The sequence below is a fragment of the Bifidobacterium callitrichidarum genome (genome assembly GCF_003129905.1).
Taxonomy (GTDB): Bacteria; Actinomycetota; Actinomycetes; order Actinomycetales; family Bifidobacteriaceae; genus Bifidobacterium; species Bifidobacterium callitrichidarum.
Genome location: NZ_QFFM01000017.1, coordinates 1 through 57,671, shown reverse-complemented (window position 1 = coordinate 57,671; position 57,671 = coordinate 1). Strand labels below are relative to the sequence as shown.

At 58.0% G+C, this 57,671-nt stretch carries 60 protein-coding genes and 2 tRNA genes; 53 read left to right on the top strand and 9 right to left on the bottom strand.

The window, feature by feature from the left end:
• Positions 1-415: 415 nt before the first annotated feature.
• A complete protein-coding gene (gene adhE, locus DF196_RS08945) occupies positions 416-3,148 on the top strand; it encodes a bifunctional acetaldehyde-CoA/alcohol dehydrogenase (protein ID WP_109057487.1) in 2,733 nt (910 codons plus the stop codon).
• Between the two features lie 219 nt (positions 3,149-3,367).
• Here adhE and DF196_RS08940 read toward each other — a convergent pair whose 3' ends face one another.
• A complete protein-coding gene (locus tag DF196_RS08940) occupies positions 3,368-4,216 on the bottom strand; it encodes a YwiC-like family protein (protein ID WP_109057486.1) in 849 nt (282 codons plus the stop codon).
• Between the two features lie 181 nt (positions 4,217-4,397).
• Positions 4,398-5,162 (bottom strand): acetolactate decarboxylase, encoded by a 765-nt coding sequence (gene budA / locus DF196_RS08935; RefSeq protein ID WP_109057485.1) that lies wholly within the window; start codon positions 5,160-5,162, stop codon positions 4,398-4,400.
• A 347-nt stretch (positions 5,163-5,509) separates the two neighbouring features.
• Between budA and rpsJ the strand changes: the two genes are divergently transcribed.
• The 29 genes from rpsJ (at position 5,510) to rplQ (ending at position 20,873) form a co-directional block, all read left to right on the top strand.
• Entirely contained in the window at positions 5,510-5,818 is a 309-nt protein-coding gene (rpsJ, locus tag DF196_RS08930) for a 30S ribosomal protein S10 (protein WP_003808013.1), read from the top strand.
• 16 nt (positions 5,819-5,834) lie between these two features.
• Positions 5,835-6,476, top strand: coding sequence for a 50S ribosomal protein L3 (rplC, locus tag DF196_RS08925; protein WP_109057484.1), 642 nt, complete (start codon positions 5,835-5,837; stop codon positions 6,474-6,476).
• Between the two features lie 6 nt (positions 6,477-6,482).
• The gene (gene rplD, locus DF196_RS08920) at positions 6,483-7,142 is read left to right on the top strand and encodes a 50S ribosomal protein L4 (protein WP_109057483.1); all 660 of its coding nucleotides are present in this window, start codon (positions 6,483-6,485) and stop codon (positions 7,140-7,142) included.
• 5 nt (positions 7,143-7,147) lie between these two features.
• Entirely contained in the window at positions 7,148-7,444 is a 297-nt protein-coding gene (rplW, locus tag DF196_RS08915; RefSeq protein WP_109057482.1) for a 50S ribosomal protein L23, read from the top strand.
• 36 nt (positions 7,445-7,480) lie between these two features.
• Positions 7,481-8,311 (top strand): 50S ribosomal protein L2, encoded by an 831-nt coding sequence (gene rplB, locus DF196_RS08910; protein WP_109057481.1) that lies wholly within the window; start codon positions 7,481-7,483, stop codon positions 8,309-8,311.
• Positions 8,312-8,326: 15 nt separating this feature from the next.
• On the top strand, positions 8,327-8,605 hold the full coding sequence (gene rpsS, locus DF196_RS08905) for a 30S ribosomal protein S19 (protein WP_003814508.1): 279 nt from the start codon (positions 8,327-8,329) through the stop codon (positions 8,603-8,605).
• 17 nt (positions 8,606-8,622) lie between these two features.
• The gene (rplV, locus tag DF196_RS08900; RefSeq protein ID WP_109057480.1) at positions 8,623-8,982 is read left to right on the top strand and encodes a 50S ribosomal protein L22; all 360 of its coding nucleotides are present in this window, start codon (positions 8,623-8,625) and stop codon (positions 8,980-8,982) included.
• A 2-nt stretch (positions 8,983-8,984) separates the two neighbouring features.
• Positions 8,985-9,782 (top strand): 30S ribosomal protein S3, encoded by a 798-nt coding sequence (gene rpsC / locus DF196_RS08895; RefSeq protein WP_109057479.1) that lies wholly within the window; start codon positions 8,985-8,987, stop codon positions 9,780-9,782.
• A 6-nt stretch (positions 9,783-9,788) separates the two neighbouring features.
• Positions 9,789-10,208: a 50S ribosomal protein L16 gene (rplP, locus tag DF196_RS08890; protein ID WP_109057478.1), complete on the top strand. Its 420-nt coding sequence runs from the start codon at positions 9,789-9,791 to the stop codon at positions 10,206-10,208.
• Positions 10,208-10,459 carry a 50S ribosomal protein L29 gene (gene rpmC, locus DF196_RS08885; RefSeq protein ID WP_109057477.1) on the top strand — a complete coding sequence of 84 codons (252 nt, stop codon included), beginning with the start codon at positions 10,208-10,210 and terminating at the stop codon, positions 10,457-10,459. The genes rplP and rpmC overlap by 1 nt, the downstream gene beginning before the upstream one ends.
• Positions 10,460-10,461: 2 nt before the next feature.
• A complete protein-coding gene (gene rpsQ, locus DF196_RS08880) occupies positions 10,462-10,722 on the top strand; it encodes a 30S ribosomal protein S17 (protein ID WP_094666732.1) in 261 nt (86 codons plus the stop codon).
• A 112-nt stretch (positions 10,723-10,834) separates the two neighbouring features.
• Positions 10,835-11,203, top strand: a complete 369-nt coding sequence (rplN, locus tag DF196_RS08875; protein WP_003829893.1) for a 50S ribosomal protein L14 — start codon at positions 10,835-10,837, stop codon at positions 11,201-11,203.
• A gap of 1 nt (position 11,204) precedes the next feature.
• Positions 11,205-11,540: a 50S ribosomal protein L24 gene (gene rplX, locus DF196_RS08870; protein ID WP_094666734.1), complete on the top strand. Its 336-nt coding sequence runs from the start codon at positions 11,205-11,207 to the stop codon at positions 11,538-11,540.
• Positions 11,537-12,112, top strand: a complete 576-nt coding sequence (gene rplE, locus DF196_RS08865) for a 50S ribosomal protein L5 (RefSeq protein ID WP_109057476.1) — start codon at positions 11,537-11,539, stop codon at positions 12,110-12,112. Before rplX ends, rplE begins: the two co-directional genes overlap by 4 nt.
• Before the next feature lies 1 nt (position 12,113).
• Complete coding sequence (locus DF196_RS08860; protein ID WP_003814530.1) at positions 12,114-12,299, top strand: type Z 30S ribosomal protein S14; 186 nt, start codon at positions 12,114-12,116, stop codon at positions 12,297-12,299.
• 91 nt (positions 12,300-12,390) lie between these two features.
• Entirely contained in the window at positions 12,391-12,789 is a 399-nt protein-coding gene (gene rpsH, locus DF196_RS08855; RefSeq protein ID WP_003829896.1) for a 30S ribosomal protein S8, read from the top strand.
• Between the two features lie 17 nt (positions 12,790-12,806).
• On the top strand, positions 12,807-13,346 hold the full coding sequence (gene rplF, locus DF196_RS08850; protein ID WP_109057475.1) for a 50S ribosomal protein L6: 540 nt from the start codon (positions 12,807-12,809) through the stop codon (positions 13,344-13,346).
• Between the two features lies 1 nt (position 13,347).
• The gene (gene rplR / locus DF196_RS08845; protein ID WP_109057474.1) at positions 13,348-13,719 is read left to right on the top strand and encodes a 50S ribosomal protein L18; all 372 of its coding nucleotides are present in this window, start codon (positions 13,348-13,350) and stop codon (positions 13,717-13,719) included.
• Positions 13,716-14,447, top strand: a complete 732-nt coding sequence (rpsE, locus tag DF196_RS08840; protein ID WP_109057473.1) for a 30S ribosomal protein S5 — start codon at positions 13,716-13,718, stop codon at positions 14,445-14,447. The genes rplR and rpsE overlap by 4 nt, the downstream gene beginning before the upstream one ends.
• 5 nt (positions 14,448-14,452) lie before the next feature.
• On the top strand, positions 14,453-14,638 hold the full coding sequence (gene rpmD, locus DF196_RS08835) for a 50S ribosomal protein L30 (protein WP_094666801.1): 186 nt from the start codon (positions 14,453-14,455) through the stop codon (positions 14,636-14,638).
• 2 nt (positions 14,639-14,640) lie between these two features.
• The gene (gene rplO / locus DF196_RS08830; RefSeq protein ID WP_109057472.1) at positions 14,641-15,093 is read left to right on the top strand and encodes a 50S ribosomal protein L15; all 453 of its coding nucleotides are present in this window, start codon (positions 14,641-14,643) and stop codon (positions 15,091-15,093) included.
• Positions 15,094-15,519: 426 nt separating this feature from the next.
• A complete protein-coding gene (gene secY, locus DF196_RS08825; RefSeq protein ID WP_109057471.1) occupies positions 15,520-16,857 on the top strand; it encodes a preprotein translocase subunit SecY in 1,338 nt (445 codons plus the stop codon).
• Between the two features lie 235 nt (positions 16,858-17,092).
• Entirely contained in the window at positions 17,093-17,653 is a 561-nt protein-coding gene (locus DF196_RS08820) for an adenylate kinase (RefSeq protein WP_109057470.1), read from the top strand.
• A gap of 187 nt (positions 17,654-17,840) precedes the next feature.
• The gene (gene infA / locus DF196_RS08815; RefSeq protein WP_003808114.1) at positions 17,841-18,059 is read left to right on the top strand and encodes a translation initiation factor IF-1; all 219 of its coding nucleotides are present in this window, start codon (positions 17,841-17,843) and stop codon (positions 18,057-18,059) included.
• Positions 18,060-18,081: 22 nt separating this feature from the next.
• Positions 18,082-18,195 (top strand): 50S ribosomal protein L36, encoded by a 114-nt coding sequence (gene rpmJ / locus DF196_RS08810; RefSeq protein WP_003814578.1) that lies wholly within the window; start codon positions 18,082-18,084, stop codon positions 18,193-18,195.
• A gap of 147 nt (positions 18,196-18,342) precedes the next feature.
• Positions 18,343-18,720, top strand: a complete 378-nt coding sequence (gene rpsM, locus DF196_RS08805; protein ID WP_014484255.1) for a 30S ribosomal protein S13 — start codon at positions 18,343-18,345, stop codon at positions 18,718-18,720.
• Positions 18,721-18,806: 86 nt separating this feature from the next.
• The gene (gene rpsK, locus DF196_RS08800; RefSeq protein WP_034527262.1) at positions 18,807-19,208 is read left to right on the top strand and encodes a 30S ribosomal protein S11; all 402 of its coding nucleotides are present in this window, start codon (positions 18,807-18,809) and stop codon (positions 19,206-19,208) included.
• Positions 19,209-19,286: 78 nt separating this feature from the next.
• On the top strand, positions 19,287-20,282 hold the full coding sequence (locus tag DF196_RS08795; RefSeq protein ID WP_109057469.1) for a DNA-directed RNA polymerase subunit alpha: 996 nt from the start codon (positions 19,287-19,289) through the stop codon (positions 20,280-20,282).
• 99 nt (positions 20,283-20,381) lie between these two features.
• Positions 20,382-20,873, top strand: coding sequence for a 50S ribosomal protein L17 (gene rplQ, locus DF196_RS08790; protein WP_109057468.1), 492 nt, complete (start codon positions 20,382-20,384; stop codon positions 20,871-20,873).
• A 284-nt stretch (positions 20,874-21,157) separates the two neighbouring features.
• On the opposite strand, the gene DF196_RS08785 is transcribed toward rplQ, so the two are convergent.
• Positions 21,158-22,072 carry a tRNA pseudouridine synthase A gene (locus DF196_RS08785; protein WP_109057499.1) on the bottom strand — a complete coding sequence of 305 codons (915 nt, stop codon included), beginning with the start codon at positions 22,070-22,072 and terminating at the stop codon, positions 21,158-21,160.
• 384 nt (positions 22,073-22,456) lie between these two features.
• Here DF196_RS08785 and DF196_RS08780 point away from each other — a divergent pair, with 384 nt between their 5' ends.
• The 3 genes from DF196_RS08780 to DF196_RS08770 all read left to right on the top strand — a co-directional run bounded on the left by DF196_RS08780 (position 22,457) and on the right by DF196_RS08770 (position 27,318).
• On the top strand, positions 22,457-24,637 hold the full coding sequence (locus DF196_RS08780) for a circularly permuted type 2 ATP-grasp protein (RefSeq protein WP_109057467.1): 2,181 nt from the start codon (positions 22,457-22,459) through the stop codon (positions 24,635-24,637).
• 110 nt (positions 24,638-24,747) lie between these two features.
• Entirely contained in the window at positions 24,748-25,548 is an 801-nt protein-coding gene (locus DF196_RS08775; protein WP_109057466.1) for a transglutaminase family protein, read from the top strand.
• Between the two features lie 498 nt (positions 25,549-26,046).
• Entirely contained in the window at positions 26,047-27,318 is a 1,272-nt protein-coding gene (locus DF196_RS08770; protein WP_241519665.1) for an Nramp family divalent metal transporter, read from the top strand.
• A 191-nt stretch (positions 27,319-27,509) separates the two neighbouring features.
• On the opposite strand, the gene DF196_RS08765 is transcribed toward DF196_RS08770, so the two are convergent.
• The gene (locus DF196_RS08765) at positions 27,510-29,180 is read right to left on the bottom strand and encodes an MDR family MFS transporter (RefSeq protein ID WP_109057465.1); all 1,671 of its coding nucleotides are present in this window, start codon (positions 29,178-29,180) and stop codon (positions 27,510-27,512) included.
• Between the two features lie 723 nt (positions 29,181-29,903).
• Here DF196_RS08765 and DF196_RS08760 point away from each other — a divergent pair.
• The 18 genes from DF196_RS08760 to DF196_RS08675 all read left to right on the top strand — a co-directional run bounded on the left by DF196_RS08760 (position 29,904) and on the right by DF196_RS08675 (position 49,800).
• The gene (locus DF196_RS08760; RefSeq protein ID WP_146194744.1) at positions 29,904-30,509 is read left to right on the top strand and encodes a hypothetical protein; all 606 of its coding nucleotides are present in this window, start codon (positions 29,904-29,906) and stop codon (positions 30,507-30,509) included.
• A 282-nt stretch (positions 30,510-30,791) separates the two neighbouring features.
• Positions 30,792-32,240, top strand: coding sequence for a sugar transferase (locus tag DF196_RS08755; protein WP_241519664.1), 1,449 nt, complete (start codon positions 30,792-30,794; stop codon positions 32,238-32,240).
• Positions 32,240-34,234 (top strand): DUF4012 domain-containing protein, encoded by a 1,995-nt coding sequence (locus DF196_RS08750; protein WP_241519663.1) that lies wholly within the window; start codon positions 32,240-32,242, stop codon positions 34,232-34,234. Before DF196_RS08755 ends, DF196_RS08750 begins: the two co-directional genes overlap by 1 nt.
• A 114-nt stretch (positions 34,235-34,348) precedes the next feature.
• Entirely contained in the window at positions 34,349-35,800 is a 1,452-nt protein-coding gene (locus DF196_RS08745; protein ID WP_109057461.1) for a tyrosine-protein kinase domain-containing protein, read from the top strand.
• Between the two features lie 122 nt (positions 35,801-35,922).
• Positions 35,923-37,161, top strand: a complete 1,239-nt coding sequence (locus DF196_RS08740; protein ID WP_109057497.1) for a nucleotide sugar dehydrogenase — start codon at positions 35,923-35,925, stop codon at positions 37,159-37,161.
• Positions 37,162-37,225: 64 nt separating this feature from the next.
• Positions 37,226-37,696 carry a PssD/Cps14F family polysaccharide biosynthesis glycosyltransferase gene (gene pssD, locus DF196_RS08735; RefSeq protein WP_109057460.1) on the top strand — a complete coding sequence of 157 codons (471 nt, stop codon included), beginning with the start codon at positions 37,226-37,228 and terminating at the stop codon, positions 37,694-37,696.
• A gap of 15 nt (positions 37,697-37,711) precedes the next feature.
• Positions 37,712-39,352 carry a PssE/Cps14G family polysaccharide biosynthesis glycosyltransferase gene (gene pssE / locus DF196_RS08730; RefSeq protein WP_109057459.1) on the top strand — a complete coding sequence of 547 codons (1,641 nt, stop codon included), beginning with the start codon at positions 37,712-37,714 and terminating at the stop codon, positions 39,350-39,352.
• On the top strand, positions 39,352-40,143 hold the full coding sequence (locus tag DF196_RS08725; RefSeq protein WP_109057458.1) for a hypothetical protein: 792 nt from the start codon (positions 39,352-39,354) through the stop codon (positions 40,141-40,143). The genes pssE and DF196_RS08725 overlap by 1 nt, the downstream gene beginning before the upstream one ends.
• 13 nt (positions 40,144-40,156) lie before the next feature.
• Entirely contained in the window at positions 40,157-40,687 is a 531-nt protein-coding gene (locus DF196_RS08720; RefSeq protein ID WP_206603793.1) for an acyltransferase, read from the top strand.
• An 8-nt stretch (positions 40,688-40,695) separates the two neighbouring features.
• Complete coding sequence (locus DF196_RS08715; protein WP_109057457.1) at positions 40,696-41,760, top strand: glycosyltransferase family 2 protein; 1,065 nt, start codon at positions 40,696-40,698, stop codon at positions 41,758-41,760.
• A gap of 32 nt (positions 41,761-41,792) precedes the next feature.
• Positions 41,793-42,383 carry an LbetaH domain-containing protein gene (locus tag DF196_RS08710; RefSeq protein WP_109057456.1) on the top strand — a complete coding sequence of 197 codons (591 nt, stop codon included), beginning with the start codon at positions 41,793-41,795 and terminating at the stop codon, positions 42,381-42,383.
• Between the two features lie 44 nt (positions 42,384-42,427).
• Complete coding sequence (locus DF196_RS08705) at positions 42,428-43,744, top strand: 3-phosphoshikimate 1-carboxyvinyltransferase (protein WP_146194743.1); 1,317 nt, start codon at positions 42,428-42,430, stop codon at positions 43,742-43,744.
• The gene (locus tag DF196_RS08700) at positions 43,741-44,463 is read left to right on the top strand and encodes a glycosyltransferase family 32 protein (RefSeq protein ID WP_109057454.1); all 723 of its coding nucleotides are present in this window, start codon (positions 43,741-43,743) and stop codon (positions 44,461-44,463) included. The genes DF196_RS08705 and DF196_RS08700 overlap by 4 nt, the downstream gene beginning before the upstream one ends.
• Positions 44,464-44,489: 26 nt before the next feature.
• On the top strand, positions 44,490-45,191 hold the full coding sequence (locus tag DF196_RS13930; RefSeq protein ID WP_241519662.1) for an acyltransferase: 702 nt from the start codon (positions 44,490-44,492) through the stop codon (positions 45,189-45,191).
• A 39-nt stretch (positions 45,192-45,230) separates the two neighbouring features.
• A complete protein-coding gene (locus tag DF196_RS08690) occupies positions 45,231-46,313 on the top strand; it encodes a glycosyltransferase family 4 protein (protein ID WP_158276305.1) in 1,083 nt (360 codons plus the stop codon).
• The gene (locus DF196_RS08685) at positions 46,300-47,325 is read left to right on the top strand and encodes a glycosyltransferase family 2 protein (protein WP_109057452.1); all 1,026 of its coding nucleotides are present in this window, start codon (positions 46,300-46,302) and stop codon (positions 47,323-47,325) included. The genes DF196_RS08690 and DF196_RS08685 overlap by 14 nt, the downstream gene beginning before the upstream one ends.
• A 110-nt stretch (positions 47,326-47,435) precedes the next feature.
• A complete protein-coding gene (locus DF196_RS08680) occupies positions 47,436-48,647 on the top strand; it encodes a glycosyltransferase family 4 protein (protein ID WP_109057451.1) in 1,212 nt (403 codons plus the stop codon).
• A 4-nt stretch (positions 48,648-48,651) separates the two neighbouring features.
• Positions 48,652-49,800, top strand: coding sequence for a polysaccharide pyruvyl transferase family protein (locus DF196_RS08675; protein WP_158276304.1), 1,149 nt, complete (start codon positions 48,652-48,654; stop codon positions 49,798-49,800).
• A gap of 79 nt (positions 49,801-49,879) precedes the next feature.
• Here the strand turns inward: DF196_RS08675 and DF196_RS08670 are convergent, their stop codons facing one another.
• From DF196_RS08670 to DF196_RS08655, 5 genes are all read right to left on the bottom strand, one after another.
• A complete protein-coding gene (locus tag DF196_RS08670) occupies positions 49,880-51,406 on the bottom strand; it encodes an oligosaccharide flippase family protein (protein WP_109057449.1) in 1,527 nt (508 codons plus the stop codon).
• Positions 51,407-51,725: 319 nt separating this feature from the next.
• Entirely contained in the window at positions 51,726-53,507 is a 1,782-nt protein-coding gene (locus DF196_RS13290; RefSeq protein ID WP_146194742.1) for a glycosyltransferase family protein, read from the bottom strand.
• A 65-nt stretch (positions 53,508-53,572) separates the two neighbouring features.
• Complete coding sequence (locus DF196_RS08665; protein WP_109057448.1) at positions 53,573-54,544, bottom strand: glycosyltransferase family 2 protein; 972 nt, start codon at positions 54,542-54,544, stop codon at positions 53,573-53,575.
• 421 nt (positions 54,545-54,965) lie between these two features.
• A complete protein-coding gene (locus DF196_RS08660; protein WP_109057447.1) occupies positions 54,966-56,465 on the bottom strand; it encodes a hypothetical protein in 1,500 nt (499 codons plus the stop codon).
• Positions 56,466-56,511: 46 nt separating this feature from the next.
• On the bottom strand, positions 56,512-57,231 hold the full coding sequence (locus DF196_RS08655; RefSeq protein WP_109057446.1) for a GIY-YIG nuclease family protein: 720 nt from the start codon (positions 57,229-57,231) through the stop codon (positions 56,512-56,514).
• Positions 57,232-57,482: 251 nt separating this feature from the next.
• On the opposite strand from DF196_RS08655, the gene DF196_RS08650 reads away from it, so the two are divergent.
• A tRNA-Asn gene (locus DF196_RS08650) sits at positions 57,483-57,555 on the top strand.
• Between the two features lie 43 nt (positions 57,556-57,598).
• Positions 57,599-57,671, top strand: a tRNA-Asn gene (locus DF196_RS08645).

The window sequence follows — 57,671 nt, the reverse complement described above, 5'->3', positions numbered from 1 at the left end:
GGTGATTGCTGGCACTTATCTAAACACGTTTTCTAGAAAAAGGCAAGATGAGGAAACTTTTAGAAAAACATTTATATAAAGTTATGGGTCGGGCAGTGAAATATTGCTGTGCGGAACGTAAAAAATCGCACAAAAGACATCAAAAACAGCGGAATTGGGCCGTATTTTGGGCTATTTCGCACAGAATCTTACAAAAAGAACTCATAAGCAAACATGAAACGCCGTCGTTTTTGTGCGCATGCAGTGCCATAAGGGCTTCTGTATATTGTGACTCAGGTCACACAGCGTTGTGACGGCAGCACGGTCGCGATCGCCCCGGGCCGGTACCCCATGCCGGGATCCGGGTGACGCATGGCAACCCGCTGCACAAGGGAACTTTGCCATATACCCCAAGAAAGATCGAGGAGGACCCCAAGTGGCAGAAGCAAAGAACAAGGTCGAAGACGTCAAGCCGACCCCCGAAGAGAAGCAGGCCGCAGCCCAGGCCGAGGTCGACACCCTGGTCGCCAAGGGTCTCAAGGCCCTGGATGAGTTCGAGAACCTCGACCAGAAGCAGGTTGACCGCATCGTCGCCAAGGCGTCCATCGCCGCGCTGAACAAGCACCTGGTCCTGGCCAAGATGGCCGTCGACGAGACCGGCCGTGGTCTCGTGGAGGATAAGGCCACCAAGAACATCTTCGCCTGCGAGCACGTGACCAACTACCTCGCCGGCCAGAAGACCGTCGGCATCATTCGTGAGGACGACGTCATGGGCATCGACGAAGTGGCCGAGCCGGTCGGCGTGGTCGCCGGCGTCACCCCGGTCACCAACCCGACCTCCACCGCCATCTTCAAGTCCCTCATCGCTCTGAAGACCCGCTGCCCGATTATCTTCGGCTTCCACCCGGGTGCCCAGAAGTGTTCCGTCGAAGCCGCCCGCATCGTGCGCGACGCGGCCATCGAGGCTGGTGCCCCGGCCAACTGCATCCAGTGGATCGAGCACCCGTCCATCGAGGCCACCGGCGCCCTGATGAAGCACCCGGGCATCGCCACCATCCTCGCCACCGGTGGTCCGGGCATGGTTAAGGCCGCCTACTCCTCCGGCAAGCCCGCCCTCGGCGTGGGCGCCGGCAACGCCCCGGCCTACATCGATTCCGATGTGGACATCGTGCGCGCCGCCAACGACCTGGTCCTCTCCAAGCACTTCGACTACGGCATGATCTGCGCCACCGAGCAGGCCATCATCGCCCACAAGGACGTCTACGCCCCGCTCATCAAGGAGCTCAAGCTGCGCAAGGCGTACTTCGTCAACGCCGAGGAGAAGGCCAAGCTGGAGCAGTACATGTTCGGCTGCACCGCCGGAAGCGGCCAGACGCCGAAGCTGAACTCCGTGGTGCCGGGCAAGTCCCCGCAGTTCATCGCCAAGGCCGCCGGCTTCGAGATCCCGGCCGATGCCACCATCATCGCCGCCGAATGCAAGGAAGTCTCCGACGACGAGCCGCTGACCCACGAGAAGCTCGCCCCGGTGCAGGCCGTGCTCAAGGCCGACTCCAAGGAGCAGGCCTTCGAGATGTGCGAGAAGATGCTCAAGCTGGGTGCCGGCCACACCGCCGCCATCCACACCAACAACCAGGAGCTCGTGCGCGAGTACGGCGTCCGCATGCACGCCTGCCGCATCATCTGGAACCAGCCTTCCTCCCTCGGCGGCATCGGCGACATCTACAACGCCATCGCCCCGTCCCTGACCCTGGGCTGCGGCTCCTACGGCGGCAACTCGGTGTCCGGCAACGTGCAGGCCGTGAACCTCGTCAACATCAAGCGCATCGCTCGGAGGAACAACAACATGCAGTGGTTCAAGATCCCGGCCAAGACCTACTTCGAGCCGAACGCCGTCAAGTACCTGCGCGACATGTACGGCATCGAGAAGGCCGTCATCGTGTGCGACAAGGTCATGGAGCAGCTCGGCATCGTCGACAAGATCATCGACCAGCTGCGCGCCCGCTCCAACCGCGTGACCTTCCGCATCATCGACTACGTGGAGCCGGAACCCTCCGTCGAGACCGTCGAAAAGGGCGCCGAGATGATGCGCGAGGAGTTCGAGCCGGACACCATCATCGCCGTCGGCGGCGGTTCCCCGATGGACGCCGCGAAGATCATGTGGCTGCTCTACGAGCACCCGGAAATCGCCTTCTCCGACGTCCGCGAGAAGTTCTTCGATATCCGCAAGCGCGCCTTCAAGATCCCGCCGCTGGGCAAGAAGGCCAAGCTCGTGTGCATCCCGACCTCCTCCGGCACCGGTTCCGAGGTCACGCCGTTCGCCGTGATCACCGACCACAAGACCGGCTACAAGTACCCGATCACCGACTACGCGCTGACCCCGTCCGTGGCCATCGTGGATCCGGTGCTGGCCCGCACCCAGCCGCGCAAGCTGGCCTCCGACGCCGGCTTCGACGCCCTGACCCACTCCTTCGAGGCCTACGTGTCCGTGTACGCCAACGACTTCACGGACGGCATGGCCCTGCACGCCGCCAAGCTCATCTGGGACAACCTGGCTGAGTCCGTCAACGGCGAGCCCGGCCTGGCCAAGACCGACGCCCAGGAGAAGATGCACAACGCCGCCACCATGGCCGGCATGGCCTTCGGCTCCGCGTTCCTCGGCATGTGCCACGGCATGGCCCACACCATCGGCGCCCTGTGCCACATCGCCCACGGCCGCACCAACTCCATCCTGCTGCCGTACGTGATCCGCTACAACGGCCAGATCCCGGAGGAGCCCACCTCCTGGCCGAAGTACAACAAGTACATCGCCCCGGAGCGCTACCAGGACATCGCCCGCAACCTCGGCATCGACACCGGCAAGACCCCGGCCGAGGCCGTCGAGAACCTGGCGAAGGCCGTGGAGGACTACCGCGACAACAAGCTCGGCATGAACAAGAGCTTCCAGGATTGCGGCGTGGACGAGGACTACTTCTGGAGCGTGCTCGACCAGATCGGCATGCGCGCCTACGAGGACCAGTGCACCCCGGCCAACCCGCGCATCCCGCTGATCAACGACATGAAGGACATCGCCGTGGCCGCCTACTACGGCGTCTCCCAGGCGGAAGGCCACAAGCTGCGCGTCGAGCGTGAAGGCGAGGCCGCCACCGAGGAAGCCTCCGAGCGCGTCTGATCGCCTGATTCCGGCCGCTAGCCGGATGCGTATATCGCATATATAAAGGAAGCCCGTCCACTCCCGGACGGGCTTCCTTTTAGCTCTGTTAAACCAAGATTGACATGTTCCCATTCTCGGCTCCCCTTGTCAGGGGAGCTGTCGACGAAGCTGACTGAGGGGTAGTCCGACGGAATTGTGCGAATCTTGGTTTAACAGAGCCTTCCTTTTTTGAGGGCTTCAGAATGTCATCAATACGGCCGCGAAAACGGCCAGGCTCGATGCCATCTCGACCAATCCCACCGCAATCGGTTTGATGTTGCGTTGCCGGGCAATCAGTGGCATGGCAATCGCCCTGGCCAGCAGCCACAGGCAGACAATCGCCGGCATCACGAACAATCGTCTGAATCCCAGCAGCCCCCACAGGCCGAATGCCGCGACCAGCAGCGTGCCATGCCAAATCCACGAGGCCCAGAGATATCCTCTATTGCCGCGTTCCCGAATCATCGTCTTCACGAACAGCACCGACCCGAACTGGGTGAGCAGAAAGACGATGGCGGCAGGCAGACCGCCGTTGGCGAGCGCCGGATACTTCGCGTCTGCCGCATGGGTGCCGAACGAGCCGACGGCCATCGCCATGGTGCAGGCGGCGAGGATCGCGACCGAATTGCCCCAGAGCGTCCGTTCTCGGCGCAGCCATGCGGCGACGAACGACAATGCGGCCAGCGTGGCGTATAACGGCGCCCACCACAGGACCGCCGGGTGGAAGATCACGAATGGAAGCCCGGCCGCGGCAAGCAATACCGTATATACGGCAACCGGCGGCGCGTAGCGGCGCGCGAATCGTGACTTGAGCCAACGCGCTACGGTGAATTGCGTGCAGTAACACAACACCCATGCGGCGAACAGCCAGACGGTGACCGCGTTCGTGCCACCTGCGATCATGCCGGCCAGCGCCGGCAGGAGCGCCATCGCCCATGCGCCGGGCTGATCGGGAATCCAGTCGCGAACGGCGGTTTTCCGGCGTGACGACGGGTGTGCTGCGGATGATGATGGCCGCCGCTGCAAGGTGGAGGGCTGTTCGCTCATGGTTCCCAAGGTATCAGGCCCGGGCCGTGTGCAACAGGGAGACTAGGCAAATCTGTGCGGCAGGGCGAAGCCATGACTTGTCACATGTGCAAGAGGGGAGGCGGAGGAGGCAGACCATGGCACTAGTAATGGATTGTGTTGCCTATACGTATATATACGTATAAGGCACGCGCATGCGTCTTCAATGAGCGGTGTCCCCCTCGGCGCTGGTGATGGCCTCGGCGATGTTGTCCCGGCTGAAATCGTGGTTTCGATATTCCGGGTCGTCCACCGGCAGATGCGTGACCAGCGTGTCGAACACCTGGCTATAGATTTTGCCGTGGCCGAGCACCGCGTCGAGCACATGGCCGCCGAAGGTGTGGTCGTCGGAAAGGAAATGCTCGTGGAACCCGGCCACGGCCGCACCGTGGAACATCACGGGGGAGAAGTAGCCCAGCATGGTGCCGGTCACGTCGTGGCGCAGGAAGATGGCCTGCCGGTCGGCAACCTCAAGCAACGTGGGGTAGGGCGCCTGCTGTTTGATGACGGCACGGGTCTTCATGAAGCTGAACGTGCCGTGCACGATCACGGAGAAGAAGCTGTTGGCGCGGCCGTTGGCCTCCACGATGCGCTTGTTGAGCTCCTCGAGGCCGATATCCGTGCGCTCGCATTGGTATTGGTAGGCTGCACGGTGCGAATTGGCGAACGGCATGGTGAAGTCGTCCGGTACCCGTTCGGCCACGCCGGACTGTCCGATCTTGTAGGCGATGCCGTCCAGGATGATGAGCTCGCCGTCCAGCCCCTCGCCGGTGCCGATGCCGGTGTCGCCGTGCCTGAGCAGCTCGCCGATGGTGGTGGTGCCCTCCAGCAGGCCCGGCACCAGCAGTGCCAACGTGCCGTGCTGGTACAACACGTTCGCGCCGTGCTCGGTGATGGGACGGATGTTCTTGGCCAACGATTGCGTCACGCCAGTCACGTTAATAGCCCCGCCCGGCCCGCACAATCCCCGTCCTCCCGCTCCGGACGTGACTTTCGCCACGAACCGATTGGCGGCGACACGCCCGAGTTCCTCAGGCCGCCGTTTAGTCCCGCCCGAATGCTTAGATAAACAAGTTGCCTGATTTGGGCTCGCAAATTGGAATTAAAAAAGCGAGCGCAGGCCGGAGTGCTTCGAAGGGAGCGGATGCCGGAGACTGCGCACTGATGTGGATGACCGCCAGAGGACTCATGTCCAATGGAGGGCATTACGCGCCGGTGCCCTAGAAGCAGGTTGGTAAACAGTACAACGAACATCGCTAGAAAGGGCGGACGGCAATGGCGGGACAGAAAATCCGCATCAGGCTTAAGTCCTATGACCACGAGGTCATCGACCAATCGGCGAAGAAGATCGTCGAAACGGTGACGAACGCGGGCGCAACTGTTGTTGGCCCCGTTCCGCTGCCGACCGAGAAGAACGTCTTTGTTGTTATTCGTTCTCCTCACAAGTACAAGGATTCTCGCGAGCACTTCGAGATGCGCACTCACAAGCGTCTCATCGACATCGTGGACCCGACCCCCAAGGCCGTGGACTCTCTGATGCACATCGATCTGCCTGCGGACGTCAACATCGAGATCAAGCTGTAAGGGAGGAGGAAGCATTATGTCTAATCGCAAGGCTCTGCTGGGCAAGAAGCTCGGCATGTCCCAGGTGTGGGATGAGAACGGCTTCTTCGTGCCCGTCACGCTCGTCGACGTGTCCACCAACGTGGTGACCGCCGTCAAGACCGAGGAGACCGACGGCTACAAGGCCGTGCAGCTCGGCTACGGCGCCATCGACCCGACCAAGGTGACCAAGCCGCTGGCTGGCCACTTCGCCAAGGCCGGTGTCACCCCGCGTCGCCACCTCGTCGAGGTGCGCACCGACAACGTCGAGGAGTTCGAGGCTGGCCAGGAACTGGCCGCCGACCTCTTCGAGGAAGGTGCCGAGGTCGATGTGACCGGCACCACCAAGGGTAAGGGCTTCGCCGGCACCATCAAGCGCTGGGGCTTCAAGTCCTACCGTCGTTCCCACGGCTCTCACAAGAACGAGCGCCGTCCTGGCTCCGTGGGCGCATGCGCCACTCCGAGCCGTATTCTCAAGGGCAAGCGCATGGCTGGCCGCATGGGTCATGTGACCTCCACCGTGCAGAACCTGACCGTCGTCTCCGCTGATGTCGAGAACGGCATCATCGCCATCAAGGGTGCCGTCCCCGGCCCCAAGGGCGGCATCGTTCTCGTCCGCTCGGCTGTGAAGGGAGCCTGATAAACCATGGCAAACGTTACTCTGAACGTCACCGACGCCAAGGGCCAGGCCACCGGTACCATCGAAGCCCCCGCTGAGCTCTTCGGTATCTCCAACGAGGATATCCAGGCTCACGTGCCGCTGGTCCACCAGGTCGTCATCGCCCAGCTCGCGGCTGCCCGCCAGGGCACCCACGCCGTCAAGAACCAGTCCAAGGTCTCCGGCGGCGGCAAGAAGCCGTGGAAGCAGAAGGGCACCGGTCGCGCTCGTCAGGGCTCGACCCGCGCTCCGCAGTGGGTCCACGGTGGCGTCATCCACGGCCCGGTGCCGCGTAGCTACGCCCAGCGCACCCCCAAGAAGATGAAGGCCGCGGCCCTGCGCTACGTCCTGTCCGATCGCGCCAACGCCGGTCGCATCGCCGTTGTGGACTTCGGCATCACCGATACCCCGTCCACCAAGGCCGCTCTCGCCGCGCTGAACCCGATCACCGCCGACAAGTTCGCCACGATTGTCTTCACTCGCGACAACATCAACGAGTGGCTCTCCGTGCGCAACCTGCCGAACGTTCACCCGATTTTCGTCGATCAGCTCAACACGTACGACGTGGTCACCGCGCAGTACGTGGTCTTCACCAAGGAAGCCTTCGAGGCTTTCGTGGCTGCCAAGACCGAGCCGAAGGAGGCCTGATTTAGATGGTCGCTATCCACAAGCCCGCTCACGACGTGATCCTGAAGCCCGTCGTCTCCGAGAAGAGCTACGCCGCTTCCGACCGTGGCCAGTACACCTTCGTGGTTGCTAAGGACGCCAACAAGGTCCAGATCAAGCAGGCAATCGAAGAGATCTTCAAGGTCAAGGTGACGAACGTCAACACCCTCAACCGCGCTGGCAAGAAGCAGCGCACCCGCACCGGTTTCGGCTACCGTGCTTCCCAGAAGCGCGCGATCGTGACCGTCGCCGAGGGCCAGACGATCGACATCTTCGGCAACTGAAGGCTAGCCGAGAAAAGTTAAAGGAAGAACTACATTATGGCTATCCGCGTTTACAAGCCGACGACCGCAGGCCGCCGCAACGCTTCTGTCTCGGATTTCTCCGAGCTGACGCGCTCCACGCCTGAGAAGTCGCTGGTTCGCAAGAACTCCAAGACCGGCGGTCGTAACTCCTACGGCCGTATCACCTCCCGTCACCGCGGTGGCGGCCACAAGCGCCAGTACCGTCTCATCGACTTCAAGCGTTGGGACAAGGACGGCGTGCCCGCCAAGGTTGCCGAGATCGAGTACGATCCGAACCGTTCCGCCCGCATCGCCCTCCTGCACTTCGCTGATGGCGAGAAGCGCTACATCATCGCGCCGAAGGGCATCAAGCAGGGTGACGTCATCGAGACCGGTGCCCAGGCCGATATCAAGCCGGGCAACAACCTGCCGCTGGCCAACATCCCGACCGGTACCGTGGTCCACGCGATCGAGCTCCGCCCGCTCGGCGGCGCCAAGATCGCCCGCTCCGCCGGTGCCGCCGTCCAGCTCGTCGCCAAGGATGGCGCCTACGCCCAGCTGCGTATGCCGTCCGGCGAAATCCGCAACGTCGATGCGCGCTGCCGCGCCACCATCGGCGAGGTCGGCAACGAGGACCACGCCAACATCCAGCTCGGCAAGGCTGGCCGCGCCCGCTGGATCGGCCACCGTCCGATCACCCGTGGTGAGTCCATGAACCCGGTCGACCACCCGCACGGCGGTCGTACCCGCGGTGGTAAGCCGCCGGTCTCTCCGTGGGGCAAGGGCGAGGTTCGTACTCGTCGTCCGAAGAAGGCTTCGAACAAGATGATTGTTCGTCGCCGTCCGTCCGGCAAGAACCGCAAGTAAGGGAGTATCGAGAAGATGACTCGTAGCATCAAGAAGGGCCCCTTCGTCGACGCCCACTTGCAGAAGAAAGTCGACGAGCAGAACGAGAAGGGCACCAAGAACGTCATCAAGACGTGGTCCCGTCGTTCGATGATCACCCCTGACTTCATCGGACACACCTTCGCCGTTCACGATGGTCGCAAGCATGTCCCGGTGTTCGTCACCGAGGCCATGGTTGGTCACAAGCTGGGTGAGTTCGCCCCCACGAAGACCTTCAAGGGTCACGTGAAGGACGACAAGAAGGCCCGCCGCTAAAGGATAAGGAAAAGAACATGGAAGCTAAAGCAATCGCTCGTCACGTCCGCGTGACGCCGCGCAAGGCTCGCCGCATGGTCGACCTCATCCGCGGCAAGAAGGCGACCGAAGCCGTCACCATTTTGAAGTTCGCCCCTCAGGCCGCGGCCCTGCCGGTCCGCAAGACCCTGGAGAGCGCCATCGCCAACGCCCGCGTGAAGGCCGACAAGGCCGGCGAGCCGTTCCGCGAGAACGACCTGTACATCAAGGAGACCTTCGTTGACGAAGGCGTGACCCTCAAGCGCTTCCGCGCTCGTGCCCAGGGCCGTGCCGCTCGCATCAACAAGCGCACCTCCCACATCACGGTCGTCGTGGCTAACAAGGAAGGAGCCCGCTAAAGATGGGTCAGAAGATCAATCCGTTTGGCTACCGTCTGGGCATCACCGAGAACCACCGCTCCAAGTGGTTCTCCGACTCCAACAAGGCCGGCGAACGCTACCGCGACTTCGTGCTTGAGGACGATCAGATCCGCAAGGAGATGAACAAGGACCTCGAGCGCGCCGGCGTGAGCAAGATCGTGATCGAGCGCACCCGTGACCGCGTCCGCGTCGACATTCACACCGCCCGTCCGGGCATCGTGATCGGTCGCCGTGGCGCCGAGGCCGAGAAGGTCCGCGCCAAGCTGGAGAAGATGACCGGCAAGCAGGTTCAGCTCAACATCTTCGAGGTCAAGAACGCCGCGCTGGACGCCCAGCTCGTCGCTCAGGGCATCGCCGAGCAGCTGACCAACCGCGTCACCTTCCGTCGTGCCATGCGCAAGGCCCAGCAGGACGCAATGCGCGCCGGTGCCAAGGGTATCCGCATCAAGCTCTCCGGCCGCCTCGGCGGTGCGGAAATGAGCCGTTCCGAGTTCTACCGTGAGGGCCGCGTTCCGCTGCAGACCCTCCGCGCCCTCATCGATTACGGTTTCTTTGAGGCCAAGACCACGTACGGCCGCATCGGCGTCAAGGTCTGGATCTACAAGGGCGACATGACCGAATCCGAGTTCGAAGAGCAGCAGGCTCAGCAGAACAACAACCGCCCGGGCCGTCGCGGCGATCGCCGTCCGCGCCGTGGCAACCGTTCTGCCGCCCCGCAGGCTGCCGAGGCCGCGAAGGCCGAGGCTCCCGCTGCCGAAGCTGCAGAGACGAAGGAGTGAGCAAGAATGCTTATCCCCAAGAGGACTAAGTACCGCAAGCAGCACCGCCCCGTGCGTTCTGGCATGTCCAAGGGCGGCAACGAGATCAACTTCGGTGATTTCGCCATCCAGTCCCTCGCCCCGGCCTACGTGACCAACCGTCAGATCGAAGCCGCCCGTATCGCCATGACCCGCTACATCAAGCGTGGTGGCCGCGTGTGGATCACGGTCTTCCCGGATCGTCCGCTGACCAAGCACGCCCTCGGCGCCCGAATGGGTTCCGGTAAGGGTGCCCCGGAGTTCTGGGTCGCCAACATCCGTCCCGGTCGTGTGATGTTCGAGATCGGTGGCGTGTCCGAGGATGTCGCTCGCGAGGCCCTGCGCCGCGCCATCGACAAGCTCCCGATGAAGTGCCGCATTATCGCACGTGAAGGTGGTGATATCTGATGGCAGTCGGTACCGCTGAGTACTCCATCAAGAATCTCAACGAGAAGACCAACGAGGAGATCGAGGGCTTCCTGAAGAAGTCCAAGGAAGAGCTGTTCAACCTGCGCTTCCAGTCCGCCACCGGTCAGCTCGATAACACTGCCCGTCTCAAGGCCGTCAAGCACGATATCGCCCGCATGTACACCGTGCTGCGCGAGCGCGAGCTTGGCATCAGCCAGGAGCCGGCCGCTACCGAATCCAAGGAGAAGTGATTATGGCTGAAGAGCGTAACTTCCGTAAGGTTCGCCGCGGCTACGTCGTGTCCGAAGCCATGGACAAGACGATCACCGTCGAGCTCGAGAAGCGCGCGACCCACCCGCTGTACGGCAAGGTTGTGCGTACCACCAAGAAGGTCAAGGCCCATGATGAACACAACGAAGCCCACGTTGGCGACCTCGTGAGTATCATGGAGACTCGTCCTCTGAGCAAGACCAAGCGCTGGCGTCTCGAGTCCATCATCGAGCGCGCCAAGTAAAAACAAGTTCGGCAAGGCTCGCCGTCCACCGGGCGCGGTTAGATAGATGTTCTGTGCGTTTATCCGACCGCGCCCGGTGTGCGGGGAGAACCAGCTCGGCTAAGGAGAATCAATGATTCAGCAGGAAACGCGGCTTCATGTCGCCGACAACACGGGTGCGAAGGAACTCCTCGCCATCCGCGTGCTCGGCGGATCGAAGCGACGCTATGCCGGCATCGGCGACGTGATCGTCGCCTCCGTCAAGGATGCGATCCCTGGCGGGTCGGTCAAGAAGGGCGATGTGGTCAAGGCCGTCGTCGTCCGTACTGTCAAGGAATCCCGTCGTGCGGACGGTTCCTACATCAAGTTCGACGAGAACGCCGCCGTCATTCTCGGCTCCGGCCGTGAACCGAAGGGCACTCGTATCTTCGGACCGGTTGGTCGTGAACTGCGTGAGCACAAGTTCATGAAGATCGTGTCCCTCGCCCCGGAGGTGATCTGACATGGTAGCCAAGATCAAGAGCGGCGACCTGGTGAAGGTCATCCGCGGCAAGGACCGCGGCAAGGAAGGCACCGTCAAGCAGGTGCTGCCGAACGACCGACTGATCGTCGAAGGCGTGCAGATCGTCAAGAAGCACGTGCGCGCCACGCAGCAGGGCCAGCAGGCTGGCATCGTCTCCGTCGAGGCTCCGATCCATCGCTCCAACGTGATGGTCATCGACCCGGAGACCAAGCAGCCGACCCGCGTGGGCGTCACCATCAAGGAAGAGGCGCGTGACGGCAAGGTGAAGACCGTGCGCGTGCGCGTCGCCAAGAAGTCCGGAAAGGAGCTGGCATGACCGATACTACCGTCGTCGAAGCGCCGGCCACCCCGCGCTTGAAGGTCAAGTACAACGAGCAGATCATCCCTGAGCTGGAGAAGGAGTTCAAGTACTCCAACCCGATGCAGGTCGCTCGTGTGCAGAAGGTCGTCGTCTCCATGGGTGTCGGTGCCGCCGCTCGCGACTCCAAGCTCATCGAAGGCGCCGTCAAGGACCTCACCGTGATCACCGGTCAGAAGCCGAAGATCACCAAGGCCAAGAAGTCCGTCGCTCAGTTCCACCTGCGTGAGGGCCAGGCCATCGGTGCGTACGTCACCCTGCGTGGCGACCGCATGTGGGAGTTCCTGGATCGTCTGCTGACCCTGGCGCTGCCCCGCATCCGCGACTTCCGCGGTATCAACGGCCACCAGTTCGATGGCCAGGGCAACTACAACTTTGGTCTCACCGAGCAGTCCATGTTCCACGAGATCGATCCCGATTCAATCGATCACGTGCGCGGTATGGACATCACTGTGGTGACCTCCACCAAGGACGACAAGGAAGCTTACGCGCTGCTCAAGCACCTCGGCTTCCCCTTCAAGGAGAACTGATATGGCAAAAACCGCTCTGAAGAACAAGGCGGCCGGCAAGCCGAAGTTCAAGGTTCGCGCCTACACGCGCTGCCAGGTTTGTGGTCGTCCCCACTCCGTCTACCGCAAGTTCGGCCTGTGCCGCATCTGCCTTCGTGAGAAGGCTCACCGCGGCGAGCTGCCCGGCGTTACGAAGTCCAGTTGGTAAACATCGACGCTGAAGGTCCGCGGCCCGATCGCTTCCTCAAGTGAAGCGTGAGGGCGGCGGAAACCATAGCGAGAAAGGGCAACAAGCCCAAATGACAATGACAGATCCGATCGCAGACATGCTGACTCGTCTGCGTAACGCGAGCGCGGCTAAGCACGAAACCGTGGATATGCCGTACTCCAAGTTCAAGGCGAACATCGCCGAGATCCTGAAGCGTGAAGGCTACATCAAGGACTTCACCGCCAAGGAAGCCAAGGTCGGCCAGACTCTTGAGGTCACCCTCAAGTACGGTCCGAACGGTGAGCGTTCCATTCAGGGCATCAAGCGCATCTCCAAGCCGGGCCTGCGTCGCTACGCCAAGTCCGACTCCCTGCCGATGCCGCTCGGTGGCCTGGGTATCGCCATCATCTCGACCTCCTCGGGACTGCTGACTCAGAAGGAATGCCTCGACCGAGGCATTGGCGGCGAGATTGTCGCCTTCGTGTGGTGAGAAAGGAGAGCTGAAACATGGCATCGCATATTGGTAAGCTCCCCATCGCCATCCCTGCTGGCGTGGAAGTCACGATTGACGGTCAGTCCTTCTCCGCCAAGGGCGCCAAGGGCTCTGACTCCTACACCCTGCCGGAAGGCATCACTGCCGCCGTCGAGGGCAACGAGATCATCGTTACCCCGGCTGACGACCTGCGTCCGACCCGTGCCAAGCACGGTCTGGCCCGCTCCATCATGGCCGGTATGGTCAAGGGCGTGCACGATGGCTACTCCAAGACCCTGCAGATCGTCGGCACCGGTTACCGTGCCGTCGCCAAGGGCCAGGGCATCGAGTTCTTCCTCGGCTACTCCCACACCATCACTGTCAACCCGCCTGCCGGCATCACCTTCGAGGTTCCGAACCCGAACACCGTGATCGTCAAGGGCATCGACAAGCAGACCGTGGGTCAGGTCGCCGCCAACATCCGCAAGCTGCGTGCTCCGGAACCCTACAAGGGCAAGGGCATCAAGTACGCTGACGAGCACATCCTGCGCAAGGCTGGAAAGGCTGGTAAGTGATATGAGCGTCAAGATTCTCGGAAAAGGCAAGAAGGTCGCCCTCAAGCGCCGTCACGCACGTATCCGCAAGCGTATCTCCGGTACCCCCGAGCGTCCGCGCCTGGTGGTCACCCGCTCCAACCGCCACATGGTTGCCCAGGTGGTCGACGACACCAAGGGCATGACCCTCGTGTCCGCCTCCACCCTGCAGGCCGACTTCGCCGGCTTTGAGGGCACCAAGGTCGAGGCCGCCAAGAAGGTCGGCGAGCTGATCGCCGAGAAGGCCAAGGCCGCCGGCATCACCGAGGTCGTCTTCGACCGCGGTGGCAACAAGTACACCGGTCGCGTCGCAGCCGTTGCTGAAGGCGCCCGCGAGGGAGGTCTTGCACTGTGAGCGACAACGAAACGAAGGAAACCCAAGTGGCTGAAGAGACTCAGAACACTGTGGCGACCGAATCCAACAACGAGGACCGCAAGGGTCGTCGTGGCCAGCGCGGCGAAGGCCGTCGCGGCGAGCGTCGCAACCGTCGTGAGGAGAACCACGGCGACGAGCTGCTCGATCGCGTGGTGACCATCAACCGCGTGTCCAAGACCCACAAGGGTGGCCGTACCTTCAGCTTCGCCGCCCTGGTTGTGGTCGGCGACGGCAACGGCACCGTGGGTGTCGGCTACGGCAAGTCCCGTGAGGTCCCGGCCGCCATCGCCAAGGGCCAGCTTGACGCCAAGAAGCACATGTTCACTGTGCCGCGCGTCAAGGGCACCATCACCCACCCGGTTCAGGGTCACGACGCCGCCGGCACCGTCCTGCTGCGTCCGGCCGCTCCCGGTACCGGTGTAATCGCCGGCGGTTCCGTGCGCGCCGTCATGGAGTGCGCGGGCATCACCGACGTCCTGTCCAAGTCGATGGGCTCCGCCACCGCCGTCAACGTGGTGCGCGCTACCGTCGACGCCCTCAAGCAGCTTGAGGAGCCGGAGGAGATCGCCGCTCGTCGTGGCCTGTCCCTCAACGAGGTCGCTCCCGACGCTCTGCTGCGTGCTCGCGCCGAAGGCATCGCCGAGGCCCGCAAGGCTCGTGAAGAGGCTGCCGCCAAGGCCGCTGCTGACGAGAAGGATGGTGAGTGATTCCCATGGCTAAGAACCTGAAGATTACCCTGCACCACGGCATCGTGAACCGTACCCCGGCTCAGCGCGCCACCGTCAAGACCCTCGGCCTGAACAAGATCGGCAAGACCGTCGTCCGTCCGGACACCCCGGCCAACCGTGGTCTGGTGAACGCCGTGCGTCACCTGGTCACCGTCGAGGAGGTTGACTGATTATGGCAGATAACGAGATCCTGCAGATGCATGACCTGAAGCCCGCCCCGGGCGCCAACCGCGATCGCATTCGCGTTGGCCGCGGTGAAGGCTCCAAGGGCAAGACCGCCGGCCGTGGCGCCAAGGGCCAGACGAAGCGTTACCACGTTCGTCCGGGCTTCGAAGGTGGCCAGCTGCCGCTGTACATGCGCCTGCCGAAGCTGCGTGGCTTCAAGAACCCGTTCAAGGTCGAATTCCAGGTGGTCAACATCGCCAAGCTCGCTGAGGTCTTCCCTCAGGGCGGCGAGATCACCGCGGCCGACCTGGTCGCCAAGGGTGTTGTGCGCAACAACGCCCCGGTGAAGGTCCTGGGCGAAGGCGAGACCACCGTTGCGTTCACGCTCAAGGGCGTGAAGGCTTCGGCTTCCGCCAAGGCCAAGATCGAAGCCGCTGGCGGCTCCGTCTCCGAGGACTGAGCGTCCTTAGGGGCACAATAGCCTGATAGTGGCCCCCGCCCGCCAATCGGTGGACGGGGGCCACTACGCATAAGAAGCCGATTTGGCCGACCATAATAGCCGCGGCTTCGATTCGTACGTCCGATTCCCGTTCGTACGGTCATTCTGAGCGCAGTGGAGCACCGGCGACCCGTCCGTGTGTGTTCCGTATCATCCTCTGCATCCAGCGTCGAAGACATTCCCATCACGTATTGAGAACACCGTTGTTTTCGACCCGAACGGCACCCTGCACACTCGCAGATGCCTCACCTCGTTCAGCATGACAGATACCATCCAGCAAACATCCACGAGACATCTGGTGGCCTAAGTAGGCCCGTTAGACTATGCTCGTTTGATAGTTTGTGTAATTTCGCACGCCCGAGGGGGCGTCATAGGGAGGAAACCCAGGTGAGGACACTAATCCAGGCCCTGAAGACCAAAGAGCTGAGGAAGAAGATTCTCTTCGTCCTGTTCATCATCATCGTCTACCGTATCGGCTCGTTCATCCCGACCCCGGGCGTCAAGTACTCGGTCGTCCAGGATTGCATGGGCAAGATGCAGACCGCGTCCGAGAACTTCATCGGACTGGTGAACCTCTTCTCCGGTGGCGCCATGCTCCAGCTGTCCATCTTCGCGCTGGGCGTCATGCCGTACATCACCGCCTCCATCGTGGTACAGCTGCTGCGCGTGGTCATCCCTCGCTTCGAGGCCCTGCACAAGGAAGGCCAGTCCGGCGAGGCCAAGCTCACCCAGTACACCCGTTACCTGACCATCGGCCTGGCCGTGCTCCAGTCCACCACCATCCTCGTCACCGCCCGCTCTGGCGCCCTGTTCAACTACCAGTGCGACCAGGTCATCCCGGACGGCTCCGTGTGGAACCTCGTGGTCATGGTCCTCATCATGACCGGCGGCACCGGCCTGATCATGTGGATGGCCGAGCTCATCACCGACAAGGGCATCGGCCAGGGCATGTCCATCCTGATCTTCATGTCCATCTGCTCCGGCTTCCTGCCGCAGCTGTGGGAGATCGGTTGGGGCACCAACGGCACCGATGGCGACTGGGCCAAGTTCGGCATCGTCGTCTCCGTGCTCGTGGTCATCCTCATCTTCGTCGACTTCGTCGAGCTGTGCCAGCGCCGCGTGCCGGTGCAGTACACCCGCCGCATGATCGGCCGCAAGATGTACGGCGGTTCCTCCACCTACCTGCCGCTCAAGATCAACATGTCCGGCGTGATTCCGCCGATTTTCGCCTCCTCGATCCTCGCCATCCCGACCCTGATCGCCCAGTTCGGCAAGTCCGACCAGTCCTGGGTCAAGTGGATCAACTCCAACCTGGCGAACACCACCTCCGTGTGGTACATCGCGCTCTACGCGCTGATGATCGTGTTCTTCTGCTTCTTCTACACCTCGATCACGTTCAACCCGGACGAGACGGCGGACAACATGAAGCAGTACGGCGGCTTCATCCCCGGCATCCGCGCCGGCAGCGCCACCTCCCGCTACCTGACCTACGTCATGAACCGACTCAACACCGTCGGTGCGGTCTACCTGCTGTTCGTGGCCCTGATCCCGACCGTGCTCATCATGGCCCTCGGCCTCAACGCCAAGCTGCCGTTCGGTGGCACCACCATCCTGATCATCGCCGGCGTGGGCCTCGACACCCTGCGCCAGGCCAAGGCCCAGACCGAGCAGTTCCAGTACACCGGCTTCCTGCTCGAGAACGTGGACCACAAGGAAGGCAAGTAAACCTTTCCGATGCGGTATCGGTCATCCGGCCGGTACCGCATCTGCGTATCACTGTGGCCTTCCCGCATGGAAGGCACGCACGATTCGGCTCCCCTCAGTCAGCTTTGCTGATAGCTCCCCTCAGAAAGGGGAGCCAATGCGTAAATAGTCTCCCTCGTTGAGGGGGAGCTGTCACGTAAGAGACTCAGGGGAGAACACACAACCCCTCACAAACAAAACCGTTAAGGAGTACAACATGCGTCTGCTGATCATGGGCCCCCAGGGCGTGGGCAAGGGCACCCAGGCCGCGCTGCTCGCCGAGCACTACGGCATCCCGACCATCTCCACCGGCGACATCTTCCGCTACAACATCAAGAACAAGACCGAGCTGGGTCTTGAAGCCATGAGCTACACGGACAAGGGCGAGCTGGTCCCGGACTCCCTGACCAACAAGATCGTCAAGGACCGTCTGGCCAAGGAGGACTGCGCCAACGGCTGGATCCTCGACGGTTACCCGCGCAACGCCTCCCAGGTCGAGGCCCTCGACGAGATGCTCGCCGAGCTGGACACCAAGCTTGACCATGTGGTGGCCCTCGAAGCCGGCCGCGACGTGCTGCTGGAGCGTATGAAGAAGCGCGCCGCCGAGCAGGGCCGCGCCGACGACACGCCGGAGGCCATCGCCAAGCGCCTGGAGACCTACGAGAAGGAAACCGCCCCGCTGCTGGACACCTACAAGTCCCGTGGCCTGCTGGTCGCCGTCAACGGCGTCGGCGAGATCGATGAGATCAGCAAGACGATCATCGCCGCCCTCGGCTGATTACCGATTATCAGGTGCCGATCGGCTGGCTGATCGACCGAACGGCTTAGCCGAATAGCATATTTTCCAACTGATGCCCCTTTGCGACACGCCGAGTGTCACAAAGGGGCATCTGCGTATATAGTTATAGGTTGGTGTGTCTTCGTACACGTCATAGTAATCATCCAAGGATAGGACACTGAGGCGCATGGCAAAAGACGGTGTGATTGAAGTCGAAGGTCAGGTAGTGGAAGCACTGCCGAACGCGATGTTTCGCGTAGAGCTCGAAAACAAGCACATCGTGCTCGCCACGATCTCCGGCAAGATGCGTAAGAACTACATTCGCATCCTTCCGCAGGATCGTGTCGTGCTCGAGATGAGCCCCTACGACCTGAACCGCGGACGTATTACGTACCGTTATAAGTAAAGGTACACAGAAAAGGATAACCATGAAGGTCAGCCCTAGCGTGAAGAGGATCTGCGAAAACTGCCGCGTGATCCGTCGTCACGGCCGCGTCATGGTGATCTGCACCAACCCCCGCCACAAGCAGCGTCAGGGCTGAGAGCAGATTCTCCAGCGGCATTAAGTAAACAGGCACTCCCTCACAGTGCTTCCCGTCAGGGAACGACACTGAACCACGGGTACGTAGGCCCGTGCCGGGAAACCGGGCGAGTGGGTGCAAGACCTACGGCAACAAGAAGGAATCGCAATGGCACGTCTTGCCGGAGTCGACATCCCCAATGAGAAGCGCATCGAGATCGCCCTCACCTACATTTTCGGTGTGGGTCGTACTCGTGCCAAGGAAACGCTTGCCGCGACCGGTATCAACCCGGACATCCGCGTCAAGGATCTCACCGACGAGCAGCTGATTACGCTGCGTGACTACCTCGAGGCCAACTACAAGATCGAGGGTGACCTGCGTCGTGAAATCGATGCGGACATTCGTCGCAAGATTCAGATCAACTGCTACCAAGGCCAGCGTCACCGTAAGGGACTTCCCGTGCGTGGTCAGCGCACCAAGACCAACGCCCGCACCCGCAAGGGCCCGAAGCGCACGGTCGCCGGAAAGAAGAAGGCCACCAAGTAATCGGTGGCATGATCCGGGCCACGGGATGACCCCATCCCATCGCCCGGGCACCAACAATAAAGTTCGTTACTAGGAAACGAGGGTCAATGGCAGCTCCTAAGCAAGCCGCTCGTAAGCCCGCCCGTCGCCGCGACCGTAAGTCGATCCCGGTGGGTCAGGCTCACATCAAGTCCACTTTCAACAACACGATCATTTCGATCACCGATCCGTCCGGCGCTGTGGTGTCCTGGGCCTCTGGTGGCGATGTCGGTTTCAAGGGCTCCCGTAAGTCCACGCCGTACGCTGCTGGTATGGCTGCCGAGTCCGCCGCCCGCAAGGCCATGGAGCACGGTGTCAAGAAGGTCGACGTGTTCGTCAAGGGCCCGGGTTCCGGTCGTGAGACCGCCATCCGCTCCCTGCAGTCCGCGGGCCTCGAGGTTGGTTCCATCACCGACGTCACCCCGCAAGCCCACAACGGCGTTCGTCCTCCGAAGCGTCGTCGCGTCTGAGCACTCAGCAATACCAATCCATCCAAAACCGCTTAACCGGTGAGTGCACCACCGAGTCAAGCTGAAAGGATAACCACAGTGCTTATTGCACAGCGTCCGACTCTGACCGAGGAATCTCTGAATCCGCAGCGCTCCCGCTTCACCATCGAGCCGCTTGAGCCTGGCTTCGGCTATACGCTCGGCAACTCGCTGCGTCGCACGCTGCTGAGTTCCATCCCGGGTGCTGCCGTGACCTCCGTGCGCATCTCCGGTGCCCTGCACGAGTTCACCACTCTGCCGGGCGTCCAGGAGGATGTCACCGAGATCCTGCTGAACACCAAGGGCATCGTGCTCACCAGCGAATATGACGAGCCTGTGGTCATGTACCTGCGCAAGAGCGGCAAGGGCGAGGCTACCGCCGGGGACATCACCCCGCCGGCCGGCGTCACCATCGCCAATCCTGAGCATCACATTGCGACCCTGGCCGAGGATGGTGAACTCGAGATCGAGTTCACCGTCGAGCGCGGCCGCGGTTATGTGCCTGCCCAGATGAACAAGCAGGATAACGGTGAGATTGGCCGCATTCCGGTCGATTCCATCTACTCCCCGGTGCTCAAGGTGAGCTATAAGGTCGAGGCCACCCGTGTGGAACAGCGCACGGACTTCGACAAGCTCATTCTGGACGTGGAGACCAAGCCCGCCATTTCCCCGCGCGATGCGGTGGCTTCCGCCGGTTCGACCCTGGTGGAGCTGTTCGGCCTGTGCCGTGAGCTCAACACCCAGGCCGAGGGCGTCGAGGTCGGTCCGGCCCCGGTGGCCGAGGAGACCAACCCCGAGATGGCGGTTCCGATTGAGGACCTCAACCTGACGCAGCGTTCCTACAACTGCCTCAAGCGTGAGGGCATCCACACGATCGGCGAGCTCGTCTCCCACACCGAGCAGGACCTGCTCGACATCCGCAATTTCGGTATGAAGTCGATCGATGAGGTCAAGGAGAAGCTGCAGACCCTGGGTCTGAGTCTCAAGTCCTCGCCGATGGCCTTCGACACCAACAATCTCGAAGGTGGCACCTTCTTCTCGCCGGAAGACGAGTGATCTGCCCCTTTCACTAAAACACGTCCGGTGAGTCCCCGAGCGGATGTTCGGGCATATGCCCACCTGCCCGGGACTCACGGACAATAAGGAGTTAATCCCATGCCTACACCTAAGAAGGGCCCGCGTCTGGCTTCCAGCCCCGCACACGAGCGCCTCATGCTGGCAAACATGGCGACCAGCCTGTTCCAGAACGGCCGCATCACCACCACGCTGCCGAAGGCCAAGCGCCTCCGTCCGCTGGCCGAGCGCCTGATCACCTTCGCCAAGCGCGGTGATCTGCACTCCCGCCGTCGCGTGATGCGCGTCATCCGCAACAAGTCTGTGGTGCACGTCCTGTTCACCCAGATTGCCGAGCAGATGGAGCAGCGTGAGGGTGGCTACACCCGCATCGTCAAGATCGCCCCGCGCGTCGGCGATGCCGCTCCGGCCGCCATCATCGAGCTCGTCACCGAGCCGGTTGCCAAGAAGGCCGTGGTGAAGGACGCCGAGGCTGCCACCAAGGTTGCCGACGAGGCTCCGGTTGCTGAGGCCACCGAGGCTCCGGCCGAGGAGACCGCTGCTGCTGAGGCTCCCGCCGAGAACGCCGAGTGAGCTTGAAGCACAGCATCTAGCTGTTGAAGCTGAATGAGGGTTGGAATCCGTTTGGGTTCCAACCCTCATTGCGTATTCGGCGGTGGTTGCTACTCGGTGGCTGTCGGATGGCCACTGCTCCACGGTGTGGTATTCCTCGCACGGTGTGGTAATTCTCGCACCGTGTGGTTCGCGGGAACGTCGTTATTATGCGGTTTTGGTGTCTTAGCGCATCCGTCGCCAACCACACGGTGCGGAAATGACCACACCGTGCGATTGACCACGGATGCATGGAGCCTCGTAGATTAGGAAAGCGTGCGGACGGCGCGGATGGCTTCGGCGCGGGCGGCGAGCTGGTCGTCGGCCGGATAGGCGATGTGCTCCAGCGTCAGGCCCTGCGGCGCGATAGGTCCGCTTGAGCCCTCACGTACCGGGTTGGCCATCTTCCCGGCGAACCAATCCAAGGACTTGCGCCCCGAACCCACCTTCACACACGAACCGACCAAGGACCGAACCATATTGCGGGCGAAGGCGTCCGCCACAATCGTGAACACCAGCAGACCGGACTCCAATGACGGCGTCCGATAGGCCTCGCCCATATCCAATCCCTCCGGCACCAGGGGAGTGGCCGGCACCCGTCGCCAGTATGCGGTCTTGACCTCGCGGATCGTGGTGCCGCCGGGGTTCGGGGTGGCGAACGAACCGAAATCATGCAATCCGATGGTCATCGCGGCGGCCTTGTTCATCACGTCCGCATCCAGGTCCTCGTCCACCAGCAGCACACAGCCGCGCAGACGCGGATCCACCTCACTGGACCGGTCGGCCACACGGTACACGTACGTGCGTTCCAGCGCGGAGAACCGGGCATCGAACCCCTCCGGCGCCACGGACACCCGGTGCATCACGATGTCCGCGGGCAGCACGGCCTTGAGCCGTCGCGCCAAAGCCTCGCAAACCGGCACGTCCATATGACCCTGGCAGCGGGCGAGAACCTCCGGCGACACATCCAGATGCGCCACCTGATGTGAGGCATGCACGCCGGTGTCCGTACGGCCGGCAACCGTAAGCCGCAACGGCTCGTCGGCATCGTCGGTAGGCACCCGCAGCACTTTATGCAGCGCGTCCTCAATGGTGCCCTGCACCGTACGCAGCTCGGGCTGGCGGGCCCAGCCGAAGAATCCGCCGCCGTCATAAGCCAAATCAAGGCGAAGTCGAGTCATCGTCATAGCCCACCATCCTATCGGCATCGGAAGGCATCACAGGCATGCGTATACCCAGACCCGCCTGCACGCAACCCGCGTACCCACCTACACCCGCCTGCACGCAACCCGCCTACCCACCTACACCCGCCTGCACACAACCCACCTACCCACCTACATCCGACTGCATACCCGTCTGCGCACATATCCAAGTGACCTGCCCGTAACATATCCGCACGTTTGCCGAAACGGGCCCGGCATAGATTACAAGCAACAAGCCCCGTTGCGGTTGGCGTCAGCGCGCTCAAAGCGTCCGGCGCGCCAGACCGGAAAGGGGCGGCAGCAGACGTATGCATCGGCCCGAAACGGCCGGAGTGGTCACGGCAAAGGCAAGGAGCAGGCAGCATGATCGAATCCGCGGCACAGAAGCTGGCCCACGAACTGGTGAACCGTCGTGAGGCGATCAACCGCGAACTCTCCCGCAACGGCGTGCGGTTCGGCATCTACAAGAACGGCGAATACCATGATCGTCTCTTCCCGTACGACCCGGTGCCGCGCATCATCGAATCGAACGAGTTCGACGAACTGGAGAAGGGCCTGAAACAGCGCGTCAACGCCCTCAACGCCTACCTCAAGGACATCTACTCGGACAAGGCCATTATCCATGACGGCGTGATTCCCGAGGAATACGTCTACACCTCCGCCGGCTACTTCCCGCAGGTCAACGGCGTGACCCCTCCCGGCGGCATCTTCGCACACATCGCCGGCGAGGACCTGGTCCAGGGCGAGGACGGCCGCTGGTGGGTGCTGGAGGACAACCTGCGTATCCCCTCCGGCGCCAGCTACCCGCTGTTCGTGCGCGACATCGAGCGCCGCATCTCCCCGCGTCTCTTCCGCGACGTGCACATCCGCGACAACCGCGAATACCCGCGTCTGCTCAGGAAGGCCATGGACTTCGTATCCACCGAGGGCATCGCCGTGGTGCTCACCCCCGGCCGCTACAACTCCGCGTTCTTCGAGCACGCCTACCTGGCCGAGAAGACCGGTGCCGCGCTCGCCTTCCCTGAGGACCTCGAAGTGGTGGACAACAAGGTCTACTTCCTCGACTACGCCGGCAAGCGCCATCGCGTGGGCGTGGTCTACCGCCGTCTCTCGGACGAGTACCTCGATCCGTTCGCCTTCAACCCCGATTCCGTAATCGGCGTGCCCGGAATCCTGTCCGCCTACCGCTCCGGCAACGTGGCGATCGTCAACGCGCCCGGCAACGGCGCGGCCGACGACAAGGCCATCTACTACTTCGTGCCGCAGATGATCAAGTACTACCTCGGCGAGGAACCGATCCTGCACAACGCGCCCACCTACATGCCGATGTTCGAGGCCGACCGCAAGGAGGTACTCGACCGCATGGGCGAGCTCGTCATCAAGGACGTAGCCGAGGCCGGCGGCTACGGCGTGGTGTTCGGCTCGTCACTGGACGCGCAGGCCCGTGAGGATCTGGCCGACCGCATCAAGGAGGACCCGCGCCGATTCATCGCCCAGGAGGTGATCCAGTTCCGCGACATCGACGTGTTCGACCCGAAGACCGGCGAGATGTCGCCGCGCAAGTGCGATTTGCGCGCATTCGTGGTGACCGGCAAGAACACGCACGTCTGGTACTCCGGCCTGACCCGCTACTCGTCCGTGCCCGGCCAGATGATCGTGAATTCCTCGCAGGGCGGCGGCTTCAAGGACACGTGGGTCCTCGCGCCCGAAACCGGCGTGGAGCACGAGCTCGGCGCCGAAGTGCAGGTGGCGAACCTGCTGAGCCAGTCCCGTCGCCACTCGTTGTCCCTGGTGACCGCCTCCAAGGCGGATAACCTGTACTGGCTCGGACGCTACACCGAGCGTGCCTTCACCACGCTGAACCAGTTCTTCCCGTTCTACGACCGCGTGATGGACACTGATGTGGACGCCTTCCGCCCGTTCGCCCACGCGCTCGACCTGCCGGAGGACTTCGAGGACTTCGACGAGTTCGTCAAGAACTTCCTGTACGACGGCAACAATCCGGATTCCGTGCGTTCCGCCGTGACCGCCGCGTTCAACAACGCCGTGATTCTGCGCCCCGAACTGAGCTCCCGCCTGCTGCAGTACGTGGAGCTGTCCATGACCAACATCACGGACGCCGCCAAGAACGCCGCCAGCGCCGAGGACCTGTACAACCACCGCGACATCGCCGATGACCTGCTCGCTTTCTGGGGCGGCATCGAGAACTCGTCCGTCGAGCCCACGCTCAAGGCGTTCGTGTTCATCGGCAAGTATCTGGAACGCATCGACCTGTACACGCGCTTCGGCCTGTCCATGGAGGAGATGGAGGCCCCGCTGCGCAAGCTCGCCTCCTACTCGATGGTGCTGGACGGCATGCCGCTGCCGAGCTGCTTCGCCGACGGCCTGAGCTGGCTCGTGGGCCAGCTGCCCGCCCGCGGCTACCAGGAGGTGGCCACCTTGCTCAAGCAGTATCTGGACGACTATTCCGGCCGAATCAGCGCCCTGGCCATCAAGGACATGGGTTCCCTGAGCGCGATGAACATGGACGCCAAACGCCCCTGACCGGAGCCCCTGACAGACGGAAATGCTATGGTGGTACACACGACTGTTGTTCATTAGCCGGTTCGTGCCCCACCATGGCACAGGTTGTTTGATTTTCCGCAGGAGACGCCTTGAAGAAACTCGTGTTCGATTATGAGATGAAGCTCTCCTTCAGCTCGCCGGTCACCGATCATCGTTTCCAGCTGCGATGCATTCCGGCCACCGGTCCGAGGCAGCAGGTGATCGACGTCGAGGTGAAGCTCACTCCCGAAACCGAGCTGGAAACCACCATCGACTCCTTCGATTCCGTGGTGATGACCGGATTCATCCCGGAGCCGCACGACGTGTTCAACTATTCGGTCACGGGCATCGCGTTCGTGGACAACGCGCATATCAAGACCGAGATCTACAAGCCGCTCTACCGTTTCAACTCCGCGCTCACCATTCCCGGTCCGTGCGTGGAGGCCATGATCGACGTGTGCCGTGAGCGTCTGGGCGGCCTGCCGTCCTCCGCCACGCCCGTCGAACGGGCCAGCGAGGTGATGGACGAGGTCTACAAGGCCTTCGTCTACACGCCCGGCTCCACCACGATCCGTACCACCGCCGAAGAGGCGTTGGCCCAGCGCAAGGGCGTGTGTCAGGATTACGCGCATGTGATGCTGTCCGTATGCCGCCATGTGGGCCTGACCGCCCGATACATCGCCGGTCTCCTGGGCGGCGAAGGTGCCACGCACGCTTGGGTGGAGGTTTATCAGGACGGCCGATGGGTGGGACTGGACCCCACGCACAACCGTCTGGTGGATGACAACTACATCACCATCGCCCACGGCCGCGATTACCGCGACTGCATGCTCGACATCGGCATCTTCTCCGGATACAACGTCGAACAGCACCAGTGGGTCAACGCCTCCGTGCACGAACAGATGTCGTAGTTTTTCCTTTACCTTGGCTCCCCTTGTCAGGGGAGCTGGCATGCGTAAGCATGACTGAGGGGTAGTCAGCAGTTCGGGAATGTTCCAGCTCTGACTACCCCTCAGTCGGCTTCGCCGCCAGCTCCCCTGGCAAGGGGAGCCAAGAAAAGTGTTGACGTGCGAAACATGCCTGCGCTATAACTGGGCCCGGTATTTGAAGGGAAGCGCATAGCAGGGGACATGAACGACAACGTGAGCGAACCATCGACATCAGAGACTCCGAATAACGGTACCGGCCAGCCGAATCGACAGGCGAACCGCACTGTTCCGGCCACCACCAACGATCCGACCATCGTCAACAGCAAACACGGCCGCGGTTACGGCCGTATGCACACCATCGACAAACGACGTGCGATTCATCCGGACAATCCCCGTCTCGCCGTGGATCATCCGAACGTCAATATCCTCGATGCCGAAGCCTTGGCCCACCGTGCCGATGTGGACGGTTCCGAGGCTGAAATCGACAAGGAACGCCGCGCTGCGAAAGGCATCCAAGCCGGCAAGGCCGAGCATCACGCGCACGGCCATGCGCTCGCCGGCATCCTCGGTCCTGCATTCGTGGCCGCGGTGGCCTATGTGGATCCGGGCAACGTGGCCGCCAACATCACCTCCGGCGCCCGATACGGCTATCTGCTGGTGTGGGTACTCGTGCTGGCCAACGCCATGAGCGTGCTCATCCAGTACCAGTCCGCCAAACTCGGCATCGTGACCGGCAAATCGCTGCCGGAACTGCTGGGCGAACGCATGAGCGACGCCGGCCGGTTCATGTTCTTCGCACAGGCCGAGGTCATCGCCATCGCCACCGATCTGGCCGAGCTCATCGGCGGCGCCATCGCACTGAACCTGCTGTTCGGTCTGCCGCTGTTCCTGGGCGGCTGCGTGATCGGCGCGGTATCCACCGTGCTGCTCATGTTCGAAGGCGGCAAAACGCATCGACTGTTCGAAAAAATGGTCATCGCCCTGCTGCTGGTGATCACGTTCGGCTTCATCGCCGGCCTGTTCATCGACCCACCGAACCCAGCCGACGTGGCGGGCGGCCTGATCCCGCACTTCACCACCACGGATTCCGTACTCATGGCCTCCTCGATGCTGGGCGCCACGGTGATGCCGCACGCCATCTACCTGCATTCCACGCTGGTCAACGACCATTACGCCGGGGGAGAGGCCAAGCCGAGCATCAAACGTCTGCTGGACGGGTCCAAGGTCGACGTGTTTTGGGCGTTGCTGCTCGCCGGTACCGTGAACCTGAGCCTGCTGATCCTTGCGGCCAACTCGCTGTACGGTATGAAGGGCACCGACTCCATCGAGGGTGCACAGCACGCCATCGTCGCCGTGCTCGGTCCGGTGATTGGCACGATTTTCTCCATCGGATTGCTGGCCTCCTCGCTGAGTTCGACCTCAGTGGGCACCTACGCCGGCTCCGAGATCATGCACGGGCTGCTGCGCATCAAGGCTCCGATGTGGGCCTGCCGCGTGGTGACGCTGGTGCCGGGACTCATCGTGCTGTGGTTCGCGCCGAACCCCACCGAAGCATTGGTGGTGGGACAGGTGATTCTGTCCATCGGCATTCCGTTCGCCATCATCCCGCTGATGCGGTACACGCATGACAAGACCCTGATGGGCGAGTGGGTGGATGGCGCAGTCAAGCATGCCATCTTTATTGTTGTGGCTGTGCTGATCATTGCGCTCAATGTCCTGCTTATCGTGCTGACGGCGCTCGGTAAGGCGTGAGTGGCCTTTCTGGCTCCCAAGAGGGTATCCGTTGGGCCACCGAATCTCTGGCTCCCCTCTCTGAGGGGAGCTGTCAGCGTAGCTGACTGAGGGGAGTCTCCTGTGCAATAGGCTCCCCTCAGTCTCACTTCGTTCGACAGCTCCCCCTCAGAGAGGGGAGCCGAGTTGGAGAGGGGAGCCGAGGTGCGGCCTCACGCCCGATGGAGACGGCGGCGCAGGGTGTGCAGCGAAATGGCATCGCGCGTGCGGCCGGCACCGTCGCCGCGCACGCCGAACGCCACCAGCAGCACCATGACCAGGCAGATACCGGCGGAGATGCGCAGTGCCCACTGGATGCCGAAGATCGTAGCGGCCACGGTGGACGCACCCGAAGCGTGACGCCACGCTTCGAATGTCTCCATGAGAATCACCAGCACAGGCGCGCCCACGGCCCCTGCGATCTGACGGGCCGTGTTCGTCACCGAGGAGCCGGCGGACACCTCGTCCGGGCCGTTCAGGCAGTTCAGCGACCACGTGGTGACCGGCATCAGCAGGAATCCCATGCCGATCTGACGGATGAACTGGCAGATCGACACCCACCAGATCCACGTATCCATCGAGATGAGCGACATGCCGATGGTGCCGATGGTAAGGACGCTCGCACCGAACAGCACGACCGGACGGGCGCCGAAGCGGTCCATCGCGCGACCGCCGAAGAACTGGGAGATGCATTGTCCGAGCGCGCCTGGCAGCATGATCAGGCCGCTCATCGTGGCCGAATAGCCACGGTCGGTCTGGATGTACAACGGCATGATGACCAGAATCGAACTGAACGCGAAGAACGCCAACGAGGCGGTGATGGTGCCGATGGTGAACGAACGGTTCTTGAGCACGGCCAAGTCGAGCAGCGGCGGCTGGGGGAGCGCGGGGCGTCCGGCATCGGCAGCGTTACCGTTGGCCGTCGTGGTCGTGACCTTGGCCGCTGATGCGTTCGTACCCGTGCCAGAAGCCGGCGCTACAGCATCGGTCCTAAGCCCGGCTTCCGCCGCGGCTTTGGCCGCACGGTAGGCCCTGCCGCGATGCACATTGCGCACCGCGAACCAGACGATGCCGGCCAGGCCCACGAGCATCGGACCCCACACCACGGGCGCGGCGAATCCGTAGGCCTCCGAATTGGTGAAGCCGAACATCAGTCCGCCGAAGCCGAACACGGACAGCGCCACCGAGAAGAAGTCCGCGCGGGCTGAGGGATCGTGCGAGCCGAAGTTGTGCAGGCCGAATATGGCCGCAAGCAGTGAGACGACGCCGATGATGGTCAGCGTCAGGAAGATCGAGCGCCAGCCGTTGGCGTCGGTCTGCCAACCGCCGAGCGTCGGGCCGATCGCGGGGGCCACGCTCATGGCCATGCCGACCGTGCCCATCGCGAAGCCGCGGCGGGAGAGCGGGTAGATGGAGAACACGGTGATTTGCAGCACCGGCCACATCACGCCCGTGCCGGCGGCCTCCAGCACACGGCCGGCCATCACCCAGATGAAGTTCGGGCCCAGCCAGGCCAGCATGGAGCCCGCGGTGAACACGACCATCGAGCAAATCACAATCTGCCGGGTGGAGAAGCGGCGCGTCAGATACGCGGTCAGCGGCACCATCACGCCCATGACCAGCTGGAAGACCGAGGTGAGCCACTGGCCGGTGGTGACCGAGATGCCGAATTCGGAGACGATGTTCGGCAGCGCCGAGCTCAGCTGCAGCTGCGTGAAATTGCCCACGAACGTGATGAAGGTCAGGATGGCGATCGAGACGAACGCCGCATGGCTCAGCTTGCCATCGACGTACGATTCCTCCTGGCTGAGCACCCGCTGCAGCTCGTCGCGTCGCGCGCCCATGCCACGGCCGCCATCCCTACGTTCGTTTCCGCTCATCCCTGCCACGCACACTCCACTTCCGTACCGTCCAGCCATATGGTTTCCGGCGATGTCGGATGGTGTGTGGTTCCTCAGGTTCTCCCGGTGGTTCCTCTTCGTGCGACCCGTCGTTGTCCTCGTGCCGGGCCGGGCGGCCCACTCAAAAGCACCCCAATACGCTATACCCAGGGGTGGTCGGTTCCCGCACGCCGGCGCCCGGCCGTTCCGCATGCTGGTTGTCGCGTTGACGGGCGCGGGAGAAGTCCGGGAATGCGGTCGAGCCATGCACAGCCATGCGTAACCGTGCGCAATCATGCGGCGGAAGTACGTAGATATTGTGACGGTCATATACTGAACAATGAGGTTGCGAAAATGTCCATAATTGCTGGAATCGTGTCAATCGATTTTCGGTAGTGGTGCAGCGTTTGCGCGGTGAAGGATGTCCGCGATGAGAACGCTCAGTACTTCGAAATGTGAAATTTCTTGCAACGTTCTAGTGGATGTGAACGCTAACAGCTAGAATAATGCTCCGAGGTGGCATCGGTTGGTTGGAGCTGTTTGTGTGACCGGTCAACCTCAGGGAAATACACGATTGTTGAGACCATGAAAGCGACCCTGACCATGACGGAACTCGATGTTGAACCTCTTACCGTCCACGGATCGCGCATGCCTGCGGTACAAGCATCGGGGAGACCGCGTCACACCATGAGCAGCAGAGCACCCTTCACCAAGGAACAAATCAGCTATCTTGAAAGCCTGCCGGCGGTGGCCTCCGCGTCGGCGGTGCGCATCACCTACACCACCGTCTTCAAGCGTCAGTGCCTCACCAGCTACTACCAGGGCGGCAGCCCGGTCGACCTGTTCCGCAAGGCGGGCCTGCCGCCCGAGCTCATCGGGTACAAGCGCATCGAGCGTTGCTTCTCCCGTTGGAGGGAGTCCGCCGCCGAGATCTTCTCCGGAGAGGTTCCGCTAAGCGAGGTCAAATCCGCGCGCGGTAAGGTGCGTGGTCGTCGCATGGTCTCGGGTGCCGCCAGCGACAAGTCGGTGCTGGCCCCGCTGCCCGCCCGTGATTGGTCCGCAGGTTCCGCAGGCAGGTCTGCGCGATTCGCTGTTCATGCCGACGATGCCGAACCGTTGCAAACCGCCGATACGTCGTCCGCCGATTCGACCGCGCCCGCCGCGTCCGCGGCATCTGACGGCGACGATCTGCGCGACCAGCTCATCCGCCAGCAGGTCCGGTACATCATCCAACTCGAGCAGGAAATCGACGAGCTCAAGAAGCGCGGCAACAATACCGACCACAACGACTGATTCCGACACTATCCACCCCCGAGAGTCGTAGGGGGTCCTGTACAATATTTTCCGCAGTTCGGGGGTATCCCAAGCCTCCCGACCGACTTCGGAATGGCATATACGACCCGCGCTCGCCGCCCGGAATGCCGACCATGTTTTCAGGCACACGTACGACATCGATCAGCGCAGGGTGGATCAGTGGTTCAGTCAGCTCAACTCCGCGAACGCACCGACGAGCAGTTCAGCGATCTCCGTCAGCGGCAGCTCTCCCAGGTGCTCTATTGGCGGTTCTTCGTCAACATGGCGCTCATGCTGGTGGACGCCGCCATGTTCATCATCGCCGGCGCCACCGTACTGAACCTGCGCCGCAGCAACCTGCCGTTCTACTCCATGCGCTTCGGGTTCTCGATGGACCCCACGGTGTACCTCGTCATCGCCGCATGTTTCTGGGTCTGGTCCATCCGGGCCGTGGGCATCTATCACCGGCACGTCATGGGCGACGGCTACCGCGTGAACATGCTGCTCGGCAAAGGCACGGCCCTGTGCTGGATGGTCCACTGCACGTTCGACTACGTCTTCGATTTCCGTCTGACGCTCACCACGCTGACCATCATGGTGCTCGCCGGCAGCTGTCTGACCTTGGCGGAACGTATCGTGTCCCGCCTGTTCCTGGCCCGCAGCCGCAGCAAGGGCCAGTTCGCCTACGGTACGGTGATCGTCGGCTCGCCCCAGGGCATCGGCCATACTTTGCGATTCCTGCGCCTGCGCCAGCAGCTCAACTATCATCCGGTGGCCGTCTGCCCGATTCGCTGCAACCAGACGACGAGCCTCATCGAGCCGGACCCGGACCTGGCTTCGGTGAAAGCCGCGCTCGAGGACTTCTGGGGAGCCCCGCTGCCGGTCCTGCAGTACAGCGACACCGATCTGGCCCGCCACATCATCGACATGAACGCCCAGACCGTGCTGGTGGCGGACGAGCTGCGCCGCTACTCGGACAACTACAACATCTTCTGCGCGCGCATGGAATCCTCTGGACTGGAGATCGCGATGCTCGCCTCCGCGGCGGACACCGCGAACCACGAGTTCCAGGTCCGCTCCATCCAGGGCGTCACCATCATCACCCAGCGTCTCGCCCAGTACTCGCCGTCCGTGCGCCTCGCCAAGCGTTTGTTCGACATCATCGTCTCCGCGCTGGCCATCGTCTGCTCCTCAATCATCACCGTGCCGGTGGCCATCGCCATCAAACTCACCGACGGTGGCCCGGTGTTCTACACCCAGACCCGTATCGGTCTCAACGGCAAGCCGTTCGAGATGATCAAGTTCCGTTCGATGGTCACCAACGCGGACGCGCTCAAGGCCGCCCTCGCCGAGCAGACCGGTCAGACCGACCGGTTCATCTTCAAAATGAAGAACGACCCGCGCATCACGCCGGTGGGCCGGTTCATCCGCCGCTTCTCCATCGACGAGCTGCCCCAGTTCCTCAACGTCTTCAAGGGCGACATGTCCGCCGTGGGCCCGCGCCCGCCACTGCCCGAGGAATATGCGCGATACAACAAGCTGTACGCCACGCGCATGCTGGTCAAGCCCGGCATCACCGGACCGTGGCAGGTGTCCGGCCGCTCCGATCTGTCCGCCGCGGAAAGCGAGGCGCTGGATGTGGCCTATGTGCAGAACTGGTCGATCATGGGCGACATCGGACTCATGTTCCGTACGGTGGGGGCTGTGCTGAGCCATAAGGGGGCCTACTGATGAACGAGTCTCGCCCGACGGGGGCTTCCGGCGAGCCTCCCAAGCCTCCTGTGCCGTCCGCATCTCCCGCAGCGTCCGCTGTTCCGCGAGCTGCCGAGACTCGCGATTCGTCCGATGCCGCCCGCCGGCCTGACTCCGACGGTTCCGCACACCCGCGCCGCCGTCGCATGAGCCGTGCGTCCGTGGCCCGCATGAAACGCGCCCGCGCCCGCCGTCGCATCGTGCTTTCCGTACTCGGCGTACTGGTTTTGGCGATTATCGCGCTGGGCGGCTGGTTCGCCGTATCCGCATGGACCGCCAAAGGCGAGGTGGAGGCCGCGGTTGCTGCCGCGAAAAACCTGCAAACCGAAGTGCAGGGCGGCGACCTCGACCTCGACAAAATCGCGGACGGCATCGACGAGGTCTCCCAGCACATCGACCGGACTTACGCGCAGACCAGCCAGCCGGTGTGGGCGCTCGCCGGACTCACGCCATACTACGGTTCGGACATCAGCACCGTGCGCGAGGTCGTGCGCATCCTCGAGGACGTGTCCAACAACGCGATGCCGGCGCTCGCCAACGTGGCACGAACCGTCGACGTGAACGACCTCGGCATTAAGGACGGCACGATTTCGCTGGGAGGGTTGGATTCCGTGGCCCCGGACCTCGCTCGGGCCAATCAGTCGCTCACGGATGCCGCCGCGCAGCTCAACACCGTGGGCGAGACGCACTTCCCCCAGCTCAACAGTGCTATCGCACAGGGCCGCGAGCAGCTCGGCACGTTGGCCGATCTGACCGGCACGGCCGGCAATCTGGCAAGCATCCTGCCGTCGATGCTGGCCACGGGGCAATCCGGCGGCACCCGTACGTACCTGGTCCTGGCTCAGAACAACGCCGAACTGCGCGCCACCGGCGGCATCGCCAGCTCATGGGGTGTGCTGACCATCAACGCAGGCAAACTGGCGCTCGGCTCATTCGCCACCCCGCCTGCGGACGCGGTGTTCAGTGACGCCGAGGCCCGCAGCGTGCTCACGGCGGACGAACGCAACCTGTTCTCCACCAAAATGGCCACCGACTATCAGGACATCAACTTCACGCCGGACTTCACCCGCACAGCCAAGCTGGCGCATGACATCTGGCAGCGTGCCGGCAATGGCAGCGTGGATGGCGTGATCAGTGTGGATCCGGTGTTTCTGCAACGGCTGCTTGCTGTGGCCGGACCGGTCACGTTGGATGATACGGCCAGTGCTCTGCTGGACGGTGGTACCGGTGGCAGCGGATCGGGTGGCGGCTCAGCCGTGACCCTGGACGGCCAGAACGCCGCGCGGATACTGCTCAACCGCATCTACCTGGGCTCCAGCACGCAAGCCGAACAGGACGTGTTCTTCGCGCTGGCTGCCAGCCAGGTCTTTAACCACGTGCTGCACAACCTCGACGGCAAGGGCATGCAGATGCTCAAAACCGTGCGACAGGCGGTTCAGGACGGTCATCTGTATCTCTGGAGCGCGCACGAGGCCGAGCAGGAGAAACTGGCCGGCGTGCAGGTCTCCGGGGCGCTGGCTACCAAACCCGCCCAGCCCGAGGCCGGCGTGTACTTCAACGACGCCACCATGGGCAAGATGGACTGGTACCTGAAGCGCGAGGTGACCAGCAAATATGACAAGACCTACCCCAACGGGGCACGCCAGTACACACTTACCGTGACGCTCACCAACACGGCGGACGCTTCGGCCGTGGCCGCCGCGCCCGATCTGTTGCGCGGCTACGACGGCGACGGCAAGCCCCGCCGCGGCGAGATCGAAACCGTGCTGTACGTGTACGCCCCCGCTGGCGGCCGGCTGGTGGACTGGAGCGAGGATTTCGACCAGATTGCCACACACGACGGTCTCACCGTGGGCGCCAAGACCGTGACCCTGGAGCCAGGGGAGCGGTTCACCACCACCATCCACGTGCTGGCGAGCGCCTCGGCAGGCTCCACTGAGCTGGTCGTCCGCCAGACCCCTTCGACCGACTGACGGCGGGGCGCCAGACACCCTCCTCGTGGTGGGGGTACCCCCTTGTCGGTAAACTTGAACAGATACGCAACAACCCCTGAGCTGGAATTCCTCAGCTGGGAACGGAGTGCCTAAGTGACGATTCTCGACATTTTCAATGTGCTGAAAAAGCATCTCATCACCGCTGTGATCACGCTGGTGGTTGTGGTGGCGGCAATGGCCGGTTACACCTTTACACGCACCACGCAGTACACGGCCACGGCCGAATTGTTGGCCACGTACCGTACCTCCGCGGGATCCGGTGAGACGGGAAGCTCAGGCAACGCAGGCGAGCTGAGTTCCGGTGCGAACTACATCAACAGCCAGATTCAGACGTATCCACAGCTGGTGAAGACCGAATCCGTGCTTCAGCCGGTGATTGACGATTTGGGACTTAACGCCACGGTGAGCGATCTCGCCCAAGGTGTCACCGCATCGAACCCGGACGGCACCATGCTGGTGGACATCTCGGTGAAGAACCCCGACCCGAAGATGGCCTCGAACATCGCCAACGCGGTCGCCGAAAGCCTGAAGAAGCAGGTGACGTCCACCCTGTACACCGATGAGGGCGATAAGATCGTCTCCCCGGTGAACCTGACCGTGGTTCAGCAAGCGTATACGCCGGCCTCGCCCAGCTCTCCGAACATTCCCCGCAATCTTGCTGCCGGCGTGGCCTGCGGCATCATCCTGGGCATCGTGGCCGCGCTGATCAAGGACCTGCTGGACACCCGCGTTCGCCTTGATACCGATGTCACCAACATCGTGGAGGCGCCGGTGCTCGGCACCCTGAGCCGTGATGAGGCATACGCGGGCAAGACCCCGGTCATCATCGCCAAGCCGGCTTCCCGTGAGGCCGAGGAGGTGCGTCGTCTGCGTACCAACCTCACGTTCGCGCTGCCAGACGGTCCCCAGTCCAATGTGATCGTGGTGACCTCCGCCGGTCCGTCCGAAGGCAAGACCACGCTGTGCGTCAACCTCGCTACCGCCTTCGCCGAAAACGACGGCAAAGTGCTGCTCATCGATGCCGATGTGCGTAACCCGTCCGTCAGCGACAAGCTCGGCATCGAAGGCAATGTGGGTCTGACCCATCTCATCACCAACCAGGTCTCCTCGCAGGACGCCATCCAACGCTACTGGAAGCAGAACCTGCACGTGCTGCCGGCCGGCACCCAGACCATGAACCCGAGCATCCTGCTCAACTCCCGTGCCATGAAGGCCCTCATCGACCAGGTCTCCAGCGCTTACGACTACGTGATTGTGGACACCGCCCCGATGCAGGTTGCCAACGACGCCGCCGTGTTCGCCAAGGAAGGCCCCGAACTGCTGCTTGTGGCCGGCCTCGGTATCACCGAGAAGAACATGCTCCGACAGACCGCCCAGGAACTGGAAACACTCGACATCCACGCTGCCGGTGTGGCCATCAACTACGCCGACCAGGACAAGTCCCACAAGTCCGGTTACTACTACTATTACGGCGAAGGCAAGTCGGAGCGTGGCAAGAAGCATGGCGGCAAAGGCGCGAAGCAGCGCGACGCCGAGGATCGCTGAAGGCGCCTCCTCAATACCGTAAGCCCCCTGCCGGAGTCATCGGAACAGTGCGATACCGGCATGACCTTTCCCACGATGATTCAGTTAAAGAAAGAGGTTCACGTATGACTGAACGCGAGTCCCTGAATATCGCCGTGGCCGGCACCGGCTATGTGGGCCTGAGCCTGAGCGTGCTGCTGGCCCAGCACCACAAGGTCACGGCTGTGGACATCGTCCCCGAGAAAGTGGACATGATCAACGCCCGCAAGTCGCCGATCCAGGACGATTACATCGAGCGGTTCTTCGCGGAAGAGGAGCTGGACCTCACCGCCACGCTCGACGGCGAGAAAGCCTATGCCGATGCGGATTTCGTGATTATCGCCGCCCCGACCAATTACGACAGCAAGCGGAACTTCTTCGACACCTCCGCCGTGGAATCCGTCATCGATCTGGTCATGAAGGTCAATCCGAACGCGATCATGGTCATCAAATCCACGATTCCTGTGGGCTACACGAAGTCCATCCGTGAGAAGACCGGTTCCAGGAACATCATCTTCAGCCCGGAATTCCTGCGCGAATCCAAGGCCCTGTATGACAATCTCTACCCGAGCCGCATCGTGGTGGGCACGGATCCCGAAGATGAACGTCTGGTGGAAGCGGCCCATACGTTCGCCGGTCTCCTGCAGGAAGGCGCCATCGAGCAGGACATCGAGACCCTGATCATGGGCTTCACCGAAGCGGAGGCCGTGAAGCTGTTCGCCAACACCTATCTGGCGCTGCGCGTCTCCTACTTCAACGAACTGGACACGTACGCGGAATCCAAGGGCCTGAACACCCGCGAGATCATCGACGGCGTCTGCCTGGACCCCCGCATCGGCACGCACTACAACAACCCGAGCTTCGGATACGGCGGCTACTGCCTACCCAAGGACACCAAGCAGCTGCTCGCCAACTATCAGGACGTTCCGGAGAACCTCATCGAGGCCATTGTGGAGTCTAACCGCACCCGCAAGGACTTCATCGCGGATAGCGTGCTCAATAGGGCCGGATACTACGGATACAGCGAGAACAACGAATACGATGCCGCCGACGAGAAGCCGGTGACCGTGGGCGTGTACCGACTGACCATGAAAGCCAACTCGGATAACTTCCGTCAGTCCGCCATTCAGGGCGTGATGAAGCGCGTCAAGGCCAAGGGCGCGACCGTCATCATCTACGAGCCGACGCTGGAAAACGGCAGCACGTTCTTCGGCAGCGAAGTGGTCAATGACCTCGATGAATTCAAGAGGCGCAGCGACTCGGTGCTCGCCAACCGCTACGACGCCTGCCTCGATGACATCGAGGACAAGGTCTACACCCGCGATCTGTTCCGCAGGGACTGAATCGGCGCGTCTGTCCGCCTGTCCGGATTATCCGACTGCTGTCATTGATCGGAGACCAACGACTATGAGCAGAAAATCACCGAAACTCTGCTTCGCGGCGTCCTCGGGAGGCCACTACGAGCAGCTGATGATGCTGAAACCTTTGATGGAGCGGTACGACAGCTTCGTCCTGACCGAGAAGACTCAGTACCAGGCCAAAGCACAGGGTAGGAAGACCTACTACGTGGGCCAGATCAACCGCAAGGAAAAGACGGTGCTGCTCAAGCTGGTGCTCAACGGCTTCCGTTGCTTGGGCATCATCATCAAGGAACGCCCCGATGTGATCATCTGCACCGGAGTACTCGCCATGCTGCCCATGTGCCTGCTGATGAAACTCTTCGGCAAGAAGCTCATCTACATCGAATCCTTCGCCAAAGTGACCTCCGCCACCGAATCCGGCAAACTGCTGTACCGGTTCGCCGACCAGTTCTACGTGCAATGGGAGAGCATGAAGGACATCTATCCGAACGCCATCTGCCTGGGCAGCATCTACTAGGAAGGGAGCCGAGCAATGATCTTCATTACCCTGGGATCCCAGAAATTCCAGTTCGACCGACTCCTCAAGGCGGTGGATGAGCTGGTGGCCTCCGGCGTGATCACGGAACCGGTATTCGCCCAGAGCGGCTACAGCGACTATCAGCCGAAGCATTACGAGTTCAAGCAGTTCCTCGACCGCGACGAATTCGGCGTGCAGATGAGCAAGGCCGATATCGTCATCACGCATGGCGGTACCGGAGCAATCATCGGTGCGGTGAAAAAGGGTAAGAAGGTGATTGCCGTGCCGCGCCTCGCCAAATACGGCGAGCATGTGGACGACCACCAGCTGCAGCTCATCAAGGAATTCAAGCAGATGGGCATCATCTGCGCTTGCGACGACTGCTCCCAGCTCGTCGACGCCTTAGCGGAGGTGAAGAACACCACGTATCGGCCGTTCGAATCCAATACGCAGACCATCATCGATTCGATTGATGGATTCGTGCGCTCGCAGGTGATGGGGAAACTTCGGGAGCCTGGGCATGAGGGACAGGTACAGCGACTGCGTGTGCTGATGGTCGGCAACGATTCGTCCGTCAAGGGTGGCATCACCAGCGTCATCAGCCAGCTGATGGGCCATGATTGGGCCGCTGACGGCGTGACTATGAAGTTCATTCCCACGTATATCGCTGCCAATCCGGTCAGGAAGATGCTGTTCTTCGCGAAGGCCCTGCGCCGCATCCGTGCGCTGCTGGCCAATCCGCAGACACGACCGGACGTGGTGCACATTCACATGTCCTACAAGGGCAGCTTCGTGCGCAAGCAGCAGGTGCACGGGCTTTGCCGCAAGTACGGGGTTCCGGATGTGCTGCATATGCACGGATCCGAGTTCGCCAAATGGTATGGCGGCTGCAAGCCGTCACAGCAGGAGCCGGTTCGCCGTATGCTGCGCGAGGCTTCGGCAGTGATTGTGCTGGGCGAGCAGTGGCATGAGCATATCAGGGCCATCGAGCCGGACGCGAATATCGTGGTGATAAGCAACGCCGTGCATATTCCATCCGATGTGACGCACTGGCCGGTGGCCGGTGAGCCATTCCGTGTGCTGTTCATGGGTGTGCTCATCGAACGCAAGGGTGTGGCCGATCTGCTGGATGCAGTCGCCTTGCTGCGTGATTCCGGGCGTCTTGGCAATATGCGCGTGGTGATCGCCGGCAACGGCGCCCAGGAAGACGAGCTGAAGGTTAAGGCCGGGGAGCTTGGGTTGCTGGGCGATGTGGCCGGCGCCGCTGCCGATGCCGGGATGCCGGTTGTGGAGTTCGCCGGCTGGACCGACGGCGAGAAGAAGCGTGCGCTGTTCGAGCAATGCCAGACTTTGGTGCTGCCATCCTATAACGAAGGGCTTCCGGTGGCCGTGCTGGAAGCCATCGCGCATGGCATGCCCGTGGTCGCCACCAACGTGGGAGACATGGCCGCCGCCGTGCATGACGGTGAAAACGGCTACCTGATCGAGCCGGGCGATACGCATGCGCTTGCCGATGTGCTGGCGAAGATCGCCACTGAACGCAATCATTATGAGGATATGTCCCAAGCGTCCCGAGCGCTCGCCGAACGCGAGTTCAGCGACGCGGAGTACTTCCGCACCATCGGCGCGGTATACCGACAGGCGGTAGGTGCGTGATGAAGAAGCTGAGCAAGTACTTCGAGTTCGCAACCACGCTGCTGAAACAGACCATACAGGAGCGTAAGTTCCGTTATAAGACGACGGTGCTGAAATACATGTATCAGCCATACAAAAGCTCAGACCGTCTCTTGGTCGTATTCAGTGCATGCACTCGTGCGGGCATTCCGGCGCGTTACAACTACATGCGCACCTTGAAGGATATTCCGGTTAATAAACTGTTCATCCTCGATGACTTCGGTGAGGACCGTCGAGGCGGGTATTATCTTGGCGCTTATCCTGAGTTCGAGATGGAACAGGCCACCAAGGCACTCATTGATTCGTTCCTCAAGCGTCCGGAAATCAAGAAGGTCTGTTTCGGTGGCTCTTCGAAGGGTGGCTGGGCGGCGCTGAACTTCGGCGTGCAGTACGCCGGTCGTGGCGTGGGCGCCGAGATTATCGCGGGTGCCCCTCAGTTCTGGCTGGGCCGGTATCTGACCGCACCTGCCAACGAGATGACGTTGCGCGGCATCGAAAACGGACGTGACCGTGATGAGGTGGTGCAGGCCCTTGATGCGCATCTTCGTGACAATATCCGGACCAATGCGGATACGACCGGTCAGAAGGTATTCATCCATTATTCGACCGAGGAACATACATATACGGATCACATTCGCGATCTTCTCGAGCTGCTGCACAAGGAGCGATACACGGTTGTCGAGGACGTGCAATCGTATCGGGAGCATGGCGATGTGAGCCTGTATTTCCCGAAGTTCTTCACTTCTTCAGTTGATGCGATTCTCGTGAAATAGTTAAGGCGGACAGGTGTTTTTTGACAGAAAGTTGACCAAACTTCGAATCAAACGATGGATTCGTCAAGGCGCGACCATCGGAACGAATTTCCAGCTTGAACGCGGTTCGTTCCTGGACTCCTCGTTTCCCTGGCTTATTACCATTGGAGACAATGTCACGCTAGCTCCGGATGTTCTGGTGTTGTGCCATGACGGCAGCACAAAGAAGGCGATCGGCTACTCCAAGGTGGGCACTGTCGTGATTGGGAACAACGTGTTCATCGGGGCGAAAAGCATCATTCTTCCGAACACCACCATTGGCAGCAATGTGGTTATCGGAGCGGGGAGCATTGTCGGTGGGGTTATTCCTTCGAATACGGTAGTGGCCGGTGCCCCGGCGAGAGTGCTTCAGAGCTATGAAGAGTTCAAGTCCAAGAATGATGCACGCATGGAGTCCGGTCATACCTTTGATGTCTCGTATACGAACAGGGGTGGCGTGACTCCGGAACGCAAGGATGAGATGCGTCGGATCCTTGATGAAGAGACGCACGGCTATATCGTGTGAGAGGAAACATGATGAGTGAGAACCCGCTAATCAGCGTCGTCATCCCGGTGTACAACGTCGAAAAGTACTTGCAGCAGTGCGTCGATAGTGTGCTGGAACAGACTTACGAACATCTTGAGATCATCCTGGTGGACGACGGTTCGACGGATTCGTCCGGTGAGATGTGCGACCGCATGGCTACGCTGGATGACCGCATCCGCGTGGTGCACAAGCGGAACGCCGGCCTCGGCATGGCACGGAACAGCGGCTTGGACGTTGCGTCGGGACAATACGTGATGTTTCTTGATTCCGATGACTTTGTAGATTCACGCATGGTGGAGGAGCTGTACGCGCAGCTGAGGAAGACGGGTGCCGACACCAGCTACTGCGGTTACAACGAATACTACGGTGAAGGCAAAGTCAATCCACGGCCGGCGGCATATGATAACCGTACGTTCCGCGGAACCGACATCATCAACCATGTTCTGCTTGAGATGATTGCAAGTAAGCCGGAGGTTAGCATGGAGGCACTGCTATCCATGTCGGTTTGGCATGCGTTGTATTCGATGGATTTGATTCGCGGATATCAGATTCGTTTCCCTTCCGAACGTGAATTTATCTCGGAGGACATTATCTTTGACATTGCTTACCTGCAACGTGCCTCTTGCATCACCTATATAGCCGAGCCATTGCACTTCTACCGATATACCAACAGCGCTTCGCTTACGCATTCTTTCGACGATCGGTTTCTTGAGCGTCAGAAGTCTCAGTATGTCCGCATGGATGAGGATTTGAAGGCAATATGCAGTTCTGATACATATCGCGACCGATTGGATCGATATTTCCTGGGACGTGTTCGTCACTTTATCGGCATGGTAATCGCTTATGGACGAACCCATAAGGAATATGATGCACATGAGGAAGTTCGTCATATTATTGCTGACACGGAAGTACGCAAGGTCATTGCGCGGTATCCGTATCGTTGTAATCCATTCCAATTGAGAATGATGAATATGTGTATTGCTCATCGTTGGGTATGGGCGGCGATGGCGTTGGTCTCCTTAAAACAATTGAAGAGAAATCGTCGGTTTTGATCGTACTTATGGATAATTATTGAGGTGAAGCTATGCATATTCCTAATAGGAAGGAATTGCGCAGGATTCTCTCCGAAGAGAGAGCATTATATCTGGGCCGTCGTGGACGGTATCAGGAGATATTGCGTTTTCTAAAGGCGCATCCGGATTATTATTCGTGGAAATACGCTCGGCGCATGCGCATCACTTGTTTTTATTATGGTAAGCGCAAGAACAACCCGTACTATGCGTTGATGTATCTGCTCAGCTCTCGCCGGATGAATATGCTGGGACGGAAACTGGGCATAGAGGCCGGTGAGAATGTTTTTGACGAGGGGCTCGTCATCTACCATACGCAAGGAATCGTGATCAACGGCAATGCGCGGGTGGGAAAGAATTGCCGGCTTTATGGTAACAATTGCATCGGTAATGATGGCATACATGCGGCGTGTCCAATCATTGGTGATGGCGTCCGGATTTGCGTAGGAGCGAAAGTGATTGGTGACGTGCATATCGCCAACCATGTGGTTGTTGCCGCGGGAGCTGTTGTGGTGAAATCATGCGATGTTGAGCATGCGGTGCTGGCGGGGATTCCTGCTAAGGTCATCGCTATCGAAGAACAATCGAAGCGGTTTTTGGATTGAAGATGAAGTTACGCAAAACTAGCCGATCGTGGGCCAACTTCAATGTGGAACAGCTGAAGAAACTGTTCCAGCCTTCATCACGGCAAGCGGCATGGGTGCTGTGCGCGCAGGCGTATTTCTTCTTCTCATATGCGTTCGTGTACACATTTGGCCTGCCGAGGGTGTTGCTGTACATTAATGATGCTCTGAACGTCTTAATTTTTGTCTTCGCGCTTTATGAACGTAAGACGACGGCCAAATACACCAGCCTGATTATCGGTCTCATGGTGCTGTACTGTTCCTTCGGTGCCGTAGGCGGCATATTGAACGCCGAGAAGCCATTGGCATTGATATGGGGATACAGGAACATAGTGCGGTATTTCATGTATTTCTACACCTGCATCGTGTTCCTGAAAAAGTCCGATCTCGACATCGTGCTGCGTGTGGTGTCTGCGGTGTTCTGGATGTCGGTGCCACTATGCGCCGCGGAGAAATTCCTAGTGCAGTATCCGGAAGGAACGATTGTCGGTGACATGGTAGGGGGCGTGTTCTGGAATTTCTCCGGTAGCAATTTGCCATTGAATGTCGTTATATGTTTGTATATGATTTTAATTACTTCGAGGTATTTCGATAAGGAAATTACTACACGCTTCTTTGTGATAACGTTGGCGGCAGCAACCTTCATGGCAGCGACCGCGGAATTGAAAGTTTATTTCGCAGAGATGGTGATAATCCTGGTTGCGGCATTGATTGGAAAGAAACTATCGTTGCGCAGTATGGTCGTGCTAATTCTGGGAGCTGTTGCCTTGATGGCAGCCTCTTCTTATTTTATTCTGCTGAATGCAGGGAATTCTACGACATATGCCAATAGTTACAGCCTGCAGGGATATCTTGACTATGCAACACGAGACACTGGCTATGATGGTACTGGTGATTTGAATCGATTTACAGGAATTGGCACCGTTGCTGATATTATTTTTCATAATGAGCCGTTGTCCTTGTTATTCGGTATCGGTCTAGGCAATGCTGACTACACCAATTTCTTCAGCACTTCTTTCTATTCCCAGCATTATTCATTGCATTATCAGTGGTTCCACGCCATTTGGATGTTTATTGAAAATGGCTATGTGGGTGTGATTTTGTATATAGCGATTATCGTCATTGCTTGGTGTGCATGTTCGAAATATATTCCTATTGGCAGAACTCGAACCATGGTGCAGGTAACTTGCATTCTCATGGTGGTGTTCTTTTTCTACAACATCACACTCAGGATGGAGCCAACGGGATATCTGCTGATGTTGATTATGTCGATTCCTTATATCTATGCAATGAACAGTTCCATTAACCAACGTAATACTAATACACGAAAGGCTATTCGATGATTCCCAAAGTCATTCACTACTGCTGGTTTGGCGGTGCTCCACTACCCGAGAAGGAGCGTCGTTGCATGGAAAGCTGGAAGAAATTCGCCCCGGATTATGAGATTATCCAGTGGGACGAGTCCAACTATGATGTGCATAAGAACCGTTACATGGCTGATGCCTATGATCGTAAAAAGTGGGGATTTGTTCCTGACTATGCGCGATTCGACATCATTTATACGCACGGTGGCATTTACCTCGATACAGATGTGGAACTGATGAAGCCGCTTGACGATCTGTTGAAGAACAAAGCCTACATGGGCTTTGAAAGTGGCGAATGGATCAATGGTGGTATCGGCTTCGGCGCTGAGGCTGGTAATTCTCTGATCAAGGGGCTGCGAGATATGTATGATGAGTTGTCTTTCGTGGATGAACAAGGAGAGCTCAACCTCACTCCGAGTCCTCAGTACATTACTGATTTTCTAGTGAATCATGGTCTATTGCAGAACAACACGATGCAGGTTCTTGAGGGAGAAATGAGGATTTACCCGACGGATTATTTCGCCGCCAAAGATTATGAGACTGGCAAAGTTCATATGACCGTCAATACCGTCAGCATTCATCAGTATTCCGGGACTTGGCAATCTCCTAAGAAGAAAGTTGCGCGCACCATTAAACGGCTGGTGGGCGAGCAGGCTTTCAATAAGTTGGTTGCAATCAAGAAATCTGTCAAGAAGTAATACTGGATATGGCTTGAGAGGATGTCATGGGACTTAAACAGTTGATACGGCGCATGGTGCTTGGGGTAAAGGCGGATCCTCAGACCTATGCGTCCTATTTGCGTAAAAAAGGAGTTGAGATAGGGGAGCGGACTACTTTTTTCTCGCCTACAACTAACACTGTTGATCTGACCCGTCCATGGTTACTGAAAATTGGCGATGACGTGCAGATCACCAATGGAGTCACCATACTTACCCATGGTTATGACTGGTCCGTGTTGAAAGGTGTCTATGGTGAGGTATTGTGTTCCTCGGGCAAGGTCACTATTGGCAACAATGTATTTATTGGCATGCATACGACCATTCTCAAAGGCGTCACCATTGGTGACAACGTGATTATTGGTGCAAACAGTCTTGTGAATGCCGATATCCCCAGCAATTGTGTTGCCGTGGGGAGTCCTGTTCGTGTCATCTCAACCTTGGAAGAGTACAAGAGCAAGCGAGAGAAGCGTCAATACGAAGAGGCCGCTGAACTGGTTCGTGAGTATCGCAAGGAGTACGGCCGAGATCCTGGTGCGAAGGAACTACATGAGTTATTTTGGTTATTCTGCAATGATCTGGGACAGCTGGAAGAACCATGGATTGAGATGATGAAATTGGTCGGCAATGAGTCCGTGTCCAATGAATGTCTGTGTCGGAACAAACCTATGTTTGGCAGCATGGCGGAGTTTCTTGCCAGCGTGAAGTAGCGTTCCATGGTGCTTTCTAACCGGGACTATGAGGAAACCATGACTAAGAAGATCTGCTTTCTTAACGGCGTGATTGCCCACTCCGGTGGCACGGAGCGCGTAGGTATCATGATTGCCAATGCGCTCGCGCAGCGTGGATATGATGTGACCATCTTGAGCTTCTGGGACTATGGACAACCATTTTTCCCTGTCGATGAGCGGGTGAAGGTTGACTATTTGCTCAAGCCGTCCTCCGAGGGGAAGCTGTACCGTACGTTCGTTTATCCAGTATGGAAACTGCGTCGTTATATCAAGAGCCATAGTTTCGATGTGCTCATTGACATTGATTCAGCACTCGCTTATTGGACCACGTGGGCTCTCCGTGGATTGTCGTGTCATCACATTGTCTGGGATCACTTCAACTATGTGCATGCACAATCGGAGCGCAAGCGGATTAGAGCGATTCAGTTGACCAAGCGGTATGCCGATAAGTTGGTGCTGCTCACACAGCAGGACCGCAGGATGTATCTTGACGCGGAGTTCCCTGAAGAGAAACTGCAGGTTATCAATAATCCCTCACCGTTTGAAGATGCAACCCCTTCACCCCGTACTGAGCACACGGTGCTTGCTGTTGGTCGTCTCACTGAACAGAAAGGATTTGACCGTCTCATTGCCGTATGGTCGCGCATCGAGGACCGTGCAGGCGACTGGCAGCTGGTCATCGTGGGCTCTGGTGAGTTGGAAAGCGGACTAAAACAGCAAGTCAGTGATTTCGGACTCGGCAATGTCCGGTTTGTACCTGCTACGTCCGACATCGAGCAGTGGTATGACAAGGCGTCTATTTACGCGATGACTTCACGGTTCGAGGGATTCCCTATGGTGTTGTTGGAAGCCATGGCAAAGGGATTGCCGATTGTGGCTTATGACTGTCTGACTGGGCCCAGTGAACTGGTGGATGATGATGTGAATGGTCATCTGGTACAGGACGGCGATGAGGAACGTTTTGCGGAAAACCTGTTGTCTCTTATGTGGAATCGACAATTGCAGGATCGGTATTCGTACAGTGCTCTGCGGTTGATTGAAGATTTTTCCGTCGATGCCATCGCCAGCCAGTGGGAGGAGCTGATCAATGGTCTCGGATAATGGTGTTTTCCTTTCGTTCGTTATTCCCGTCTACAATGCAGAGAAAACCGTTCGTCAGTGTCTTGACAGCATTGTGGCACAGATGAACACGGTAGATGAACCATATGAAATAATCTGCGTGGATGACGGTTCCACGGATGCTTCACCGCATATCTTGGATGATTATGCCGTCAAGTACGAGGAGCTATCGGTGGTCCATGCCGCCAATGGAGGTCCTTCCCAAGCTAGGGAATATGGAGTGGCTCTCGCCCAGGGCAAGTACATCGCCTTTGCAGACAGTGATGACTACTATCGAGATGATTCGTTGAGCGGCATCGTTCGCGAGGTGAAGGCGAATGATGGTATCGGGATGTATATTTTCGGATACTGCGAACGCAATGAACCGGACGGAGCGCTGACGGAGCATAAGACCATAACGTCTGCGGGGAAACGACAGTCCACGCATGATTTTCTCAAGACGTATGCGGTGCCGGAACATACCTCATTGCTGAACTTCCTCTTCAATAAGGTGTACCGCGCGGATGTGGCGAAAAGTGCGCATTTCGACCATGACGTGGTCTTGGGAGAGGATGCTCTGTACAACTATGCCTGCTATGCGGTTTGTCCTGAAGTGTATGTGGGCGGCCAGACGGCCTATGTGTACGAGAACTACTCGGCTCATTCTTTGTCTCGTGGCCGTTCGCTTGATGAAGTCTGGGCAGCCTACAAGACAATCGTGCAAGGTATTGCCCCCGTGCTGGAACAATATGGCCTTGGTATGCAAGCGCAATCGTTGCATGCTGTGTACCTCATCGGTGTGATTCATGAATATCTGCGCAAGCCGATGGTGACACCACAAGACCGCCATGTTGCGGCTGCCATACTGAGGGACAGCTTCAACCGAAAGTTGCTTCTCTCCGTGAGGGGACGTATGGGAACATTCGATTCTCTGCTATTGCGTTGTGCGCGACGAGGATGGGGACAATTGGGCTTACTGCTTTGCGACATGAAACGACTGAGGAAACTGTTCTAATGAAGCAGAATCTAGCGGAACGAGTGATTGTTGCGACGAACTGCTGGTAACTCCAATGATCAACGATGTGAGTTGCTGAAGTTAAGAAGACCAATAACCGGAGAAAACTGATGAAAACGATGCTGATGATTCCTCCCCAATTCCTGCCTGTGCCGGCGGTACGCGGTGGCGCCGTCGAGGAACTATGCACGCGGCTCATTGAAGGCAACGAGACGAGCCCGCGGTATGACATCACTGTGCTGTCCAAGCCGGATGATGCTCTTGAAGGCGCTCGGTACTGTCATACGAACATTGTGCCGATTCAAGCAACCCGTATTCATCGTGTGCTTGCGCGCATCATCAATAAGATTGTCTTCCTCACGCATCGTGGACAGTATGTGACGCCCGAGGCACTGAAGATTCTTGTGCTCGTTCTGCGTGGCAGGCATGACGTCATTCTTGTAGAGAACGATATGCTTGCGTGCAACATGATTAGTGGGTTCAAGTGGCTCAAGAAGCGAGTCCGCCTGATCTACCACATGCATAACGATTATGACGGGTCAAGCAAAACGCCGGCCCTGGTTCGCGACATCATGCCTCATGTTGATGTGTTTCTTGTAATCAGCGAGTACCTGCGCTCGCAGGTTGTTAGTGCCGAAGCCGTTGATATGTCCGATAAGGTCAAGGTATTGGACAATGCCATTGATATCAAGGCGTTCAAGCAAGGCGGAGATCGTGAACGGTGGCGTCGTGAGTTCGGCATCGATTCGAGGGACATGACGTTCGTGTATTCGGGACGAATCACGCCGGAGAAAGGCGTACGGGAGCTCATCGAAGCATACATTCGCATGGCCAATGCGAGCGATTGCTCGACTAAGTTGTTGATCGTTGGCAAGTCATGGTTCGGTACTGACGATGTTGACCCATATGCCGAGGAACTCAAGGCGTTGAGTGCGGGCCGGGATGACATCATCTTCACCGGCTTTGTTCAGCACGAGGACATGCCGGGTGTACTTTCCGCCGCCGATGTGGCAGTCATCCCCTCCCGTTGGAAGGAACCGTTCGGTCTGGTCGTGCTTGAGGCGATGGCTGCAGGACTGGCGATTATCGCGACCCGATCCGGAGCTATTCCGGAGATTGTGTCCAATGAGTCGGCTTTCCTCATCAACAATGAGGATGACACTATCGTCGACGACTTGGCAGCGGCGATGCATACGGCTCTCGATTCGGAAAAGCGTATGCAGAAGATTCATGATGCGCAATTGACGCTTACGCAACATCCCGAATACGACGTCCATGGTTACTTCGACCGTTTCTGCGATTTGATTGATGAGAGGAAGTGAACGCATGCGTATTCTCTTGGTGAATCAAGGCCATACCGACAATCTGGGAGACCGTGCCATAGCGCAAGTCATGGCGACAGTGGTGAAAAAAGCCACCGGCGCCGATACCGTTGTCATGCCGTTCATTCCGGATGAGCAACCCACTTCCCTTGCAGACATGCGGACGGAAGTTCAGCCCGTAGCGTCCACGCCTGATGAATTGCCATGGCTGCGCCGAACCGTCTGGCGGACGAAGCGGTTCATCCGCGATATGAAAAGCGAGCCCGTACAGGAACGATACACACGGTTGATTCGTGAGAGACTTGACGCGGAGGGACATTTTGATGCTGCCATCATCGGTGGTGGCGAATTGGTCAAAGGGAATGGACATCCGTTCTTCCATAGCCTGCAGGCCTGGATCGATGCGCTTGCTGAGCGGTCGTGCCCTGTGGCAGTGATGGGCGTCAGTTCGGACGCACGATTCACGGGCAAGGAGACTGCCGCATTGCGTGAGGCCTTCGCCAAATGCGCCACTGTTCTGGTGAGAGACGAGCAGACGCTCGCAGTCATGCATGATATTTTGCGCGTTGACGCTGCCTATGCGCCGGACGTGGTTTTTGCTTACCGATATCTTCAGTCCTGCCTTCCTTTGGGACAGCGTCACGGTGAAGGCGACGTGGCCCGACGGATGCGTGGCGCATGCGTGTATGCCTATCAGGAACTCAGCGTTGAGAAGAAGCGCCAATATACGCGAAATGAATACTACGAAATGTGGTATCGGCTCATCCGGAAGCAGATTTCGGACGATGAAAAAGACAGTGCGGGGGACGCGAACCTCAAATTGCTATACACTACATACACTGACTACTGCGAATCAGCACGTTTCCGTGAATGGTTGTTTACTGAGAAGAATAAGCGGGCAATTCTGGCCGAAATCGATTCCATCGATGATTACGTTGACGAATTGGCTGATTGCCGAAGCCTGGTTTCCGGGCGCATGCATGCAATGATTCTCGCGCTGCAGTACGGAATCGAAGTTGATGCTGTGCCGATTAAAACCAAGCTCGCAGTTTTCAAGGAAGAGTGGGAACGTCGGCAATTCGTTTGGAATCAAGATGGTAAGGATATTGCCGATGCATACTCGCGAGCGATTCGTGACATGATTAGCCGATAACTCATGGCGTGAGTGGCGGATGGAAGCGGAAAGGGCGCGATGGTGAGTCGTTCCACGTCCGTCCGCCACTTGTTGACCGCTACTTTTTGCGGATGGGCAGTTTGGCAAGCACGGATGCTCGCTCGCTGCGATTGAAGATCACAAAGAAGTTGATTGCCAGTGCGATCACTGAGCAGACCATGCCTGCGATGATGAGCTGAATCCAGCCATGCACCTCGAATACGGAACGGTACAGCAGGCATGCTGCCACCATGGTGATGGTGCATGCCGAGCTTAGGGCGATGGCCTTATAGAACGTATGCCAGGGTAGGTTCAGGCAGCGTGCGGCGTAAATCGGTTGGAAGCCAACGTAATACAACAACTGCGTCGTCATGCCCACGATAGGTACTGTCCACACGCCCAGGTCCGTGAACGTGAGCAACGTGACGACAAGGGCCAGGTTAATGATGCCGACGCCGAGCAGCACGAGTGCCGGAACCCGTAATTTGTTGGTCGTGATGTACACGTTGACGATCACGCTGATGATGCTGGAAGCGATTAGCGGAAACAGCGTCAGCAGAGACAGTGATTGCAGTAGCTTGTTGTCCTGCGTGGGAACCCAGGCCTCGAAGAATCCGTCACCAAACACCATAAGGAAGCCAATCGGGATAGTGGCAAGGAAGCCCATCACACGTACGGAGAACAGTACCTCTTTGAGTAGCTCGTCCTTCTTGCCCTGCGCGTACAGGATATTGATGTTGGGCACGAAGACCTTCACCAGAATGGCGATGAGCTGGTTGAGGAAGTTGGGGACTGTCTTGACCAATGCGTAAATGCCGCTTGTCGCCGCACCCAGGAACAGATTGGTAATAAGCACATCAAGCGTGTTCAGCAATGTGGTGCTCAGGCTGTTGACCGAATTCCAGATACCCGAAGAAAGCAGTTTCTTGATGGATTGGAAGCTGAAACTCTGCGCATTGATTTTGATTTCCGGCATTAGCTTTCGCTTGTAATGCAGGTTCGCAGCGCAATTGTAGATGGTGACGATCAGTACCGTGCCGGTGATGAAGTAGATTTTCGCGGGCAATAGCACGAACAGGGCAATCAGCGCGATAGCACGGATAATGTTGCCTTCGATATTGCGCCGGGCTTCAAGATCAAGCCGGTTCTTGACGTAATAGACGCATCCGAACGATGCGAAGACCAGATTAATGAGTGTGCCGAGGAAAGCAAATGCGAAAGCAAGTTGTACGTCGGCGATAAGGCGAACGGGAATACTGAGCAAGTCAGAGGCAAAGAACACGACAAGTCCGAATGGGATCGACAGTATAATCGCGAGGACGGTGTCGGCGATAAGCGCTGAATTGAAATACTTGGTCGCCACATCATTATTGCCCTTAGTATCTTCCATGAGCACGAATCGGGCGACCATTGAGTCAAAGGCCGTGGTAATGATACTGGCGAAGCCTGCAATGTTGAACGAAAGCGTAACGAATCCATATGCTTCGCTACCGAGCTGCTTGACGATATACGGTGTCAGGAAGAAATTGACACCAAACTGGACGCAAAAAGCGACGATATTCGCAACCATATTGATTGCCAATTGTTTTTTGGTGGCTTTGGCCATAGACACCTCTGTTGAAGTCGGAGCAAAACAAACTCATGAGATATGGATTGTTCGAGATGCTGTCGTTGTAATCTGATTAATGTGCGAAAGTAACATAGGCCCAAGTCTGGATTGCAAGGGTATGTTACCTGGTTTAGGATTTCTTTTGCATATATTAGGTGCTTATGCAAGGGGAATGCATCTAATCTTCTTGTTGTGAGAAAACGAGTTATGATATATGAGATTCCTTATCGTAGATTATGTTTTATGGAATGCAAGAAGAAATATGGATTTCATGTCAGTAAGCTATACTGCAATTGACAACAAATCCATATTAAGATTATTTTTTATTCAAAATAGAAGTTATAGTTTTGTGGTTTATATCTTTGTATATGACACATATTTTGGAAGTCTCTATATGATTCCAACCTAGTGCCGATAGGAAAAATATAAAAGGTAGAAATTGAATTATATATCGTGATCGTCCGGCTTCGAAGAGCAGTAAGAATGTATATCCACCTAAAATTGTCAGCATGATCCAGGCCTCTAACGCTATTGTATGCAAGTTTTCTTTTTTCTTATAAAGAGCAAAAGCGCAGGATAGCATTCCGAATATGGTTATAATATAAATCATTTGCATAATGATTTCATAGATTTGATGTGAATCTTCTCCATCAGTAAGAAAATTTTGTATGTAAACTAGAGGAATAACATTGTATTTATAGATTGGATTGTTTTTTCCAATCCCTATCCATCCTGTGCCTTTTTGTTCGTTAAGAACTGTGAGATAGGAGTTATCGGAAAAAGTTCCATCAGCAGTATTATAATAGCTTTTTTTTAAAAGGAAAGAAAGGTATCCGCCGGGTCCATAACTATTTAATCGTTGTTGGATAACAGACAAGTTATATTGTTTCTTTTCTTCGATGGTCGATCGTGCTGTAGTCTGCTTGTAGTCATAGGTGTTGTAGCGTCCATGATCTTTCATGCCCATCATAATATAGTGGGTCATAGGAACAGATTGGTTTTCATTGTAATTAAAAATAGTGTGTTCGATGGCGTGCAGTGGAACTAAGATAATTCCAAATCCAATGATAATTGAAAGCAGTGATGGTATGAAATAAGTGATAATCTGTTTACCTAGATGCAAAAAGAACCAGATGATGAGAAATGCTATCAGGGGTATTACTGATGATGGTTTCATCGAGTATGCAAAACATGATGCTATGCCAATTAGTATAAAGTGAGTTAAAAAAATAATAATTGTTTTGGGGTCTAACGGATAGGGATGTCGCGTCAGTTTTTCTTTGAGAGAATGAATTATAAGGGATAGAAGCCACATTGTTGGGATTAAACTAAACGTATCGGTATACGGGATTATAACCCATGTTGAGCAACCGAGTAGTAATACCATAAGAAGATAAGCATATTTTGATGCATATTCAGAAACTGGTTTAATTATTTTCTTCATAAGCAGTATTGAAATATCAACTGTTGCGATATTGATTAGTTGCATAAAAAAAGCAACCATTGTAACTGCTTGTGCTTCATTCATAGTAAATTTATCATCAAGTATTACAGAAAGTATTTTTGCTGGGATATACTCAATAAGATATAAGAATGCGTTATTGGGGTAAGTTGAGAGATAGCTATCATATATGCCGGGGTGTGCTATAGCATTTACAACGCTTGTTTGTGCAGTTCGTGCATCATATCGTAAATGAGCAGGAATGTAACAAATTATAATGATAAACTGCCAGCAAAGCATTACAATAAAAACCGATTTTGGATGAAATGCTAAAAATCGGATGAGTGATAGTATTTTTATTCTGATTTTAGCTGAAAAGAGAATGACAGTAGCTAGTCCAATTAAAGCTATAATAGTCAATGCTCCGAAATTCGTGAGAATGCGATGCTGTTCGATAACAGAATTACTAGTATTCAGTGTTGTTTCAATTGGATCAGCGGATACAATAGTGCCAAAATAGGAGATGCTGCAATATAGCCACCATATGAATACAGAAGACATAAATGCGAAGAGAATAATGGATAGTTTCCTGCCAATTGCATCAGAAATTTGTTCTTGTTTGTTGTTTTTGTAGGTTTGGTGTTTGTTACCGAGCATGATACATCCGCTTATTCTGTTTTGATTGACGCCTGGATTTCATATCACAATTGCTATGAAATATATCAATTGTTGCATTCTGGAGTGGTGTCGCTGATGATATAACGGGGACGATGTTTGGTTTCGAGATATATCTTACCGATGTATTCTCCTATGATGCCTAGACTAAGAAGTTGTACCCCACCTATGAAACAAACGATGCAGATCATAGAAGCCCAACCTGATACGGTGTTGCCGATAATTGCTGAAACTAATGCCCAAATTACACCAATAAAACTGACAAGACTGACGATTCCCCCAAAATTCATAATAATTCTGATTGGCTTGATGCTCAAACTGGTGATGCCGTTAAATGCGAGTGAGAGCATCTTTTTTAAAGGATAGTGGGATTCCCCAGCGAAGCGTGCGTGCCTCTCGTATTCGATGGTCGTTGAAGGAAAACCTACCAAGGGGAATAGGCCGCGCAGGAATAGATGTACCTCAGGGAAAGAACTGAGGGCATCAAGCACTCGTCGGGAGGTTAACCGGTAGTCAGCATGATTGTAGACGATTTCTGCGCCTAGAATATTGAGCAGCTTGTAAAAGCTCTCAGCGGTGAATCGTTTGAAGAAAGTGTCGGTGGCGCGACTAGAACGGACGCCATAAACAATGTCGTATCCTTCGTGGTATTTATCTACCATTAGATCCATTGCATCAAAGTCATCTTGTCCATCGCAATCGATGCTAATGGTTATGTCGCTCTTATCCCTAGCCTCCATGAGGCCGGCGAGTACTGCGTTTTGGTGACCTCGATTGCGTGACTGCCGAATACCTTGATATCGAGGATCTTGGGCATTTAGCTCTGTGATGATTCGCCATGTGCTATCCTTACTTCCGTCGTCTATGAAAAGGATTCGCGAATCTGCTCTGATTGCATGTCGATTTGACATTTCTTCGATTTTGGCAAGGAAACGGGGAGCTGTGACTGGTAGCACTTGTTCTTCGTTAAAACAGGGAACTACTATGAACAATCGGGGTGGCTTGGAGGGGGTGTGCATTGTCCGTACTTCTTCTCTCATCAATTGCGTGCACTCTGTATAAGAGTGTCTCTCTATGATACATCCCCCCTAAGTATAAGTACCTAGGGGGGTGATGTAGTGCTTGCTTAATGACTCTTTCGGGTCTCTTCTACCATGTGAGACGCAACGTTACGAATCACATTGGATTTGCAAGTCAAACAATGTGGTATCAAATAAATACTTGATAGCTGGTCTGTTATCACGCTGTAAAGTTAAATGCCTGAGATATTATCCATGTCGAATGAGGGTTTTCCAAAGTTCTTTCATTCGGATTCCTAATCTGTATTAAAGATGAGGGGGATTCTGTTTTAGTTAGCGCATCTTACGTTGCTGAGGTAGGCTGCTCTAGCTTTTGCTATTGAGCAGTAGTCCTTTTTTGTTAAGGGGTTGATGATTTATGTCATTGTGATATATCAGCTGCGGTACTTCCTTTGAGTTCCGACTTTGGAATGACGGTGGAATAGCAATGCTCACAATTCGTCATGCTCCACACAAAAAGCGGAATGGCGACGAAGGTGTAGCCCTCGAATTGGAGGTAGAGGTAGGCGAGCAGGACGAGCCAGCAGATGGTGAGTTTGGTCCACGGGCGGGGCGTACCTGGCGCTGTGGTGATGCGACTGTTGTTGGATTGATCGTTGGCGATCGTGTTGTGGGAGTAGCGGACGGAAACGGGAGTGGTCGTGCCGGACTGGGAGCCCGAACCGCACGTGACGAATCGCAGCGTAACGGCCAGGAACGCGATGAATCCAATCATCCCGAATTCGGTGATGAAGCTGGTGTAGGCGCTCATGGTCCAGGCGGTGTCCGGGGTGATGCTCGCGTACCAGTTGGTCGCTGTATGTGGGTCGGTGCCCAAGAGCGTCAGCATGCGTGCGGCGTTCGTCGAGCCTGCGTGCATGGCGTCGGCGATATTGCCGGCACCGAAACCGGTCAGTGCGGTCCATGGATGTTCCAAGATGCCGCCCAGCGGGCCCAATGACTGGTAAATGCGCCCGAAGAAGGATCCGTCGCCGGTGATGCCGTGCGTCATGATGGATCGCAGGCGCGGTACCACAACGCAGCATACGGCTCCGGCTGCGGCCATCACGCCCAGCAGTAGCGTTCCTTTTCTACGTTGCGCGGCGTCGCTCCAGCGGAGTTCGACAATAATGACCACGATCAGCGCCACCAGCGAATCCAGCACGATGCGTACGCCGGCACCTATCGCCACACTGCCGGCGGCGAACGCCATGATCAGGTGCTTGAGTCGCTTGGCGTATACGGAATCGCGCGGTCGTATCAGCCAGAACAATGGTAGTAGCACGCCGAATAGATGCATGCCGATGTAGCTCGGCTCGGCGAACAGGAATTGCGGACGTGCATGGTCGCCCGCCCAGTGCGCGCCGGTCTCCACGTACGAACGCGCCATCAGTTGGCTGAAGTAGCCCTGTGCATTGGCCAATCCGGCGCGGATCGCCAGCCACTGCGCCACGCCCACGGCGAATGCGAACCAGTAGGCGGCGATGATGATGCGTATTGACTCCTGCCAGCTCAGATGCTTGCGGCAGAACGCAATATCCAGCGCGACTATTGACATCGGCACCGCAATCACGCCTGACAGCGACATGAGCACTGCGTTCGCGTGGAATCCGAACGCCATCCAGCCTGGAATGGACAGGGCGATCAGTGCGATTGGCAACGCCATGAGTGGGGTGTATGTGCGGGCGGATTGCCGCAGCAACTTCGGATTCAACAGACAGTAGACCACCAGAAGCCACGGGCTGATCGGCGTCCAAAACGGCTGGTAGAAGCCGATGACCGTGCCGTCGACCGGCAGCGTGGGCAATGCCAGCGCAAACAGATAATCCGTGCGGTCCCGCGGTGTGAACAAGCGCGGCGGCAGAAGGGGATCGGTCATCATGTCATACGCCTTCCTGTAGGTCTCGCAGATGCTATTAGCTTTTCTGCTAAATGTGATCTTCGAAAATGTGGGTGCAAATCGTTGTTACGCTTTCCGGATTGGTGTTAAACCATTCGGAGCCTGGCGCATCTGGAAGTTGCCTCCCTTGTAATTTAAGAATGCCGTGGATTGTTGTTTCCAGTGTTGAAGAATCGTCGGTCTTGATAACGAGTGCAACATGAGGGGCTTCGGGGAAACAGGTCCGTGACTGGCCATAAATACGAGATAAAGGATCCGTGTCGGTGCGTCCGATTTTACATGGCCAATACGTTTTGCCAGCGCGTGCGGCCTTCTCTCGATATGCGTCAAAATAATAAAGATAGACAGCAGCATTCCCCTGTCCTATTACCTGATCAGCCAGCGTCATGCTGGTGTCTGTATCTGTGGCGCTGTTTTCGGTGTTGGAGAACGCGGGAATGCTCTCTGGCTGTGTAAGACTTTCTTGATTGTCCAGAGTCCAGTACCCGTAGTTCACATTGGTAAGGCCTTGTCCTTTGAGATACGATGCTGCTTTTTTGAAGACTCCTGGGCCAGAGAAGTGATCTAGCGAACCGCCGTGTTCCTGGTGGTATTGGCGTACCTCTTCAATCGCCTGTTCGCGCTTAAAGCGTTTGCCGTTAAAAAGAAGGAGGAGTATTTCAGCGAAAATCGATGGTTGCAGTGGGACGTCGATGTAACGGTATTCTCCGGCTTCAGTGTAGAGATTCGATGAGCTTAGTTTATCCATCAGTGATACCTCCTTGTTGATGTGACGATATCAGTATAAGACCAAAAGGATATAAAGGATTACATAAAAGGTATAAGTGGCATCAAGGGTATTTCTGGAAGGGTTAAAGGAGTGGATGGGTTGTAGGAGACGTTTCCTTCGGGCTGGGTGAAGCTATTGCGACACGCAAGGGTGGAATTGCGATTTGCGTTTTGCGGAAGAGTGTGTATGATATGTGACTTGTGCGCGAGAGCAATCTTGTGTGCGGATATTCCTGCGTAGCTCAGTTGGCAGAGCATCCGACTGTTAATCGGACGGTCACTGGTTCAAGCCCAGTCGCAGGAGCTTCACTCCAGCTGGGTGACTGGTTGGATTGATAATTGAATATTCCTGCGTAGCTCAGTTGGCAGAGCATCCGACTGTTAATCGGACGGTCACTGGTTCAAGCCCAGTCGCAGGAG

Bases quoted from the DNA above. Each gene is read 5' to 3' on its own strand.
- DF196_RS08940 (WP_109057486.1), bottom strand. From the start codon at position 4,216: ATGAGCGAACAGCCCTCCACCTTGCAGCGGCGGCCATCATCATCCGCA.
- rpsJ (WP_003808013.1), top strand. From the start codon at position 5,510: ATGGCGGGACAGAAAATCCGCATCAGGCTTAAGTCCTATGACCACGAG.
- rplC (WP_109057484.1), top strand. From the start codon at position 5,835: ATGTCTAATCGCAAGGCTCTGCTGGGCAAGAAGCTCGGCATGTCCCAG.
- rplD (WP_109057483.1), top strand. From the start codon at position 6,483: ATGGCAAACGTTACTCTGAACGTCACCGACGCCAAGGGCCAGGCCACC.
- rplW (WP_109057482.1), top strand. From the start codon at position 7,148: ATGGTCGCTATCCACAAGCCCGCTCACGACGTGATCCTGAAGCCCGTC.
- rplB (WP_109057481.1), top strand. From the start codon at position 7,481: ATGGCTATCCGCGTTTACAAGCCGACGACCGCAGGCCGCCGCAACGCT.
- rpsS (WP_003814508.1), top strand. From the start codon at position 8,327: ATGACTCGTAGCATCAAGAAGGGCCCCTTCGTCGACGCCCACTTGCAG.
- rplV (WP_109057480.1), top strand. From the start codon at position 8,623: ATGGAAGCTAAAGCAATCGCTCGTCACGTCCGCGTGACGCCGCGCAAG.
- rpsC (WP_109057479.1), top strand. From the start codon at position 8,985: ATGGGTCAGAAGATCAATCCGTTTGGCTACCGTCTGGGCATCACCGAG.
- rplP (WP_109057478.1), top strand. From the start codon at position 9,789: ATGCTTATCCCCAAGAGGACTAAGTACCGCAAGCAGCACCGCCCCGTG.
- rpmC (WP_109057477.1), top strand. From the start codon at position 10,208: ATGGCAGTCGGTACCGCTGAGTACTCCATCAAGAATCTCAACGAGAAG.
- rpsQ (WP_094666732.1), top strand. From the start codon at position 10,462: ATGGCTGAAGAGCGTAACTTCCGTAAGGTTCGCCGCGGCTACGTCGTG.
- rplN (WP_003829893.1), top strand. From the start codon at position 10,835: ATGATTCAGCAGGAAACGCGGCTTCATGTCGCCGACAACACGGGTGCG.
- rplX (WP_094666734.1), top strand. From the start codon at position 11,205: ATGGTAGCCAAGATCAAGAGCGGCGACCTGGTGAAGGTCATCCGCGGC.
- rplE (WP_109057476.1), top strand. From the start codon at position 11,537: ATGACCGATACTACCGTCGTCGAAGCGCCGGCCACCCCGCGCTTGAAG.
- DF196_RS08860 (WP_003814530.1), top strand. From the start codon at position 12,114: ATGGCAAAAACCGCTCTGAAGAACAAGGCGGCCGGCAAGCCGAAGTTC.
- rpsH (WP_003829896.1), top strand. From the start codon at position 12,391: ATGACAATGACAGATCCGATCGCAGACATGCTGACTCGTCTGCGTAAC.
- rplF (WP_109057475.1), top strand. From the start codon at position 12,807: ATGGCATCGCATATTGGTAAGCTCCCCATCGCCATCCCTGCTGGCGTG.
- rplR (WP_109057474.1), top strand. From the start codon at position 13,348: ATGAGCGTCAAGATTCTCGGAAAAGGCAAGAAGGTCGCCCTCAAGCGC.
- rpmD (WP_094666801.1), top strand. From the start codon at position 14,453: ATGGCTAAGAACCTGAAGATTACCCTGCACCACGGCATCGTGAACCGT.
- rplO (WP_109057472.1), top strand. From the start codon at position 14,641: ATGGCAGATAACGAGATCCTGCAGATGCATGACCTGAAGCCCGCCCCG.
- DF196_RS08820 (WP_109057470.1), top strand. From the start codon at position 17,093: ATGCGTCTGCTGATCATGGGCCCCCAGGGCGTGGGCAAGGGCACCCAG.
- infA (WP_003808114.1), top strand. From the start codon at position 17,841: ATGGCAAAAGACGGTGTGATTGAAGTCGAAGGTCAGGTAGTGGAAGCA.
- rpmJ (WP_003814578.1), top strand. From the start codon at position 18,082: ATGAAGGTCAGCCCTAGCGTGAAGAGGATCTGCGAAAACTGCCGCGTG.
- rpsM (WP_014484255.1), top strand. From the start codon at position 18,343: ATGGCACGTCTTGCCGGAGTCGACATCCCCAATGAGAAGCGCATCGAG.
- rpsK (WP_034527262.1), top strand. From the start codon at position 18,807: ATGGCAGCTCCTAAGCAAGCCGCTCGTAAGCCCGCCCGTCGCCGCGAC.
- rplQ (WP_109057468.1), top strand. From the start codon at position 20,382: ATGCCTACACCTAAGAAGGGCCCGCGTCTGGCTTCCAGCCCCGCACAC.
- DF196_RS08785 (WP_109057499.1), bottom strand. From the start codon at position 22,072: ATGACTCGACTTCGCCTTGATTTGGCTTATGACGGCGGCGGATTCTTC.
- DF196_RS08780 (WP_109057467.1), top strand. From the start codon at position 22,457: ATGATCGAATCCGCGGCACAGAAGCTGGCCCACGAACTGGTGAACCGT.
- DF196_RS08765 (WP_109057465.1), bottom strand. From the start codon at position 29,180: ATGGGCGCGCGACGCGACGAGCTGCAGCGGGTGCTCAGCCAGGAGGAA.
- DF196_RS08760 (WP_146194744.1), top strand. From the start codon at position 29,904: ATGAGCAGCAGAGCACCCTTCACCAAGGAACAAATCAGCTATCTTGAA.
- DF196_RS08755 (WP_241519664.1), top strand. From the start codon at position 30,792: ATGGCGCTCATGCTGGTGGACGCCGCCATGTTCATCATCGCCGGCGCC.
- DF196_RS08750 (WP_241519663.1), top strand. From the start codon at position 32,240: ATGAACGAGTCTCGCCCGACGGGGGCTTCCGGCGAGCCTCCCAAGCCT.
- pssD (WP_109057460.1), top strand. From the start codon at position 37,226: ATGAGCAGAAAATCACCGAAACTCTGCTTCGCGGCGTCCTCGGGAGGC.
- pssE (WP_109057459.1), top strand. From the start codon at position 37,712: ATGATCTTCATTACCCTGGGATCCCAGAAATTCCAGTTCGACCGACTC.
- DF196_RS08725 (WP_109057458.1), top strand. From the start codon at position 39,352: ATGAAGAAGCTGAGCAAGTACTTCGAGTTCGCAACCACGCTGCTGAAA.
- DF196_RS08715 (WP_109057457.1), top strand. From the start codon at position 40,696: ATGATGAGTGAGAACCCGCTAATCAGCGTCGTCATCCCGGTGTACAAC.
- DF196_RS08710 (WP_109057456.1), top strand. From the start codon at position 41,793: ATGCATATTCCTAATAGGAAGGAATTGCGCAGGATTCTCTCCGAAGAG.
- DF196_RS08700 (WP_109057454.1), top strand. From the start codon at position 43,741: ATGATTCCCAAAGTCATTCACTACTGCTGGTTTGGCGGTGCTCCACTA.
- DF196_RS13930 (WP_241519662.1), top strand. From the start codon at position 44,490: ATGGGACTTAAACAGTTGATACGGCGCATGGTGCTTGGGGTAAAGGCG.
- DF196_RS08690 (WP_158276305.1), top strand. From the start codon at position 45,231: ATGACTAAGAAGATCTGCTTTCTTAACGGCGTGATTGCCCACTCCGGT.
- DF196_RS08685 (WP_109057452.1), top strand. From the start codon at position 46,300: ATGGTCTCGGATAATGGTGTTTTCCTTTCGTTCGTTATTCCCGTCTAC.
- DF196_RS08680 (WP_109057451.1), top strand. From the start codon at position 47,436: ATGAAAACGATGCTGATGATTCCTCCCCAATTCCTGCCTGTGCCGGCG.
- DF196_RS08675 (WP_158276304.1), top strand. From the start codon at position 48,652: ATGCGTATTCTCTTGGTGAATCAAGGCCATACCGACAATCTGGGAGAC.
- DF196_RS08670 (WP_109057449.1), bottom strand. From the start codon at position 51,406: ATGGCCAAAGCCACCAAAAAACAATTGGCAATCAATATGGTTGCGAAT.
- DF196_RS13290 (WP_146194742.1), bottom strand. From the start codon at position 53,507: ATGCTCGGTAACAAACACCAAACCTACAAAAACAACAAACAAGAACAA.
- DF196_RS08665 (WP_109057448.1), bottom strand. From the start codon at position 54,544: ATGCACACCCCCTCCAAGCCACCCCGATTGTTCATAGTAGTTCCCTGT.
- DF196_RS08660 (WP_109057447.1), bottom strand. From the start codon at position 56,465: ATGATGACCGATCCCCTTCTGCCGCCGCGCTTGTTCACACCGCGGGAC.
- DF196_RS08655 (WP_109057446.1), bottom strand. From the start codon at position 57,231: ATGGATAAACTAAGCTCATCGAATCTCTACACTGAAGCCGGAGAATAC.